The 57,671-nt window shown below is 56.4% G+C and carries 53 protein-coding genes and 1 tRNA gene (2 of these 54 only partly in view); 12 read left to right on the top strand and 42 right to left on the bottom strand.

The annotated features are described in order from the left end of the window. From L6439_RS06465 to lonB, 11 genes are all read right to left on the bottom strand, one after another. Positions 1 to 1,335, bottom strand: the 5' portion of a protein-coding gene (locus L6439_RS06465; protein ID WP_237096771.1) for a hypothetical protein. It extends 27 nt beyond the left edge of the window; only the first 1,335 of its 1,362 coding nucleotides appear in the window; it begins with the start codon at positions 1,333 to 1,335; its stop codon lies off the left edge, out of view. Positions 1,336 to 1,343: 8 nt separating this feature from the next. Continuing rightward, the gene (locus tag L6439_RS06460; protein WP_213468879.1) at positions 1,344 to 4,490 is read right to left on the bottom strand and encodes a heparinase II/III domain-containing protein; all 3,147 of its coding nucleotides are present in this window, start codon (positions 4,488 to 4,490) and stop codon (positions 1,344 to 1,346) included. A gap of 10 nt (positions 4,491 to 4,500) precedes the next feature. Continuing rightward, entirely contained in the window at positions 4,501 to 5,397 is an 897-nt protein-coding gene (locus L6439_RS06455; protein ID WP_168182090.1) for a carbohydrate ABC transporter permease, read from the bottom strand. 11 nt (positions 5,398 to 5,408) lie between these two features. Further along, entirely contained in the window at positions 5,409 to 6,350 is a 942-nt protein-coding gene (locus tag L6439_RS06450; protein ID WP_168182092.1) for an ABC transporter permease, read from the bottom strand. A 92-nt stretch (positions 6,351 to 6,442) separates the two neighbouring features. Continuing rightward, positions 6,443 to 8,044 (bottom strand): type 2 periplasmic-binding domain-containing protein, encoded by a 1,602-nt coding sequence (locus L6439_RS06445; RefSeq protein WP_168182094.1) that lies wholly within the window; start codon positions 8,042 to 8,044, stop codon positions 6,443 to 6,445. Between the two features lie 31 nt (positions 8,045 to 8,075). Next, positions 8,076 to 10,382 (bottom strand): DUF4855 domain-containing protein, encoded by a 2,307-nt coding sequence (locus tag L6439_RS06440; RefSeq protein WP_213468878.1) that lies wholly within the window; start codon positions 10,380 to 10,382, stop codon positions 8,076 to 8,078. A 416-nt stretch (positions 10,383 to 10,798) separates the two neighbouring features. Further along, a complete protein-coding gene (gene speD / locus L6439_RS06435) occupies positions 10,799 to 11,197 on the bottom strand; it encodes an adenosylmethionine decarboxylase (RefSeq protein WP_168182098.1) in 399 nt (132 codons plus the stop codon). Positions 11,198 to 11,499: 302 nt separating this feature from the next. Then, a complete protein-coding gene (locus tag L6439_RS06430; RefSeq protein WP_168182100.1) occupies positions 11,500 to 12,081 on the bottom strand; it encodes a non-ribosomal peptide synthetase module in 582 nt (193 codons plus the stop codon). A 241-nt stretch (positions 12,082 to 12,322) separates the two neighbouring features. Next, the gene (gene yihA / locus L6439_RS06425; RefSeq protein WP_213468877.1) at positions 12,323 to 12,946 is read right to left on the bottom strand and encodes a ribosome biogenesis GTP-binding protein YihA/YsxC; all 624 of its coding nucleotides are present in this window, start codon (positions 12,944 to 12,946) and stop codon (positions 12,323 to 12,325) included. Between the two features lie 1,068 nt (positions 12,947 to 14,014). After that, positions 14,015 to 16,348, bottom strand: coding sequence for an endopeptidase La (lon, locus tag L6439_RS06420; protein ID WP_213468876.1), 2,334 nt, complete (start codon positions 16,346 to 16,348; stop codon positions 14,015 to 14,017). Between the two features lie 89 nt (positions 16,349 to 16,437). Then, positions 16,438 to 18,168: an ATP-dependent protease LonB gene (lonB, locus tag L6439_RS06415; RefSeq protein WP_168179669.1), complete on the bottom strand. Its 1,731-nt coding sequence runs from the start codon at positions 18,166 to 18,168 to the stop codon at positions 16,438 to 16,440. A 275-nt stretch (positions 18,169 to 18,443) separates the two neighbouring features. Between lonB and L6439_RS06410 the strand changes: the two genes are divergently transcribed. After that, on the top strand, positions 18,444 to 19,460 hold the full coding sequence (locus tag L6439_RS06410) for a M23 family metallopeptidase (RefSeq protein ID WP_213468875.1): 1,017 nt from the start codon (positions 18,444 to 18,446) through the stop codon (positions 19,458 to 19,460). A 27-nt stretch (positions 19,461 to 19,487) separates the two neighbouring features. After that, a complete protein-coding gene (locus L6439_RS06405; RefSeq protein ID WP_168179671.1) occupies positions 19,488 to 19,901 on the top strand; it encodes a bactofilin family protein in 414 nt (137 codons plus the stop codon). Positions 19,902 to 19,960: 59 nt separating this feature from the next. Here L6439_RS06405 and ispG read toward each other — a convergent pair whose 3' ends face one another. The 5 genes from ispG to L6439_RS06380 form a co-directional block, all read right to left on the bottom strand. After that, on the bottom strand, positions 19,961 to 21,058 hold the full coding sequence (gene ispG, locus L6439_RS06400; protein ID WP_168179672.1) for a flavodoxin-dependent (E)-4-hydroxy-3-methylbut-2-enyl-diphosphate synthase: 1,098 nt from the start codon (positions 21,056 to 21,058) through the stop codon (positions 19,961 to 19,963). Positions 21,059 to 21,100: 42 nt separating this feature from the next. Continuing rightward, on the bottom strand, positions 21,101 to 22,348 hold the full coding sequence (clpX, locus tag L6439_RS06395; RefSeq protein ID WP_168179673.1) for an ATP-dependent protease ATP-binding subunit ClpX: 1,248 nt from the start codon (positions 22,346 to 22,348) through the stop codon (positions 21,101 to 21,103). Between the two features lie 12 nt (positions 22,349 to 22,360). Next, positions 22,361 to 22,957 (bottom strand): ATP-dependent Clp endopeptidase proteolytic subunit ClpP, encoded by a 597-nt coding sequence (gene clpP / locus L6439_RS06390; RefSeq protein WP_168179674.1) that lies wholly within the window; start codon positions 22,955 to 22,957, stop codon positions 22,361 to 22,363. 331 nt (positions 22,958 to 23,288) lie between these two features. After that, positions 23,289 to 24,572 (bottom strand): trigger factor, encoded by a 1,284-nt coding sequence (gene tig / locus L6439_RS06385; RefSeq protein ID WP_168179675.1) that lies wholly within the window; start codon positions 24,570 to 24,572, stop codon positions 23,289 to 23,291. 198 nt (positions 24,573 to 24,770) lie between these two features. Then, positions 24,771 to 25,718, bottom strand: a complete 948-nt coding sequence (locus L6439_RS06380) for a hypothetical protein (protein WP_168179676.1) — start codon at positions 25,716 to 25,718, stop codon at positions 24,771 to 24,773. Here L6439_RS06380 and L6439_RS06375 point away from each other — a divergent pair. After that, entirely contained in the window at positions 25,717 to 25,968 is a 252-nt protein-coding gene (locus L6439_RS06375; RefSeq protein WP_213468874.1) for a hypothetical protein, read from the top strand. The genes L6439_RS06380 and L6439_RS06375 overlap by 2 nt on opposite strands. Before the next feature lie 234 nt (positions 25,969 to 26,202). Beyond that, a tRNA-Arg gene (locus tag L6439_RS06370) sits at positions 26,203 to 26,279 on the top strand. A 72-nt stretch (positions 26,280 to 26,351) separates the two neighbouring features. Here L6439_RS06370 and L6439_RS06365 read toward each other — a convergent pair. After that, entirely contained in the window at positions 26,352 to 26,600 is a 249-nt protein-coding gene (locus L6439_RS06365; RefSeq protein ID WP_213468873.1) for a hypothetical protein, read from the bottom strand. Continuing rightward, a complete protein-coding gene (locus tag L6439_RS29280; protein ID WP_269155982.1) occupies positions 26,581 to 26,703 on the bottom strand; it encodes a hypothetical protein in 123 nt (40 codons plus the stop codon). Before L6439_RS29280 ends, L6439_RS06365 begins: the two co-directional genes overlap by 20 nt. A 229-nt stretch (positions 26,704 to 26,932) precedes the next feature. Here L6439_RS29280 and L6439_RS06360 point away from each other — a divergent pair, with 229 nt between their 5' ends. Beyond that, positions 26,933 to 27,235, top strand: coding sequence for a magnetosome magnetite crystal formation protein family (locus L6439_RS06360; protein ID WP_168179678.1), 303 nt, complete (start codon positions 26,933 to 26,935; stop codon positions 27,233 to 27,235). 69 nt (positions 27,236 to 27,304) lie between these two features. Here the strand turns inward: L6439_RS06360 and L6439_RS06355 are convergent, their stop codons facing one another. From L6439_RS06355 to L6439_RS06345, 3 genes are all read right to left on the bottom strand, one after another. After that, the gene (locus L6439_RS06355) at positions 27,305 to 27,445 is read right to left on the bottom strand and encodes a hypothetical protein (RefSeq protein WP_168179679.1); all 141 of its coding nucleotides are present in this window, start codon (positions 27,443 to 27,445) and stop codon (positions 27,305 to 27,307) included. A 69-nt stretch (positions 27,446 to 27,514) separates the two neighbouring features. After that, positions 27,515 to 27,709 (bottom strand): hypothetical protein, encoded by a 195-nt coding sequence (locus L6439_RS06350; protein ID WP_237096770.1) that lies wholly within the window; start codon positions 27,707 to 27,709, stop codon positions 27,515 to 27,517. Positions 27,710 to 27,889: 180 nt separating this feature from the next. After that, complete coding sequence (locus L6439_RS06345) at positions 27,890 to 28,192, bottom strand: hypothetical protein (RefSeq protein ID WP_168179681.1); 303 nt, start codon at positions 28,190 to 28,192, stop codon at positions 27,890 to 27,892. Between the two features lie 199 nt (positions 28,193 to 28,391). Between L6439_RS06345 and asnB the strand changes: the two genes are divergently transcribed. Next, complete coding sequence (gene asnB / locus L6439_RS06340; RefSeq protein WP_168179682.1) at positions 28,392 to 30,239, top strand: asparagine synthase (glutamine-hydrolyzing); 1,848 nt, start codon at positions 28,392 to 28,394, stop codon at positions 30,237 to 30,239. A gap of 132 nt (positions 30,240 to 30,371) precedes the next feature. Here the strand turns inward: asnB and L6439_RS06335 are convergent, their stop codons facing one another. The 4 genes from L6439_RS06335 to L6439_RS06320 form a co-directional block, all read right to left on the bottom strand. Next, entirely contained in the window at positions 30,372 to 31,667 is a 1,296-nt protein-coding gene (locus L6439_RS06335) for a homocysteine synthase (RefSeq protein ID WP_168179683.1), read from the bottom strand. 192 nt (positions 31,668 to 31,859) lie between these two features. Continuing rightward, entirely contained in the window at positions 31,860 to 32,525 is a 666-nt protein-coding gene (locus L6439_RS06330) for an XTP/dITP diphosphatase (RefSeq protein WP_213468872.1), read from the bottom strand. A 32-nt stretch (positions 32,526 to 32,557) separates the two neighbouring features. Then, positions 32,558 to 33,295: a ribonuclease PH gene (gene rph, locus L6439_RS06325; RefSeq protein WP_213468871.1), complete on the bottom strand. Its 738-nt coding sequence runs from the start codon at positions 33,293 to 33,295 to the stop codon at positions 32,558 to 32,560. An 85-nt stretch (positions 33,296 to 33,380) separates the two neighbouring features. Then, positions 33,381 to 34,451 carry a GerMN domain-containing protein gene (locus L6439_RS06320; protein WP_237096769.1) on the bottom strand — a complete coding sequence of 357 codons (1,071 nt, stop codon included), beginning with the start codon at positions 34,449 to 34,451 and terminating at the stop codon, positions 33,381 to 33,383. A gap of 227 nt (positions 34,452 to 34,678) precedes the next feature. On the opposite strand from L6439_RS06320, the gene L6439_RS06315 reads away from it, so the two are divergent. Beyond that, positions 34,679 to 35,248, top strand: a complete 570-nt coding sequence (locus L6439_RS06315) for a phosphatidylglycerophosphatase A family protein (protein WP_172878990.1) — start codon at positions 34,679 to 34,681, stop codon at positions 35,246 to 35,248. Positions 35,249 to 35,887: 639 nt separating this feature from the next. Here L6439_RS06315 and L6439_RS06310 read toward each other — a convergent pair. From L6439_RS06310 to L6439_RS06285, 6 genes are all read right to left on the bottom strand, one after another. Continuing rightward, entirely contained in the window at positions 35,888 to 36,904 is a 1,017-nt protein-coding gene (locus tag L6439_RS06310) for an MBL fold metallo-hydrolase (RefSeq protein ID WP_168179686.1), read from the bottom strand. 138 nt (positions 36,905 to 37,042) lie between these two features. Then, the gene (locus L6439_RS06305; RefSeq protein ID WP_172878991.1) at positions 37,043 to 37,777 is read right to left on the bottom strand and encodes a class I SAM-dependent methyltransferase; all 735 of its coding nucleotides are present in this window, start codon (positions 37,775 to 37,777) and stop codon (positions 37,043 to 37,045) included. A gap of 460 nt (positions 37,778 to 38,237) precedes the next feature. Beyond that, positions 38,238 to 38,960, bottom strand: coding sequence for a ThuA domain-containing protein (locus L6439_RS06300; RefSeq protein WP_168179688.1), 723 nt, complete (start codon positions 38,958 to 38,960; stop codon positions 38,238 to 38,240). 119 nt (positions 38,961 to 39,079) lie between these two features. Next, positions 39,080 to 40,048, bottom strand: coding sequence for a sugar phosphate isomerase/epimerase family protein (locus L6439_RS06295; protein WP_213468870.1), 969 nt, complete (start codon positions 40,046 to 40,048; stop codon positions 39,080 to 39,082). Positions 40,049 to 40,131: 83 nt separating this feature from the next. Next, the gene (locus L6439_RS06290; RefSeq protein ID WP_213468869.1) at positions 40,132 to 41,214 is read right to left on the bottom strand and encodes a Gfo/Idh/MocA family protein; all 1,083 of its coding nucleotides are present in this window, start codon (positions 41,212 to 41,214) and stop codon (positions 40,132 to 40,134) included. Positions 41,215 to 41,302: 88 nt separating this feature from the next. Further along, the gene (locus tag L6439_RS06285) at positions 41,303 to 42,061 is read right to left on the bottom strand and encodes a sugar phosphate isomerase/epimerase family protein (RefSeq protein WP_168179691.1); all 759 of its coding nucleotides are present in this window, start codon (positions 42,059 to 42,061) and stop codon (positions 41,303 to 41,305) included. 207 nt (positions 42,062 to 42,268) lie between these two features. Here L6439_RS06285 and L6439_RS06280 point away from each other — a divergent pair, with 207 nt between their 5' ends. The 4 genes from L6439_RS06280 (at position 42,269) to nagA (ending at position 46,245) form a co-directional block, all read left to right on the top strand. Further along, positions 42,269 to 43,126 carry an AraC family transcriptional regulator gene (locus L6439_RS06280; RefSeq protein WP_213468868.1) on the top strand — a complete coding sequence of 286 codons (858 nt, stop codon included), beginning with the start codon at positions 42,269 to 42,271 and terminating at the stop codon, positions 43,124 to 43,126. 345 nt (positions 43,127 to 43,471) lie between these two features. Further along, positions 43,472 to 44,329, top strand: a complete 858-nt coding sequence (locus tag L6439_RS06275; protein ID WP_168179693.1) for a MurR/RpiR family transcriptional regulator — start codon at positions 43,472 to 43,474, stop codon at positions 44,327 to 44,329. Between the two features lie 10 nt (positions 44,330 to 44,339). Next, positions 44,340 to 45,068: a glucosamine-6-phosphate deaminase gene (nagB, locus tag L6439_RS06270; protein WP_213468867.1), complete on the top strand. Its 729-nt coding sequence runs from the start codon at positions 44,340 to 44,342 to the stop codon at positions 45,066 to 45,068. Continuing rightward, positions 45,061 to 46,245 (top strand): N-acetylglucosamine-6-phosphate deacetylase, encoded by a 1,185-nt coding sequence (gene nagA / locus L6439_RS06265; RefSeq protein ID WP_213468866.1) that lies wholly within the window; start codon positions 45,061 to 45,063, stop codon positions 46,243 to 46,245. Before nagB ends, nagA begins: the two co-directional genes overlap by 8 nt. 248 nt (positions 46,246 to 46,493) lie before the next feature. Here nagA and L6439_RS06260 read toward each other — a convergent pair whose 3' ends face one another. Together L6439_RS06260 and L6439_RS06255 are read right to left on the bottom strand one after the other, a co-directional pair. Continuing rightward, entirely contained in the window at positions 46,494 to 46,718 is a 225-nt protein-coding gene (locus L6439_RS06260) for a helix-turn-helix domain-containing protein (RefSeq protein ID WP_006288225.1), read from the bottom strand. Between the two features lie 222 nt (positions 46,719 to 46,940). Next, a complete protein-coding gene (locus L6439_RS06255; RefSeq protein ID WP_213468865.1) occupies positions 46,941 to 48,215 on the bottom strand; it encodes a YhcN/YlaJ family sporulation lipoprotein in 1,275 nt (424 codons plus the stop codon). Positions 48,216 to 48,467: 252 nt separating this feature from the next. On the opposite strand from L6439_RS06255, the gene L6439_RS06250 reads away from it, so the two are divergent. After that, a complete protein-coding gene (locus L6439_RS06250; protein ID WP_213468864.1) occupies positions 48,468 to 49,469 on the top strand; it encodes a ketoacyl-ACP synthase III in 1,002 nt (333 codons plus the stop codon). A gap of 50 nt (positions 49,470 to 49,519) precedes the next feature. Here the strand turns inward: L6439_RS06250 and L6439_RS06245 are convergent, their stop codons facing one another. The 9 genes from L6439_RS06245 to L6439_RS06205 all read right to left on the bottom strand — a co-directional run. Next, on the bottom strand, positions 49,520 to 50,509 hold the full coding sequence (locus L6439_RS06245) for a DUF4340 domain-containing protein (RefSeq protein ID WP_213468863.1): 990 nt from the start codon (positions 50,507 to 50,509) through the stop codon (positions 49,520 to 49,522). After that, entirely contained in the window at positions 50,506 to 51,888 is a 1,383-nt protein-coding gene (locus L6439_RS06240) for a GldG family protein (RefSeq protein ID WP_213468862.1), read from the bottom strand. The genes L6439_RS06245 and L6439_RS06240 overlap by 4 nt, the downstream gene beginning before the upstream one ends. Before the next feature lie 7 nt (positions 51,889 to 51,895). After that, a complete protein-coding gene (locus L6439_RS06235) occupies positions 51,896 to 52,609 on the bottom strand; it encodes an ABC-2 transporter permease (RefSeq protein WP_168179700.1) in 714 nt (237 codons plus the stop codon). Then, positions 52,602 to 53,672, bottom strand: coding sequence for an ABC transporter ATP-binding protein (locus tag L6439_RS06230; protein ID WP_213468861.1), 1,071 nt, complete (start codon positions 53,670 to 53,672; stop codon positions 52,602 to 52,604). Before L6439_RS06230 ends, L6439_RS06235 begins: the two co-directional genes overlap by 8 nt. 149 nt (positions 53,673 to 53,821) lie before the next feature. Further along, a complete protein-coding gene (locus L6439_RS06225; RefSeq protein ID WP_237096768.1) occupies positions 53,822 to 55,339 on the bottom strand; it encodes a glycosyltransferase family 4 protein in 1,518 nt (505 codons plus the stop codon). Between the two features lie 90 nt (positions 55,340 to 55,429). Next, positions 55,430 to 56,527 carry a CgeB family protein gene (locus L6439_RS06220; RefSeq protein WP_237096767.1) on the bottom strand — a complete coding sequence of 366 codons (1,098 nt, stop codon included), beginning with the start codon at positions 56,525 to 56,527 and terminating at the stop codon, positions 55,430 to 55,432. Positions 56,528 to 56,786: 259 nt separating this feature from the next. Continuing rightward, positions 56,787 to 57,074, bottom strand: a complete 288-nt coding sequence (locus L6439_RS06215) for a hypothetical protein (protein WP_168179703.1) — start codon at positions 57,072 to 57,074, stop codon at positions 56,787 to 56,789. Between the two features lie 5 nt (positions 57,075 to 57,079). Further along, positions 57,080 to 57,379 (bottom strand): hypothetical protein, encoded by a 300-nt coding sequence (locus L6439_RS06210; protein WP_213468860.1) that lies wholly within the window; start codon positions 57,377 to 57,379, stop codon positions 57,080 to 57,082. Between the two features lie 6 nt (positions 57,380 to 57,385). Beyond that, positions 57,386 to 57,671, bottom strand: partial view of an alpha-helical endospore appendage domain-containing protein gene (locus L6439_RS06205; RefSeq protein WP_213468859.1) — the 3' portion only. Its footprint extends 53 nt past the window's final position; 286 of the gene's 339 nt are visible here — the last part of the coding sequence; its start codon lies off the right edge, out of view; the stop codon is at positions 57,386 to 57,388.

Genomic DNA, 57,671 nt, shown 5'->3' with positions numbered 1-57,671 from the left:
AAAGCGGTATATCTGCTTCGGCCGCCCCTTGGACGGAGCCTTGACCTCGCGGGCAATCTCGATCAGGCCGGCATCCAGCCAGAGCGAGAGCAGACGATGCGTGCTCCGCACCGTAATGTTCAAAATGATGGCCAGCTCGAAAGCGCTGTATTCCGTCCTTCCCGTGCGGGCGACTTGGGCGACGAGCTTGCTCAGATGCATCGGGGACAAGCCGGCGGCTTCCGCTTCCTTCACCAGCTTGAAATCGATCAGCGACATATCGCACTCGTTCGCCTCGGCCATCTCCAGCGGACCGATAATGCTCCTGTCTTCGCGCACGATGAAGCAAATATTGCCGCCGGCGTCCATGGCGTGGCGCAGCGCAAGCTCGGCATGTGCGCCCGCATCGCTTGCGCTCGTCCCGAAGCCGGCGCCGATGCTCATCGTCACGCCGTACGCCGCTCCGATTTCCTTCGCGAGCTCAATCGATTTATAGCCTCCGGTCACCGCCTCGAAGGCGCCGCGTGTTGTCACGAACAAATATTCACCGGGATTGACTTGAGCGGCATGCCCGTTCAGCGATTCGACGAAGCCTTGAACCGTCCGGCGTATTCCCTCCTTCGTCCGGCCGGCGTCCTGCCGCGAGGCTTCGATCTCCGGTCCTTCTATATGAATGAGCCCAATGACGAACTGCGCTTCCTTGCTGCGCCGGGTTTCCGTCGAGAGCAGCGCCCGTTCCAGGCTGACCGTGATGTCATGCTCGGTGGGCATAACCCATTCGTTCGGAACGCCGTAAATGCTGAGCATCTCCGACACTTCCCGGCTCCCTGTCAGCGCCGCGCTGCTCTTGCCTTGTTCATAATGCCGCACATGAAATTGCAGGACGTCATCCCGCGAGATCAGCGGGTCGCCTTCACAGTAATACATATCGATCCCGCGTATGCCCAGCTCGGTGAAGACCCGTTCCACGGCCAGCTTCGAGAGCGAATCAACCGTGCAGGCCTGCATGTCGCATTTATGGTCCAGATGGAACAAGGCCCGGTACAGCCCGGTCCCGCTCTTCGGCACATAGAGCGCAGGCACGGGCAGGGTGAGCCTCTGCCGGGCCAGCCGGTACGGCTCGGGCCCGGAGAACAGCAGCACCTCCACGTTGTGCATCAGTTCCCGCGTATGTTCAACCGCTTCCGATTCATGCCGGTAGACCCTGACCTCAGGAATAAAGGAAGGAAACGCTTTGAGCGTCTGCAAAATAAGCGGCAGCAGTTCCAGCGGTCCGATGACGCCGATTCGAATCTCGGTAGGCAATTGATGCAGCAGCCTGGTCAAGGCCATCCACGTCCTTTCCTGTATGTTCATGATCGACCTCATCCCATCAAGCGGATGAACATAATTTCATCCATATCCACGATGTCAAAGGCTTCCCCGGCTTGGAAAGGATGGATCGGCTCGATGCGAAGCGTCGTCAGATCGGGAACATCCCGTATAACCGCCTGTCCGCCGCAAGCGCCGACGACTCTCATCCCGCAAAAGGCGCTCCTGCCCGCTCCGGGCGCGGCGAAGGGGAGCGGTATCTTCGTCGCGATCCGGTCTCCCTCCGCTTCGGCGACGATGCCCGTCGACACGATCATCTCGTCCAGCAGATGAACGATATGCTCATCAGGCCCGCTCTCCTCCAGCCTTGCCGGATACACCGCGGCCGCTGTCCGCCGGGCTCCCCGGAGAGCGATGAACCGTGGCTCCTGCCCGGCAGCCAGCCTCAAGCCGCGGACGGTCAACTGCGCCCTAGGCCAATCGATCCGCACGACATCATATTCCTCCTCGCCATACCCGTACGCGGTGCATGGTTCGGCCCGGCCCGGAGCTCTGGCGGGAACGGGGGTGAACCGGACCTCTTCCGCACGAACCGGATGCAGCTGCGGGTGTTCCTGCTCCGGGCTCCGCAGACGGAAGCATCCGCACCGGCCGGCCACGGCAGCCATGCCATCCTCCGCTTGCCACTCATACACGTCGCTGTCCGGGCTGTACAGCCACAGGTCTTGGGTGCCGTCCGACCAGACCAGCGTCACCACGGACGCCGTGCCGCCTCGGAGGCCGGACACCGCTTCCTTCCGCACGGAGACGAGCATCACATCGTTCCCCGCATAAGAGACCGAGATGAACCGCTTCGCTTCTTTCCCGCTGTGAATGATGAAAAACGGATGGGCCGCGCTCCCGTCCAGATTCGGGCCAGTGCCCGTATAGAGCGTTTCCTCCCCGTCCAGCATGATATGCCAATGCGCCTCGGCGTCCCCCGTCTTCCAGCGGGCATGAACGACGGAGCTTGCATCTGCGGCCCGGCTCTCGTCCGGCCGCAGCTCCCGGATACCGTAAATATAGCCGTAGCCATTGTTCGGCACGGCCGTCCACAGCCGCTCCTCTTCCCCCGGCTGCAGCGAGTTGAAGGTCTCCCCTGTCGTCAGACGCTCTCCGAAGCTTAGCCCCGGGCGGTCATAATAGAGCTCGCCGCCGGACCGCTCCCGACTCAGCGCCCCAGCCAGCGTCCATGCGGCAGTCTCTGTCTCCTCCCAGCCGGCTATATCCAAGCGGCTCGGTTCGTGGAAGGCATGAAGCGCCAAATCTTTGTCCCCCGCCGCCGCGACATCGAAGATATCGAGCACGTAGGAGCGCCCCCGGCTGAGCGGGACCGCAGCAAGCAGCCGCTGGTACCGCTCCGCCTCATAGAGCGCGGGCGCGGCGCATTCGCTTGCCGCCCAGCCGTCCCGCTCGTAAATAAACGCCGCCTCGCCTCCGGCGAACGGCTTATAGATCTGGCCGCGGCCGATCTGTTCATCCTGGCGGAGAACGACCGTCGGGTGAGCGATCGCCTTGGAGGCCCAGCCGAAATGGCTGTTCGTCCCATAAATGCCGTAGCCCAAATCGGCCGTAATCTCTCGGCCGCCGGCATACCATTGATAGCTCAGCACATCGTCGTGGGCATGCGTCAAGTTCGGGCCGTAGCGTGTCAGCAGCGTCATGTCATGCTTGTCGCGCAGCACGATGTACCCGCCCTGGCCGGCCGCCGTCACGCCGCCGGACTTCGGAGCGGCTGCCGGGCCTCCCCGCTGGTCTCCGCTCTCATGGGGCAGGAACAGGTCCAGGCCCGACGAGCCGAGCAGCGGTTCCGCCTGCTCGCGCCAGGCGGCCAGCATGGCGCGGGCCTCCGCCCGGATATCCGCATCCGTCGCGAAATAAGCGAATTGAAGGGCGGCTCGGTAGGCCGCAGACAGCACCTCGGGCCGGATGTCCGTGCCTGCCGTCTCATCCCGGCCCCAATCTCCGTAGCTGGGCAGATGCCCCTGGCAGCACATCGCAAGCGGATTCTGGACCGCGAAGCGGAAGAAACGGCGGCTGTTGAACGGCTGGAATGATTCGCCCATTCCCTTCGCCTCAGCCGTCCGCTGCGCGAGCAGGGCCATATCCAGCAGCACCCCGATCGTGAACAGGGCATAGCCGAAGGAGCCTTCGAAATACATCCCGTCGCGTCCAATCGCATTGTAGAAAAATCCCTTCACCGCCTGAATGCCCCATTCCCCATACGACGGAACATCCAGGGCGAGACCGACGGCCAGCATGGCGCGCACGCCGTCCGCTTCATGATTGTTGAGCAGCGTCAGCCGGCCTCCGCGCAGATCATAGACCGGACCGCCGGGCTCATCCAGCAAATATTCATCCAGCATGCGCTCGATATTGTCCCGCACCGACATCCCCTCCCCGGTACCGGCAAGCCGGCATCCGAGCGAAGGCTCGTCCATTTCCGGCAGACGGGACAGCCAATCATAGTCATGCGCGAGGAACACTTTGATGCGGAAGACGATGCTTGTCAGCAGATGGAGCCTGCCGATCTCGTAAGAGCTTCCGAACGGCGTGAAATCGCGGGGCCCGATTGTGCCCTCCCAGATGGCGCTGAACGCGTCGAGCAGCACAATCGCCCTGCGCGCATACCGTTCCTCGCCGGTCAGCATATACAGATAAGTCAGCTTCGTGACCAGGCCCTCATGATTGCGCACGCCGCCCAGCCATTCCCCGGCAATGGCGAAATTCCACATGCCGATCGGATAGCAGGCCTTGCCTTCCTGCTCGAAGCCGCTGCCGCCGTCCGGATACCGCTCGTTCGGCACCGTGACCCGGCAGGCCGGGCAGGTCACCTTTTTGGCCGGAAACGCTTCCCACCCCGACAGCCACGGCTTCAGCTCTTCCGGACGCGAAGGATAGGCGGAGCCGCATGACGGACAGCCCGTAATGCCGTAGGCGAAGGTCTGCCCCCGCATGCTGAGGACCACGTCGTAGACGAAGGCGTCCTCCAGCTCCAAAAAATCATCGCATTCCCGCTTCATCTCCTCTGCCATCCGCTCTGCCCAGGCGAAGCGGCTGATCTGCTCCATCGCGATCTTGACTTGCCCGGCCCCGATATAGAAGCCTTGCGGTTCGCGCCGGCGGCGGGACCGGCCCGGTCGTGTCTGCTCCTTGTTCATACTCCATCACCTATCCTTTCAATGAACCGACGATTACGCCTTTTACGAAATATTTTTGAACAAAGGGATATACGCAAATGATCGGAACGGTCGCAACCATGATTGTCGCGGCCTTAATAATGTCCGGCGTGACGGCGGTCTGCCCGTTCTGATTGAAGCCCTGGTCGAATTGCTGGAATTGGGACGAGCCTTCGATGACGATTTTGCGCAGCACATTGCCGAGCACCGCCTTGTTCGGGTCGGAAATATAGAGCAGCGAATCGAACCAGGCATTCCAATGGGCGACCGCATACCAGAGCGAAATAGTCGCGATTATCGGCATGGACATCGGAAGCACGATCGAGAACAGAATGCGCATGTCGTTGGCGCCGTCGATGCGCGCCGATTCTTCTACCTCTTCCGGAAGAGACATGAAGTAGTTGCGCACGATAATCATCGTAAATGCGGCAATCAGTCCCGGCAGAATCAGCGACCAGCGGCTGTCGAGAAGCCCCAGTTCCTTAATCAGCAAATAATTCGGAATCAGGCCGCCGCTGAAAAACATCGTGAATACGATGAAGGCCGTAAACAGATTGCGGTGAGGCAAATATTTTTTGGAGAGCGGGTAAGCGCACATCACCGAGAAAATCACATTCAAGAACGTGCCGAGGACCGTACGGAAGATCGTATTGTAATAGCCGGTCCAGATGAGCTTGTTCGCAAAGACGGCCCGGTATCCGTCCAGCGACACCTCTTGCGGCCACAGCTTCAAGCCGTAGGCATTGGCTGCGGATGACGTGCTGAACGATATCGACATCACATTAAGAAACGGATATACCGCCGTGATCGAGAACAGAATGAGAAACACCACGTTGGCGGTGTCGAACACTTTCTCGCCGATTGATTTTTTGCCGATCGTTAATGACATGGATGTCCCTCCTACCAAATTCCATAATCGCTGAAGCGCTTGACGACACGATTCGTGACCAAGATGAGGACGAGCGCGATCACGTTAGTGAACAGCCCGGCGGCCGTCGAGAGGCCATACTCCATCTGGCTAATCCCGATCCGGTAGGTATACGTGCTCAGCACATCGCCTACCTCGTACACGTTCGCATTGTAGAAGTTGAACACCTGATCGAAGTCATCGTTGATGATGCCGCCCACCGCGAAGATGAACATGATGGTAATGACCGGCGCCAAGGCGGGAACGGTGATGTGGATCATCTGCCGCCAGCGGCTCGCGCCGTCGACGATCGCGGCCTCATACAGCGTCGGATCGATCGAGGACAAGGCGGCCAGATAAATGATCGATCCCCAGCCGACGCTCTTCCATACTTCCGTGCTGACCAGCAGCGTACGGAACCATTCCTTGTCGCCAAAGAAAAAGATCGACTCGCCTCCGAACAGATTGATAATGTAATTGACGACCCCGCGCGTCGGCGAGAATACTTCCATAAAAATGCCGGCCAAAATGACCCAGGACAGAAAATGCGGCAAATAACTCAGCGTCTGGACGAACCGCTTGAAGAAGACGACCCGCAGCTCATTCAACAGCAGCGCCAAAATAATCGGCGCCGGGAAATTGAAGACGAGCTTATATAGGCTGATGATGAGCGTGTTGCGGAGGGCCCGCGGGAAATCGCGTCCTTCGAACAGCACCCGGAAATTGTCCAGCCCGTTCCACGGACTGCCGAGAATGCCGTCCAGGAACTGATAGTTTTTGAAGGCCAGCACCATGCCGTACATCGGAAAATATTTAAAAACGAGAAAATACAGTACGCAGGGGAGCAGCATCAGCAGCAAATACCGATGCCGGCAGTATGCTTTCCACTGGGTGCGGAAGCGGCTGTCTGCTGTGCCGGAACCCGGTTGTCTCATAGCGTCCACCCTTTCTATCCCATCATGCGGGATGGAAGAAAGGCGGCGCTCCCCGAACAGGAGACGACCGCCAATCCTCATCTTCTTGTCGCTTATTTTAGGCTGTCATACCACTGGTTGGCTTCTGCGGTAAGCTTGTCGCCCCCGTTCTGCTTCCAGGCTTCGACGAAGGCATCGAACTCGTCGATCGGCTTTTCTCCGTTAATGATTGAGGCGAATGTTTCTTTTTGCAGTTGAATCAGGTTGTTCATATACTGGCTCTCGGAAGGAAGGGCCGTCTTGACGGCGTTCTCATAGCCTGCGCCCTCGAATTTGTACAGCTTCGCATTGACTTCCTTCAGCTTCGGATTGTTCACCCGGGCCCTGAACTCCGGCTGGTCAAACGGCGCAAACGTAATATTGGCGCCGATTTTGGCCTGCATCTCGTTCTTTCCTGCGTATTCTTCCTTCCATACGATCGTGATGCCGTCGTCCGCCTTCTCCGAATGAACGCCCAGCTCTCCATACTTCATCCGCTGCCATACGTCGAAGTTGCCGTAGACCTCGTCCCAGATGCGCATGATGGTATGCTTCAGCTCCGGGTTGTCGCCCGCCCTTTTACCGAATGCCATATAAGTCCCTCCGACGAAGCCCGGCGTAATGTTGCCGAATTTGCCCTCGGGACCGGCCGGGGGCTTGCCGAAGCCGATCTCGGCCTGCGGGTTCACCTTCTTCAGCTCCACCCAGTTCACGCCGCCTTCGGATTTGATCTCGGGGATCGGAGGCGTCCAGTGATAGTTGCTGCCATGGTTGGAGACGCCGATTTTGCCGTTGATGAAATCATTGGACAGCGCCCAGTAGCCGCCCGTGTTTTCCCCCGTCTCCAGCACCCATTCCGGGCTGATGACGTCGTCCTTCTTCCACTTCGCCAGCCGCTCCAGCGCCTGCTTCGTCTCCGGAAGAATGCCGCTCCAGACGAGTCTGCCCTCGCGCTCGGCCCAGAACTCCGGATAGACCCCGTATGCTCCGTACACGCTCGTCATCGCCGAACGGGACATGCCGTATGTATCCTTCTTGCCGTTGCCGTCGGGATCGTCATTGCGGAACTTGTACATCGCCTCCTCGAACTCATCCAGCGTCTCCGGAATCTTCGGGATGCCTACCTTGTCCAGCCAATCCTTCCGCCACGCGGTAGCGAGACTGAGTTCCCCGTCGCCGTTAATGCTTGGAATCCCGATATACTCGCCATTGAATTTGGCATAGCTCCAAATGCCCGGATCGATGGAATCGACCAGCTTTTTATAATTCGGCATGTACCGCTCCAGCTCTTCTTGGGTGAAGCTGGTCGTGACGCCGCTCTTGTAGAACTTCTGCAGGTCGGCCCCCGAATACACCGTCATGAAGTCCGGCACCTGTCCGCCGGCGAGCTTGGCCCCAAGCAGTTCCTCCCGCTTCGTCACATCCAGATACCAGATGTTGAACTTGACGCTGAATTTGTCTTCCAGGAACTTTTTGTTCGGGGCATCCTCGTCAACCGGACCGTACTGGTAAGTCAGCCATTCGATCGTAAGCGGCTGGTGGCCGGCTCCCTCCTGCTTCGCACCTTCGCCGCTCTTCGCCTCTCCCCCCGTCCTTGAGCCTCCGCAGGCGGCAAGACCCCACGTTACCGACAGGATGAGAAGCAGCATAATACTCTGTCTCCAACGCAATGGCATTGTGAATCCCCCTCGTTATGGTTTTCTTTGTTTAGTCCTCAGCAACTTCTTGTGTCGTGAAGCCCGCCTGCCGCTTGGCCTCGTGGAGCCGCTCCTCCAACCGTTCCCTTGCCGGGCTCTTCGGAAGCCGCTTCAGCAGACTCTTCGCCTCCTTCCAATCCGCCTTCGCATGCGTGTTCCCGAAGCGCTTCACCGCTTCTCCCGCCTGAACCAACTGATGCTCGGCCGAGCCTGGCACGATATCGCTGGCCCCCCAGTTGCGGTACACGATGCCATCCCGATTCGTCATGGTGCCGTCGGGCTCGAGGATGAAATCCCTCGCTTCGGCATCCGCCCCGTTCGCGGCGAAGTGAAGCGTCGCCAGCTCGGGTGCTCCTGTCATCGGGCTCCGCTTGGCCAGAAGATCCGCTTCCAGGGCATGAACCGGATCGGTATGGAACCGGACCGTAACCCGCCCGGCGCCATCGTCCTCCGCCTGGACATACATCCCGGGATCACGTCCCTCCGGAGTCGTGATTCGGTTGAACTTCGCGGTCTTCGGGTTGTAGCGGATGGCGATCTCTCCTTCGGTAAATCCGTCCGCCAGCGGAACGGACGCCTTGACCCGGATGTCCGAAGGCTGGGAAGCATTCGTCTCCAGCGTCACGGTGAATCGCGGCTCATACCGGTCCTTCACATACTCGTACAGCCGGTCGTAGACGCTGCGGCGGATGGAGGACATCGCATCCGGTGTCCGTTCATCCGGGGGCATCAGGGCGTAAGCCCCGTCCACGATCGGCATCGCGCCCAAATAATAGGTGTTCGGCGCTTCCGTCATATAACGTTCAAAGACGCCGTGGTTCAAATATTGAGCCAGCGTCCGGTAATCGTCATACTCGACTTCAACGGAAGCGCCGGTCTTGCGGGCCAGCGCAGCTATATTCGGAAAGATGGCCTTCTTCGAGGCGCCGAAGGCGAACCCCGGCTGAATCGAAGCGGCATCGAAGCCCAAGTCGCGCCACTGGTATGCCGATCCCGGACCGACATACGGAATCCATGTGAACCAGCGGTTCCGGTCATGGAGCAGCTTGGCCGTCTCCCGGACGAGCTCCGCCTCGCCCGTCGTCTCCCCTAACCGCTCATGGTACCAGTAGAAGCCGTCGAGCTCCAGATGGGCGAATTCCCTCTCCCGGAAGCGCCGCTCCACCTCATCGATGTACCATCGGACGGCGGCGGTCTTGTTGCGGAATGCCAGCTCATTCATTTGTTTGCGGCCTTCATAGGACTGCGGGTCATCCACCATGCCGGCAAAATCGGCCGCCCGCAAGCTGAACGGCTCTCCGGTTCCGTTCATATCGCCGAAGTTCGAGCTTTCCTCAATTTGAGGTATCGCCACGGTCACCCGCACTGTCTGCTTTGTTTTCAACTTTTCGTTAATGCGGCCGGCAGCCTCGTCGAGACCCGCGAGTTGAGAGCCGGGGGCAAAAATAAAATCGAGGTACGCCTCCAGATCGTCCATCGTGACGAATCTGGCGTTGCCGCTCGCATCGACTCCGGATGGCGTCACCATCGCCGTGGCCGGCAGCGCCAAAATATCGGTGAAAAACCAGTCCTTCACTCTCCCGTAAATATCTTTGTACGCCAGGAACGCTTCCGCCTTCTCCGGCGTCCAATCGGTAAACCTCTCGCTGCCCGGCTTCATCGGTCCGGAATACCAGAGGAACTGATCCGTCACGCCCGCGGCTTCCCGGCTCCCAGGTGAAGGATAATGACCGGGCTCCCAATCATCGCTGACCAGAGGAAGCGGCTGGATCGGCCCCGAAGTTCCCGGCCGACCCCATATCTCGATCTCATCCATCCAGCCGAAAAAATTGATAACAAATTCCAGCTTGATGAAGCGGGCTTGTATTGCCAGCTTCGTTCCGTCAGCCAGCGTATCGAGCACGTACGCCTTCCGATGCATATCCGTCGCCGTGCTCGCATCGGCGAAGTAAAGCGGCTCATCCGGTCCCGTCTTGCCCAGATAACGGTAAGCGGTCCCATCCTGCGATGCATAGACACGGACATAGAGCGGCGGCGCGATGCCGACATCGTTCCGCTGGCCGAAGCCGGTTGCAATGCGCTCAATGGTAGAGATCTCCTCCAGATCGACGATGACCTCGCGCTTCAGCTTGCGGTAAAATACGAACCAGTCTTCTGTGTTTTGCCAGTCCGCGGTGTCACCGTAGCGGCTGTCGGTCAGCATCCCCGCCTGATCGAGCGGGGTTTCTTTCCCGTATTTGCCGATCCCCTGAATCGTATCGAAGATGGCATTGGGCTCGGATACCGTGACAGGCTTGTCCAGCGCCAGATTTGCCATCTTCCTCCCGGGTTCGGAATCCACGGTTGCCGCATGCGCATCAGGCACGGGCAGCCATTGCAGGAGCATGCAGAGGATAAGGCAGCAGGGACCAAGCGATGCCCTTCGTTGGTGCTTGTACTGCGACAGAATAAAATCAACCCCTTTTGTACAAATTTCACGCCGAATGAAAGCGTTTTCAAAACTGTCCCGGAACCGATTGTTTTCCCCTCCCTGTCCATACGCTTAGGCTCATTGGATGGAAGGCGAGCAACACAATGTGTACCGAGCCGGATAAATGAATAAATCATTTATTTGTTACCATCGTATTCGGATAAGTCTTCCAATTCAATGAGAAAAATAGGACGATAAATCAAGGCAAAATAAAAAAACCCGTTCCCTGCATCATCGCAGGCAAACGGGCTGAACGCCATTTTTTATACGAATTGCTTTACATCCATGTCTGGTGTGACAACTTCCATTTCCCCCAGGCCGCGAATCAGCTTCTTGGCATAGGTACGTTCCGGTTTCAATACAGAGACCAGGTAATCAATGGCCAACTGCGGATCGACGGTCTCGCCGCAAGTATAACAATCGATGGCTGCAAATCCACGTTCAGGATATGTGTGGATAGAAAGATGACTTTCAGACAACATGACAAGGACGGTTGCCCCTTGTGGTTCAAACTGCTTGGATTGAACGGACAAGACGGTTGCTCCACATGCCTCGGCGGCTTCAACCAGCTGTGTCTGCAAATATTCCGCATTGTTCAGCAAATCAAAGTCGACTCCCCATGTGTCAACAGCAACGTGTCTTCCGAAAGTTGAGTATTCCATCTTTCGGTTCCCCCTTCCTAGGAATAAAATGTTGTAAAAATTTCATCCGCTAGGACCTACGTCATTCACTTCTCGAGGGAAAAATCTCTCGCAACATGCAATGTCCTGAGTGAATCCTGGTTCCTATATTGTTTTCAACGAGATTAAAAATAACATCTTCCGCACATAAATGCAACCCTTTTTTTCGGCAACTTGTCAGCCTGCTATCCTCGGCCATCTGTCCTTCCCCCAAACACAAAAGAACCCTGCTCTCCCGTAAGGAACGCAGGGTCTTCAGCAGATGATCCCAAGATCGTATGCTTCTATGCTTCAAGTATGAACAATTGATGTGCGAGACGGCTTAATTGCGCGTCAATCTGTTGGATCGCTTCCGGGGAATGCGCCTGATTCCGCTCATCCAACAGCATATTCACCTGCATCTGGACGGAATCGATGCGAAGCTCCGCGCCGTTCTTCAGGAACATCTTCTGCAGGTCGCGCACGGGATCCTTATGCTCGTAAATGATACGCGACTCATGCTGCTTCCGTTCTTCAATCTTGCGTACTGCACCGTCTTCATAATAATAAGTCATCGTAAATCCGGCAAAGATGCGATTGACTACCGCTTCGCCACGGAATGTCGCCACAAGCTTATGCATCACTTGCGTCAATTTCGGATGAACCAAGCGGCAAGACGTTACACAGACATACCGATTGCCTTGCTTCTCGAACAGGAAGGTAATCTCATCACCCTGGCCGTCCTCAAGAACCACCTCTTGATTGCCGTTCTCCAATACTTTTACCCCAACGGAATACAGGGCAAGCGACTGTAAAAATCGGGTCAACTGAGCTTCCGTCAACTGCAAACTGGCTTTCACATACTCTGTGGCTAACCGCCGAGCCATAAAAACTCTCCTTAATTCGTTTTTACTGCATGAAAAATCATACTCTTATTATACTACAACGCCAAAGTGAATTCCTGTTTACAAGCCGCCAAATACGAGGGGATTTTTGAAAAAATCGCTATCAGCCGGAATTGAGCCAATGTTTCTCCCGTGATCCTCACTAAATAACTGTTCCAGCGCAGTCTCCCTCATGCGATCATCGATTTTATGGGCGATAGCCTATCCAGCCGGGTTTGCATAATTATTCACCCGAATGCAAACCCTCTTGTTCCGCTTCTTCGGAAGATGGGTGAGCCAGAATAATGTCCCACAGCTCCTCCCGGCCCTGTCCGGTCTCGGACGAGAACAGAACAAGCGGTGTCCCCCCATCCAGACCAAGCGTCGTCCTTACCTGCTTCAGATGCTTAGGCCAGCGGCTCTTCGGCACTTTATCGGCCTTCGTGGCGACGACGGCGACAGGCACCTCGTAATGCGTCAGCCACTGATGCATCATGCAGTCGTCCTCGGTAGGCGGATGCCGCAGATCGACGACGAGCAGCACGAGCCGCAGGGCGTCGCGTTCGCGGAAGTAAGCCTCGATCATTTTGCCCCAAGCGGCGCGCTGCGCTTTGGACACCTTGGCATAGCCGTATCCCGGAACATCGACGAAATACATATTATCATTAATCCGGTAATAGTTAAGCTGTTGAGTCTTGCCCGGCTGCGAGCTGGTGCGGGCCAGATTTTTGCGCATAATCATCTTATTAATGAGGGACGACTTCCCCACATTCGAACGGCCGGCAAGACCAATCTCCGGAAGCCCATCGTCCGGATACTGGGCCGGACCGACCGCGCTAATAATGAATTCGGCATTCGTAATCTTCATATTCCGTGCTCCCTTAACGATGTATATATCTGTCCTAATCGTGCCTCTATTGTACACTACTTCATCGGCTCTGCACAAAGCGCCTTCCTGGCGCTATTGACCAATCTCCCCGGCACTCAGGGACTACGCAGCCTTTTGAACAGCCCCCCAACTCTCAGGGCTCAGCAGTCTTTTGTACAATCTCCCCCAACCTCAGGGCTTTGTAGCCTTTTGAACAGACTCCCCAGCTCTCAGGGCTTCCTAGCCTTTTGAACAGACTCCCCAGCTCTCAGGGCTCAGCAGTCTTTTGTACAATCTCCCCAATCCTCAGGAGACTCCTTATCCCTTTAGTCTTAAGTATTTAACGATTTGCTTGCAAGTGGGATAACGCTTGTTATTTTTGGTGATACTATACCATTTATTTTGGGTAGCTAGCATAATTTCTCTCTTTGGAACTCTCCTTTAAAAGGACCTCCTGGACGACGGGGATTGCGCTCATAAGGAGCAGACGAGGGATGTCCAGCTTCCTGCGCAATGGGGATATTGCTCATATGGAGCGGACGAGAGACATCCAGCTTCCTGCGCTATGGGGATATTGCTCATATGGAGCGGACGAGAGACATCCAGCTTCCTGCGCTATGGGGATATTGCTCATATGGAGCGGACGAGAGACATCCAGCTTCCTCCGCTATGGGGATATTGCTCATATGGAGCGAACGAGAGACATCCAGCTTCCTGCGCTATGGGGATATTGCTCATAAGGAGCGGACGAGAGAAGTCCAGTTTCCTGCGCTATGGGGATACTGCTCATAAGGAGTGGACGAGAGACATCCAGCTTCCTGCGCTATGGGGATATTGCTCATATGGAGCGGACGAGGGATGTCCAGCTTCCTGTTTGACGAATCCTGCAGTTTGTAGTACCCGCATCTCCTTATTAAAAATACCGCCCGGTGTAGTCCCGGGCGGTATGTGATGGCGCGAGCGCCTATTATTCATCAATTAGGATAAATATGCGTTTATCGCCGCCCAAGTGCCTGCTGGTGGCACATCTCTTCCGAGACTCTCGCTTGCGCTGGCGCCCGGGGCTAATTACCCTTGCTGCTCCAGCAAAGCATGCTGCAGCACTTCATCCATATGAGCCGCCGGTATAAATGTCATCTCTTGGCGGACGCTCTCAGGTATATCGTTCAGGTCACGCATATTTTCCGCCGGGTAAATGACGGTCTTGATGCCGGCGCGCAAGGCGGCAAGCGATTTCTCCTTCAAGCCCCCAATCGGCAAAACCCGGCCGCGCAGCGTAATCTCCCCGGTCATCGCCACATCCTTCGAAACATAACGGTTGGTCAGCGCCGAGACGAGCGCCGTCGCCATTGTGATCCCTGCCGACGGGCCGTCCTTCGGAATCGCTCCTTCCGGGACGTGGATATGAATATCGATTTTCTCATGGAAATCGGGATCCAGATTAAATTCGGCAGCTCGGGAACGGATGTAGCTGAACGCTGCCTGGGCGGATTCCTTCATCACGTCTCCCAGCTTCCCGGTCAACAGCAGCTTGCCGGTTCCCGGCACGACGCTCACTTCGACATTCAAGGTGTCGCCGCCAACCTCGGTCCAGGCGAGTCCAGTGACCGTCCCTACCTGGTTATGCTGCTCCGCCAGGCCATAGCGGTAACGGGCAACGCCCAAATAGTCGGTTAGCTCATCGGCTTGGATCGTCACTTCCGTTGCACCGTCCGATACGATCTTCCGCGCCGCTTTGCGGCATAGCGCAGCTAACTGCTGCTCCAGCTGCCTTACGCCCGCTTCGCGGGTATATTCCCGGATGACCCGGCGTACGACGCCTTCTTCCACCCGCAGCTGATCGTCCTCCAACCCATGCTCCCGCTTCTGCTTCGGCAGCAGGTGGCGGGACGCAATCTCCAGCTTCTCGATCTCCGTATAACCCGAGAGCGAGATCATCTCCATCCGGTCCAGCAGCGGACGCGGAATATTATGTACCGCATTAGCCGTCGTGACGAACATGACATGGGATAAATCGACCGGCAGCTCGACAAAGTGATCGCTGAACGCGTTGTTCTGCTCCGGATCCAGCACTTCCAACAGGGCAGAAGCCGGATCCCCGCGGAAATCGGACGCCATCTTGTCGATCTCGTCCAGGAGCAGGACCGGGTTCATCGTCCCTGCGTTTTTCATCGCCTGTACGATGCGTCCCGGCATCGCGCCCACATAGGTGCGCCGGTGGCCACGGATTTCCGCTTCATCGCGCACGCCGCCGAGCGAGATGCGAATGAACTGGCGCCCGAGCGACTTGGCAATAGAGCGCGCAAGCGAAGTCTTCCCTACACCCGGAGGACCGACGAGGCACAGGATCGGACCCTTCATCCGCTTTACCATTTTCTGCACGGCCAAATACTCCAGCACCCGCTCCTTCGGCTTGTCAAGAGCGTAATGATCCTCATCGAGGATGGATTCCGCCTTATGAAGATCAAGATCGTCTTCCGTGCGTCTGGACCATGGAATAAGGAATAACCAGTCAATATAGTTGCGGATTACCGATCCTTCCGCCGAAGTGGAAGGCATCTTCTCCAGCCGATCGATTTCCTTCTGGATTTTGTCCTTCACCTTGTCGGGGGCTTCCAGCTCGGCGAGCTGGGAACGCAGCTCCTCAATCTCGCCCGCGCGCCCTTCCTTGTCGCCGAGTTCCTTCTGAATCGCCTTCATCTGCTCCCGCAAATAATATTCTTTCTGGGTCTTCTCCATCTGCTTCTTGACGCGCTGATTAATCTTCTTCTCCAGCTCCAGCACTTCGCTCTCATTGTTCAGCATTTGAAGAAGCCTGTTCAGTCTCTCCGCGGCCGAGACCGTCTCGAGCAGTTCCTGCTTATCCTTCGTCTTCAACGGGAGATGGCTGGCGATGACATCCGCCAGACGCCCAGGCTCCGCAATATCGGTTACGGCCGTCAGCGTCTCCGGCGTCACTTTCTTCGACATATGGACATAGTTCTCGAATTGCGTCAATACCATCCGCATCAAGGCTTCGGTCTCGGATGAAGGCCCGTTGTCTTCATCATGCAGCGGTGTCGCATCGACCTCGTAATATTCGTCATTCGGCACGTATTCTGCGATTTCCGCACGCTCCACGCCTTCGACCAACACCCGGATGGTGCTGTTCGGCAGACGGAGCATTTGGCGCACCTTGGCTATCGTTCCAATGCGAAAGATGTCTTCCTGAGACGGCTCTTCGATGCTCACCTCGGACTGGGAGCACAGCAGCAGCATCTGATCCTCCATCATGGCCTGCTCCAGCGCCTTGACCGATTTGTCGCGCCCGACGTCAAGATGCAGCACCATGCTCGGGTAGACGAGCAATCCTCTTAGCGGCAGAAGAGGCAGACGCCGACTTTTTATAGGTTTAAGCCCCATCGATCGCACCCCCATGGTTATGCTTGTTGTAAATGCACATGTAACCAATATTTTATCAAATGTTCAAGCAAAACTCCAATTTCCTGAACTCATCCCTTCGAATCGGGATGGGCCCCTTTCTCGGAGGCTTCCGCATGCAGCAGCGGCATGGCCGCCCCCGCCGCCCGTTCATAAGGCTTAGCCGCCGGATGCGCTCCTTCCTCCATCACATGGCCAAAGGTATGGGCGAACGCTTCGTCCACATGCTCGATCGGAACGACCTGAAGCCCTCCCTCCAGATCGGCGAATATTTCGAGCCAGTTCTCCTTCGGGATCAGGACGCGTGACGCCCCCGCCTGAAAGGCGGCTTCCACCTTCGCCAATACCCCGCCAACCGGCTTGACCCGGCCATGGATGCTGATCTCCCCGGTCATGGCCAGCTTATTGTCGACCGGCCACTGGTTCATCGCGGACGCAATCGCGATAACCATCGCGATCCCGGCCGACGGGCCGTCAACCGGCGAGCCTCCCGGGAAATTGATATGCAGATCGAAATTGGACGGTTCGTAGCCAAGGCTGCGCAGCACCGTTAGCACATTTTCCACCGAGCCTTTGGCCATGCTTTTACGGCGCAGGGTGCGGCTGCCGCCCCCCAGTTCTTCTTCATCGACAACGCCGGTAATCGTGTAGGTTCCGGCGCCGTTTTTGACCCGTATCGCATTCACCTCGATCTCCAGCAGCGCCCCCATGCTCGGCCCGTAGACAGCCAGCCCGTTCACCAGGCCAATCTGCGGCTCGGACGGAACCTTCCGGTCCGGACGCGGCGGAATCTGGCTGCTGTTCGCGACCCACTCTACATCGCCGCCCTCAATGGCCGAGCGCCCCTCCGACATCGCCAGTCCGGCGGCAAGCTGGATCATGTTCACCGCTTCCCGGCCGTTCGTGGCATAGCGCTTTACCATATTCACCGCAGCTTCGGACGGCGGAAAGCCGATTTTACGGATGGCATGCTCGGCAATCGATTCGATTTCGGCAGGCAGCAGCGGGCGGAAATAGACCTCCATGCAGCGTGAACGGAGCGCGGGAGGCAGCTCCTGAGGTGAACGCGTCGTCGCGCCGACAAGGCGGAAATCAGCCGGAAGGCCGTTTTGAAAGATATCATGAATATAAGTCGGTATATTGGAATCCTCCGAATTATAATAGGCGCTCTCCAGAAATACTTTCCGATCCTCCAGCACCTTCAGCAGCTTGTTCATCTGAATCGGATGCAGCTCGCCGATCTCATCAATGAACAGGATTCCTCCATGCGCCTTGGTGACTGCGCCCGGCTTCGGCTGCGGAATGCCGGCGACGCCCATCGCTCCGGCTCCCTGATAGATCGGATCATGGACGGAACCGATAAGCGGATCGGCGATTCCCCGCTCATCGAACCGGGCGGTTGTCGCATCGATTTCCGTGAATTTGGCTTCTTTCGTAAAGGGGGAGCTTGGATTCTTTTTCGCCTCCTCCAGCACGACACGGGCGGCCGCGGTCTTGCCGACGCCAGGCGGACCGTAGACGATCACATGCTGCGGATTCGAGCTGCACAGCGCAGCCTTGAGCGCCTTCAAGCCGTCACGCTGTCCGACGATGTCGTTCATCGAGCTCGGTCTCGTCTTCTCCGCCAACGGCTTCGTCAGCGAGATGGACCGCAGTTTGTTCAGCTTGTCCATTTCCTTTTTCGATTCACGGTCGACTGCAGTCCGGTTGCCCTTCTGATTCCGCAGCAGATTCCAGAAATAGACCCCGATTACAACGGCGAAAAACGCGTTGATTAACATCAATATAATACTTAAATTCATCGTTTCATCCTCCCGTAGCGGCCCCATGGCGCAAGAAATCCGGTAAAGTTCAATACTTGGTAGTATTACCCTTTGCCGGATGCATTATAAGTGGCTCCCGAAGAGGGAATGAGAAATGATAAGCGCCCTGCAAGACACTACTTCCTATGTATCGTGAACAATCGTCAAAACTTGCCAAATCACTGGTTACATTTTACTGTGTCTCATGTACAATAGGAGTGTTGTAGGAGAGCGTCTTGTTTTCCGATTATCCATCTCAGGAGGATATGGCCAATATGTCTACCAAGCGCAGCAAGCGATGGACATGGATGCTGATTCGCGGGGCTGATCGCCCGGCGGTTCAGTTCAGCATGTCTACGCTGCTCATCAAGGTTGCCGGAATTGGGATCCTCATCTCGATCACGGCAGCGATAACTCTTGTCATCGCCCAGACGGCGTCGTTGAACACCATGCGCGCGCAGCAGTCGAAGCTGGAATCCGATATGTCAGAGAAGCAAGAGCAGCTTGCGCTCGCCCGCCGCCAATTATCCGCGCTTATGACCGAATCCAACCGGATGAAGGAGCGAATGGATCAGGTGGCGGAGTGGGAGCAGCAGCTGAAGAATTATTTGCGGGCCTCGGGTGAACCGGTTCCGTCACCGGCAGGCTCTTCTGCAGGCAAGACCTACTCGCTGGGCGAATCCGGCCGGCTTCCCGTAGGCGGAGAATACATTCAGCCGCTGTCCGATGACGGCTCCTCCGATTCCCGCCTGCATCCGTTGACGGTTCCATCGAATTCCTTGGCCGATACGCATCGGCAGCTGCGCCGGATGGAAGCGACATGGCAGAGCTGGATGAAGACGATGCCTGCCCTGCTGACGCAAGCCGAGACATTCAAGCAGCGGCTGGACTCCACCCCTACCTTCTGGCCGACGGACAGCACCTATATAACGTCCCGCTTCGGGGGCCGCTCCGATCCGTTCCATGGAAGCAGCGCGTTCCATGCCGGGCTTGATATTGGAGGAGACATGGGGGATCCGGTCTACGCCGCGGCAGACGGCAAAGTGATCGCCTCGAAGTACGACAAGCTGAAGGGCAACTATCTTATCATCGATCACGGTTCATCACTGACCACACGCTACCTCCATCTCAGCGAACGCGGCGTTCAGACCGGAGATCAGATCAAGAAAGGACAAGTAATCGGCAAGATGGGCTCAACCGGCAGAAGCACCGGCGCTCATTTGCATTTTGAGGTCCGCAAAGGCAATGAGGCGATTGACCCCGCCATCTACATCGGTTCCGGAGACAAGTAATGAATAGACGAAGAGAGGAGAAGAGATATGTTTTCCAGAAATGAAAAAAGACCCCCCGGCACAGACACGTTAATCGGTCAGTCGACCACATTGGAGGGGACGGTGGACTGCGAGACGGATCTGCGGATAGAGGGGCGCATTCGCGGCTCCATCCGCTGCAGCCGGAATATTACAATCGGGGAGACTGGCGTTGTCTACGCGGATGTGGAAGGAGTGAGCATCGTGATCGCGGGCTCGCTGACCGGCGATGTGATGGCTTCCGGCTCGCTGGTCATCGAATCGACGGGGCAATTGAACGGGAACGCGAACTGCACCGCCTTCATTATTAAGGACGGCGGGCAATTCAATGGAACGAGCTCCATGGGCGAGGCGAAAGCGGCCTCCGCTTCCATACCGCAAGACCCCGCCGCGGCCTTGCCGGCTAACGATAGCGGCGTCTAGTCCCTTTACATAGGAAGAAGCCGGCGCGAGTGCGCCGGCTTCCCTGTATATCGATTCGCTTAATGTTTGCGGCCCGGAATTTGACCGGTCCGCTCGTATTCCGCGACAATTTGATCGATTTCTTTTTTCAGTTCCGCGACCATTTCCGATTCAGGCACTTTGCGTATCATCTCTCCGTACCGGAACAGCAATCCCTCGCCGCGGGCCCCGGCAATGCCGATATCCGCCTCGCGGGCCTCCCCCGGTCCGTTGACCGCGCATCCCAGCACCGACACTTTGATTGGCACCTTAATCTTGGATATATATTCTTCGACTTCATTGGCAATCGAGAACAAGTCGATATCCAGACGTCCGCAGGTCGGACAAGAGACCAGTGTCGCCGCATTCGAGATGAGCCCGAAGGATTTGAGCAATTCGCGGGCCACCTTCACTTCCTCGACCGGATCGGCACTCAGGCTGACGCGCACGGTCGATCCGATGCCCAGCGAGAGCAACGCGCCGAGACCGGCAGCGCTCTTGATCGTTCCGGAGAAGAGCGTTCCCGCTTCCGTAATTCCGAGATGGAGAGGATACGGAATAACTTCCGCAGCCTTCGTGTAGGCGGCAATGGCCATCGGCACATCCGAAGCCTTGAGCGAGACGATAATATCGTGAAAATCAAGCTCTTCCAAAATTCCGATATGAAACAAAGCGCTCTCGACCATCGCTTCCGGCGTTGGATACCCGTATTTCTCCAGCAGATGATGTTCCAATGAACCGGCATTGACGCCAATCCGGATCGGAATGCCCCGTTCTTTGCATGCTGTGACGACGGCTTCGACTTTGTGGCGGCGGCCGATATTGCCCGGATTGATGCGGACCTTGTCGATCCCGTTCTCAATCGCCTTCAGCGCCAGACGATAGTCGAAATGAATGTCGGCGACAAGCGGAATGGAGATCTGCTTCTTAATCTCCTTGATCGCTTCCGCCGCTTCTTCATTGTTCACCGTGACGCGAACGACCTGGCATCCCGCTTCTTCCAGCCGGTGAATCTCGGCTACCGTCGCCTGAACATCCGCCGTCTTCGTGGTGCACATGCTCTGAATGATGACGTCATTGCTTCCGCCAATCGTAACGTTGCCAACTTGTACAGGTCTTGTCTGATGTCGCAAATACATATCATTCTCTCCCATGCCCGGAAACGGACGGAAAAGCGCCGATTAGGCGCTTTCCTCCTGCTTCTTATCCGTCGTCAGTTCCGGAATCATTCGTTCGCGCACGACTTGCTCGGTAATGACGCAGGTCGTAATGTCATCCCGCGACGGCACTTCGTACATTACATCCAGCATGATGCCTTCGATAATGGCACGGAGTCCGCGCGCTCCGGTATTCCGCTTGATCGCTTCCAGCGCAATGGCTTCCAGCGCTGCCGGCTCGAATTCCAGCTTCACGTTGTCCATCTCCAGCAGCTTCTGATATTGCTTCGTCAGGGCATTCTTCGGCTCGCTCAAGATGCGGACCAGCGTATGCTCATCCAATGGCTCCAAGGTGGAGATGACCGGCAAGCGGCCGACAAATTCCGGAATAAGGCCGAATTTGAGCAGGTCTTCCGGAAGCGTCAACGATAAGTATTCGCCCGCCTTCAGATCCTTCTGCATGCCATCTGAATTGAAGCCGATAATCTTCTTCCCGACACGGCGCTTAATAATTTGCTCCAGCCCGTCGAACGCGCCGCCGCAAATGAACAAAATATTCGTCGTATCGATCTGGATGAACTCTTGATGAGGATGCTTGCGTCCGCCTTGAGGCGGCACCGAAGCTACCGTTCCCTCCAAAATCTTGAGCAGCGCCTGCTGCACGCCTTCGCCGGACACATCTCTCGTAATCGATGGATTCTCGGACTTGCGCGCCACCTTGTCAATCTCGTCGATATAAATGATGCCCCGCTCCGCCTTCTCAACATCGTAGTCCGCAGCCTGAATCAGCTTCAGCAAAATGTTCTCGACATCTTCGCCGACATATCCGGCTTCGGTCAACGACGTGGCATCCGCAATCGCAAACGGCACATTCAAAATTTTGGCCATGGTCTGCGCGAGCAGGGTCTTCCCGGAACCCGTCGGCCCGACAAGCAAAATATTGCTCTTCTGCAGCTCGACGTCTTCGGTTTTGTTCTGGCTGTTGATTCGTTTGTAGTGATTATACACCGCAACCGACAACGATTTCTTCGCCTGATCCTGACCGATGACATATTGATCCAAAATCGCGCGGATCTCCTTCGGCTTCGGAATGTCTTTCAGATCGATCTCTTCCTCGTGGCCGAGCTCTTCCTCCACGATCTCCGTGCACAGCTCGATGCACTCGTCACATATATATACGCCTGGTCCCGCGACCAGCTTACGCACTTGCTCCTGGGACTTGCCGCAAAAAGAACACTTCAATTGGCCCTTCTCCTCGTTAAATTTGAACATTCCTATCCCCCTTTACTTCAAACCGGGAGTTCCCGGATGCAGAACGCTGTCTACAAGACCATATGCCTTCGCTTCATCCGCACTCATGAAGTAGTCGCGGTCGGTATCCCGTTCGATTTTCTCATACGGTTGTCCGGTTCGATCCACATAGATCTGGTTCAGCTTCTGTCTTGTCTTAATAATCCAGTCGGCATGAATCTTAATATCGGACGCTTGCCCGCGGACGCCGCCCAGAGGCTGGTGAATCATAATCTCGCTATTCGGCAGCGCAATGCGCTTGCCCGGGGCTCCTGCCGTCAACAGCAACGAGCCCATGCTTGCCGCCAGGCCGACGCAGATGGTGGATACATCCGGCTTGATATGCTGCATCGTATCATAAATCGCCATCCCCGCCGTAACGGAACCGCCCGGAGAATTGATGTACAGATGAATATCCTTCTCCGGATCGTCTGCCTGGAGGAAAAGCATCTGCGCGATGACGCTATTAGCCACATCATCATCAATGGCGCTCCCCAGAAAAATAATGCGATCCTTCAACAGGCGCGAGTAAATATCGTAAGAGCGTTCGCCGCGATTTGTCTGTTCGATGACCATCGGGATTAAATTCATGGTACCGACCTCTTTTCTTTACAAAGCTATACATTTCTATTTTATCATTTTCTGAACAAGATGTCATTTCCACAACAGTTACAACTAGTGTATGTAGGGCAGCGGGGCCTATTCCCGGCAGCCGTATATGTATCTGGCGCAGCCTATGTTCATCATGCGTCAGACTGCCTATAAATATGTACCACTCGAAACGGAACAGTGAAACGTTATGTACATGCCAAGAAGCGATGATGGGAGAGACGGAGCGACAGAGGAAAAAATAAGGCACGCTGGAAATAAACGTGCCTTATCCTGTTAGCAGCATAACGCTGCGAAATCGTATGTGATTGGATTATTTGCTGTTTTCCACCAAAAATGCAATCGTCTTGCGGATCAATGCTTCTTCGCGCAGGTTGTCGAGCGTGCCGTTCTTGGTCAGGATGTCGCGAATTTCTTCGGCGGAACGCTTGTAAGTTTCGGCCATCTTGTCCAATTCAGCAGACAACTCTTCGTCCGAGATGGAGAGATTCTCTTCCTTGGCGATTTGCTCCAGGACGAGATTGTTCTTCACGCGCTTGTCCGCTTCCTTCTGCATTTGCTCGCGCAGATCCGCAATCGTCTGGCCGGACAGCGTCAGGAACATGTCGATGTTCATGCCTTGCATCCGCAGGCGGTTGTCCAGATCTTTCACCATATGCTGGATCTCGGTCTCAATCATCGCGTGCGGAATTTCCACTTCGGCGTTCTCAGCCGCTTTTTCCACGACAGCCGCTTCGCGTGCGCCTTCCGCTTCTTTTTCCTTGCGGGATTGAAGCTGCTGCTTCAGGTCTGTCTTATATTCTTCAAGCGTGTCGAACTCGCTAACGTCTTTCGCGAATTCATCGTCCAGGGCAGGCAGCTGCTTGCGCTTGATTTCATGCAATTTTACTTTGAATACGGCTGGCTTGCCGGCCAGGTTCTCCGCATGGTAGTGCTCAGGGAATGTCACTTCGACATCCTTGAAGTCGCCTGTTCCCATGCCGACGAGTTGATCCTCGAAGCCTGGAATGAAGCTGTTGGAGCCCAACTCAAGCGTATAGCGCTCCGCCTTGCCGCCTTCGAATGCTTCCCCGTCAACGAAGCCTTCAAAGTCAATGACGACGCTGTCGCCTTTTGCGGCAACATCCTCATCAACGATGATCAGCTCGGCATGACGCTCCTGCATGCGCTTCAGTTCAGCGTCAAGCTCTTCGTCCGTTACTTCTACGGATTGTTTTTCCACTTCAAGGCCTTTGTACTCGCCAAGCTTCACTTCCGGCTTCACGGTTACTTTGGCTTTGAATTTGAACGTTTGGCCTTTGCCAATCTGTTCCACTTCAACTTCCGGCTGATCGACCGGCTTGATGTCGGTTTCTTTTACCGCTTGGGTATACGCCTCTGGAAGCATAATGTCAATGGCGTCTTGGTACAGGCTTTCCACGCCATATTTCGCTTCAAAAATCGGGCGAGGCACTCTTCCTTTACGGAAACCAGGAACGTTCACTCGCTTGGACACTTTTTTAAACGCTTGGTCCAGCGCTTCCGTCACGCGTTCCGCGTCGACCTCCACTTCCAATACCCCAACGTTCTTCTCTATTTTTTCCCAGGTTGCTTTCATTTTATGCCTTCCCCTCCAAAAAAGATCACATGGCTAGAGTGTACCATTATACGTCCGGAATAACCACTATAGTATAGCCGACTACGAAAAGTTTTTCAAGGCAATGCTTACAGGCATTTCCTATGGGCCATTATATGTTTTCCCCCGGCTCTCATAGAAACGGGGCCGACGAATGAAATTCCCGATTCCATCGCCGGTTCAGGTGTCCTGCTCCCCGCTCAACGATCGCGTAATGGCCCGCAATGCCCGCTCATAGCTGATTCGCAGCTCCCCGGTCAGTCCGTAGATTGTCTTAACCTCGGCTTCCTCCTCCTCGATATGGAGCAGCCGGGCGACGATCCGGTGCAGCGCGGCCGCCCAAGCGTCCGCCTCCCGTTCATCCCCTTCGCAGAGGCGGCGGTACAAAGAAGTGCCGTATATCAGTTTGAGGAACTGCTGCCACATCTCGGATGCGAAATAGGCAAGCGAAGGCTCCCGCACCGCGGCGGATTCATTCACCCGCTCCGCTGGAGCAACCGCATTCGGAGGATACGACTCCAGATCGAGCGGCGTCGCTTCAATATCGACCACCACACGTTCCTGGCCCCTGGTGAAAAATACCTCCCCCTCGATTCCCCGGCGCTTCAGCGTCTGCAGAATGCCGAATTGCAACAGAGGATGCAGCGGCTCATTCTCCAATAGCCGAATCAGCGAAGGATCGATAGAATCATCCTCGGCCGCCGCCAGCTGCTCCAGGACAAGGAGCTTGCGATCATCCATATCGCCTTCGGTCAGCGAGGCGAGCAGCCTGGCGATATATTGACTGTCAGCTTGAAGCTTATGATGGATCTGCCGCTTCAACATCTCCCGTTCCGTCTCTCCGCTGCCCTCGGCTTCCTCGGCCCAAGGCTCCGCCTGCGGAAAGCCTTCTTCAGCGGCCCGCTCTGCTTCCGGGAACGCCGTTATTAACCATTGCATCAGCGCGTTCCATTCCGCTCTAATCTGATCGTCCTCTCCTCCGCATTGCAGGAGGAAGCGGAGCAGCGCGATCGCTTCTCCGTAACGCTCGGACTCCAGCATGCGTGTCAATTCGATTTGGTAATAATCATGCGTTTTCGGAAACAGAACGACATTGTTTTTTTTCGGCAGGATCTGATCGTCCGTCATGCAAGCACCTTCTTTCTATATCAAGCCGACTGCTGTAGCCATCATCGATGTTATGTATGAGTTATCCGGGATACGGGGCGGCGGCATCCGTCATGCCGATAAGACATTATACCATATCGCGGCCGTGCACTTCTCCCCCTGCGACTCATCCGCAGAGGCCCGCCCGGCCCGCCGGACACTCTATTCAGACTTCCCCTTCCCGCTTCCCTTTATGAACAGCCTGTTCAAATCGAGCGGATGCAAACCATAAATTCTTTCTTTCAGACGGAATTGTTACTGCCCAATTGTCTTCTTCGGTAGTTTCCTGCCGCCTTTTAACCTTTCTACTAAAATGGTAAAAGTAAAATACGGATAATCTTATTGAGGTGCCGCCTCCCGCCTAAATCGTTTTAATGCATAGAGACCATTTTTTAATTTTACCCTTGCAAAACCAGAGACTTTTTGATACAATCATCAATGTTGCAAAAACAGTTTATCTACTTTTGTCCCAGTAGCTCAGCTGGATAGAGCAACGGCCTTCTAAGCCGTCGGTCGGGGGTTCGAATCCCTCCTGGGACGCCAGTTCCTTGAATATACATATCTTAGCGGAACGCTCGGAATCCTTCCCGGATTGCCGGGCGTTTTTGATTGGTGCTATTTCAAATATAGGGCTGCATGCAGGTCAAACAGGAATATTTTTTTGACACGTCCGTCTTCGCCAACAATAAACTCTGCCCTAATCTGTTCATAGGCGTCTTTTGGGGAGGCAGAAACGGCCGTTTCCCCCACGAACTTTTTGTTTTTGAGATCGTATTGATAGGCATAGGACAAGTCACTTGATGAAATTGGATATTTCTCGCCATATAAGGCGAGAATTTCGGTTTTACGATCTCCGACTTGCACGCCCCTTGTAGTGCGGTATCATATCCGGTTTCAATTCATTGCCGCCGCATCCGGTCACCAGCGACAAGGCCATGAAGGCGAGCATCATGCGAAATACCTTCATCCAACACCTCCCCGTTCGTCCCGGTTAATTTTACCACAGCGCCGGAATTCATAAAAAATCAAAATGATTTTCCAGACCTGGATGATAAAATCTGTCATATACCCCGGCCGCCTCTTCCGCCGCCCATCGCGGCACCGTAGTCGCCTTCCCGGAATGCGGGTAATAGAATGATGCAAGGCCGCGCACACTACGCATACGAACGAACGGAATCCGAGAGGAGGGAGATTCTTTGTCCACACGCTATATATTAGCTTCCCTTAGCTATTTCAGCATCTTTTTTGCCGGAGTCATACTGCCGCTTATCATCATGCTTGTAACGAACGATGAGTATGTGAGAAGGCATGCGGGGCGGGCGCTCATTTCGCATATTCTGCCATACTTCTTTGTGGTCGTAGGCCTATTCAGCCTTTTTGCGGTGCATCCGTTTTTCAGCATCGGGATTATTTTGCTCTTGGGGGCAATCGCTTTGATACTCGTCGTGTGGAATGTGTATATGGGGATACGGGTCCTTCGCGAAGGCCGGGTATTTTAACGGAGAGCACACGGAAACGGGACGCCCGGTCCGCACGCCATGCGCGACAGGTCCGGGCGCGCGTATCCCTTATTCATAGCCGGATTTTCTCCCGCTGTCATCCCACGGGTTTTTCTGAGCCGGATGCTTCGGGTTGGCCTTGATCACCGCATCGGCATGATTCGGCTGCTGCTGATACTTATTGCCTTTGTTGTCCTTGTCGCCTGCCATCAACGTTCACCTCCCCTCCTTAAGTTCTCGCCTCCGGCGGTCTGATTGCTTCGCTCAGGGAGCGAATCGTTAGTCCATCTGGAACAGATGATCGACGGCATCCCTGACCTCGGTCGAGCCGAGCGCCGCATCCAGGAGCATATCCTTGCCGTTCACTTCCGCGCCCAGCGTGTCGGCGCCGAAATCCTCGGCCGCGAACTCTTCAAAAGCGATATGCATCGGATTGTCGAACCAATCCGTCTCATAGTCCGCATCGTTCCGCACGGCCCGGACCAGCTCATAGCCTCCGTTGCGCACAGGCGCGATTTAAGCAAGCAACGGCGTGGCGTTCTCATCCGCGGGAATCATGCCAATCTCGGCGCACAGCCGGCCGTCAATTTCGACCGGACGCCGGAATTTGGTCGCTTTCCATGTCATGCGAGCTTCCTCCTGTCGTGTCTCATCTTAATCAAGCATTTGCTCGATGAACCGCTTCGTATCCGACGTCCCCAATTTGTGAATACACATATAGACGGCATTCAGCCTCTGCTGATAAGGAACGTTCATCATGTCTTCGGCCTCAAGCGGAGTCAGGATCAGAACATTGCTGATGACATCGGTCTCCGCTTTCCCCAGCTGATCCATCAGGCCTTGCAGGTGCTGTATTTCCTCCTCGCTGGCGTCCACCTTGAACTCATAGCTTTCGGCTTCCGGGTCCGAAAATATGGTGCGCCGCTGGACCGACACGTACATTCTGCGCCGTTCCATGGCCATCCCCCTTTCTTGCTCCAGCTCCGTCTGCCGCGATGGCCGCCGGCAATGTGGTCTGGAGTTTTTCTTTATCTTCTCCCGATGGACATACATCTTATGCTGTTTTCCGCATAACCATGTTATTATCTCAATCTTCCGATGAACCCGGTTCATCATTCTTCCGGGGAGAGATTGATGCGGAGAGGATGAACGTTATATGTGTGGAATTACTGGATGGATCGATTGGAAAAGAGACTTGACGCAATACTCCGGCGTCTTGGAGCATATGACTGAAACGTTATCCGCACGCGGACCGGATGCCAAAGGGACCTGGATTTCCGGTCCATGCGCGCTTGGCCACCGCAGATTGTCCGTCATTGATCCGGAAAACGGCGCTCAGCCGATGATTCGCCATACGGAACAAGGAACCTATGCCATTACTTATAACGGGGAATTATACAATACGAAGGAACTGAGAGATGAACTGGCCAGCCGCGGCTACCGCTTCCGGACCCAATGCGACACGGAAGTGCTCCTCGTCGCTTACCAGGAATGGAAGGACAGCTGCGTGGAGCGGATGAACGGCATTTTCGCATTCGCGATATGGGACGATGCGGAACAGCGTCTGTACATGGCCCGCGATCGGCTCGGCGTGAAGCCGCTCTTCTACGCGCGGGGGGATGGGTTCCTCCTGTTCGGCTCGGAGCCGAAGGCAATGCTCGCCCATCCCGATATCGAGCCGGCGCTCGACGGGGAAGGCGTCGCTGAAGTATGGATGATCGGCCCCGCCCGGACACCCGGACACGGGGTATATCGCGATCTGGCCGAGCTTCGCCCGGGACATACGCTGCGCTATGACCGCAATGGCATCCGCATTCAGCCGTACTGGACGTTGCAGAGCATGCCGCATGAAGCAACCGCCGAGGAGACGGCGCAGCGGGTCCGCGAGCTGCTGGAGGATACCGTGGAGCGCCAGCTCGTCTCCGACGTGCCGGTCTGTACCTTCCTCTCCGGAGGCCTGGATTCCAGCGCGTTGACGGCCTTGACCGTCCGTCACTACGAACGCCGCGGATTAGGCCAACTCCATACGTATTCCGTCGATTACGTCGATAATGACAAATTTTTTAAAGCTCATGCTTTTCAACCCAATGCGGACGCGCCATGGATTCAACGCATGGTTGAATCGCTTGGTACGGCCCATCACTGGATACAGTTCGATACCCCGGATCTTGTCAGCTCGCTGCAGAAGGCGGTGCGTGTGCGCGACATGCCCGGAATGGCCGACATCGACGGCTCCCTGCTGCTCTTCTGCGAAGAGATCAAGAAAGGGGCCACGGTCGCCCTCTCCGGCGAAGCGGCGGATGAGGTGTTCGGCGGCTATCCGTGGTTCCACAGGGAAGAGGCGTTGAACGCCGACACCTTTCCTTGGGCGCTGGCGACTCCGCTCCGCGCCAGCCTGCTTCATCCGGAGGTGGCGAAGCAGATTCGCGCCGAAGAATATGTCGCTGACCGCTATGCCGACGCGGTGCGGGAAGTGGCGCCCCTGCCGGGAGAAGAGGCGCAGGCCGCCAAGATGCGGGTGATGTCCTATCTTAATATTACCCGCTTCATGCCGACCTTACTCGATCGCAAGGACCGGATGAGCATGGGGGTAGGACTGGAGGTGCGCGTTCCGTATACGGATCATCGGCTTGTCGAGTACGTCTACAATATCCCGTGGAGCATCAAGATGTATGGCGGCCGGGAAAAAGGGGTGCTCCGCAAGGCGCTGGAAGGCGTCCTGCCGGACGAGGTGCTGTACCGGAAAAAAAGCCCTTACCCGAAAACGCATAATCCGAATTATTTGCAGGCCGTGCGCCGGCAAGCCCTGGCTCGGCTCGACGATCCCGCATCGCCGCTGCATCAGTTCATCCAAGCGGACCGCATCCGCGAGATCGCCGCATCCGAAGAAGCGAGCTCCCATCTTCCTTGGTTCGGGCAGCTGATGTCTGGGGCGCAGCTGTTCGCCTATTTGCTTCAAGTGGACAGCTGGCTGCGCGAATACAATATCCGGGTCGCCTGGTGACGGCACGTCTCATCGGCAGTCCCCCCGCTCCCCGGCAAGAAACAAAAAACACACGCCAACGGGCTCCTCGCCCCGCGGCGTGTGTCTTTGTCTTATCCCGGCTAGACCGCAAAGTCTAGCCGGGTCTCCGGCTTATTCGGATTGGCTTGCCCGAATCGCCTGATCCAGATCGTTCAAAATATCATCGATGGATTCCGTTCCGATGGATAACCGGATGAGGCCCGGCGTCACCCCGGCCGCGAGCTGCTCTTCCTCGCTCAGCTGAAGATGCGTCGTGCTGGCCGGGTGGATGATGAGCGACTTGGAATCGCCGACGTTGGCCAGATGCGACAGCAGCTTCACATGGTTGATGACGCGGCGGCCCGCTTCAACGCCGCCTTTAATCTCGAAGGTCAGAATCGCGCCTTGTCCCTTCGGCAAATATTTCTTGGCCAGCTCGTAGGAAGGATGGCTAGGCAGCCCGCAATAGCTGACCGAAGCGACGGCATCATGCGCCTCCAGGAACTGCGCTACGCGCAGCGCGTTCTCGCTGTGGCGCTCCATGCGCAGATGCAGCGTCTCCAACCCTTGAAGGAGAAGGAACGCGTTGAACGGCGACAGCGTCGCTCCCATATCGCGGAGCAGCTGCACCCGTGCCTTGGTGATGTAGGCGACCGGACCGACCGCTTCCGTGTAGATAATGCCGTTATAGCTCGGATCCGGCTCGGTAAGGCCCGGGAACTTGCCTCCGGACCAATCGAACTTGCCGCTGTCCACGATAATGCCGGCGATGGAAGTGCCGTGTCCGCCGATGAACTTCGTCGCCGAATGAACGACGATATCGGCGCCATGTTCAATCGGGCGGAGCAGGAACGGGCTCGGGAACGTATTGTCCACGATAAGCGGCAAGCCATGCTCATGGGCAATGGCCGCGACCGCCTCAATATCGAGCAGGTCGCCCTTCGGATTGCCGATGCTCTCGGCGTACAGCGCCTTCGTCTTATCGGTAATCGCCTGGCGGAAATTGTCCGGAACGCTTGGATCGACGAAGCGGACGGTAATGCCAAGCTTCTTCAGCGTCGTCGAGAATAAATTATACGTTCCGCCATACAGGCTGGAGGCGGATACGATCTCGTCGCCGGCGCCGGCAATATTGAGGATCGCATATGTGATGGCGGCCTGCCCGGAAGCGGTAGCCAACGCGCCGGCCCCCCCTTCGAGGGCGGCAACCCGCTTCTCAAACACATCGGTCGTCGGATTCATAATTCGAGTATAAATATTGCCAAATTCCTTCAGCGCGAACAGATCGGCCGCGTGATCCGGATCCCGGAACGCGTACGACGTCGTCTGATACAAAGGCACCGCGCGCGACAGGGTCGTCGGGTCAACCTCCTGTCCGGCATGAATCGCCAAGGTCTCCAATCCGTAAGAGCGGGGTGTATCCGTCATCGTCAACCATCCTCCTCGATATGTGTTGACCGTATTTTCTCATATTTTCCGCTCGTTGCCTAGTATTAATTCATAGTAATCTTATCGAAAATATAAAAATAAATAAAAAACCGCATCGCGGCAAGCGATACGGTCTAAAAAAGCAGTCTAAAAAAACGGTATCCTCCGTTTCCTCTCCCCCGTATGAACGGGTCAGGCCGTCCCGGTGCGAAGCATATCCAGCATCCGGCGGATGGCTGCGCCGCGATGGCTGATGCGCTCCTTCTCCTCCGGCGCAAGCTCGGCCATCGTGCGGCCCAGCTCCGGGAGATAGAAGAGGGGATCATAGCCGAATCCATGATTGCCCCGGGGCTGGTCGATGATATACCCGTCAGCGGTCCCGGGGGCCTCGACGAAAGACTGCCGCGCCGGATCGTACAAGACGAGGACGCATACGAACCGGGCCGGGCTGAGAATACGGCATCCGGCCGGAGCTTCCGCGTCCGTGTCCATCGGAGGAAGCTTCCCGAGCTCCGCCAGCAGCTTGGCATTGTTGGCCTGATCATCCCCATGCCCGCCCGCGTAGCGGGCCGAGTAGACGCCCGGAGCACCGTCCAGCCGATCGACGCACAAGCCGGAATCATCGGCCAGCACCGGCAGATTCAATGCTTCGGCCATCGTCTTCGCCTTCTTCAGCGCATTGGCCGTGAACGTGTCGCCATCTTCCTCGATGTCGGGCAGATGCGGGTAATCGGCCATGCTGAGCACGCGCTTCCCGATCGATTGGAAGGCAAGCTGAAATTCCTTCAGCTTGCCCTGGTTCTGTGTCGCGATAATCATCGTATCTTGCTGCGGTATCATGGCTTCCCCTGTGCTCATGGCTTCACTGTCTCTCCTTCGGATGCTTGCGCTTACGCGGTAATTTTGTCAGCGATCGGTCCGAGCGCTTCCTTCTGCAGCTTGACGATTTCCAGTATCCCCTTCTCCGCCGCGGCCAGCAGATCGTTCAGCTCTTGACGCGAGAACGGGCTGTCCTCGCCCGTGCCCTGCACCTCCACGAACTTGCCGCTGCCGGTCATGACGACGTTCATATCGACCTTGGCCGTCGAATCCTCATCGTAGTTCAAGTCGAGCAGCGTCTTCCCTTGCAGGATGCCTACGCTGACCGAGCCCAAAAAATCGGTAATCGGGAACTTGGACAGATTGTGCTGAGTTGCAATCTTGTCGACCGCCATCGCCATCGCAACGAAAGATCCGGTGATCGAAGTCGTACGCGTGCCTCCGTCCGCTTGCAGCACGTCACAATCGAGCGTAATGGTGCGCTCGCCCAACGCATGCAGATCGACGACCGAACGGAGCGCGCGCCCGATCAGCCGCTGTATTTCCATCGTGCGACCCGTAAGCTTGCCGCGGGCCGATTCGCGCTGATTGCGAACCTGCGTCGCCCGGGGCAGCATCGAGTATTCCGCCGTAATCCAGCCCTTCCCCTGGCCTTTCATGAACGGGGGAACCTTCTCGTCAATCGACGCCGTGCACATGACCCTCGTGTCGCCAACCTCGATAAGGACCGAGCCCTCCGCGTATTTATTCGTATTCGTCCGAATCGTAATCGGGCGGAGCTCATCCGCCTGTCGTCCGTTGCTTCTCATGAATTTATGCCTCCTGACATTGCTCTGTCGTCCGATAGGGAACATTTTCTTATTCTATCAAAGACCCTGGCGAAAATCACCTGTTCTAGCCTTTCCAGGCCGGATTAATGACAGGCCGAGCCACAGGCTCCGAATAGTTTTTCTTATCGGTACCTTGAATATCCGCGTTGCCGTTCATCTTGATTCTCACCTTGGCAATGCCCTCCCGCTCGGTCAGCGACAGCACGACGGCCTTCAGCAGCTCGGCCGGCACGGGCTCGCCCGCTTCGAACATCGTATCGGCCAGATCGACGGTCAGCGTATCGCCCTCCTGGGCAACCGCGCTGACGGTCGTCTCCTCGGAGGCAACCCGCTCCAGCGTCTTCGGGTTGAGCGGCCCCGCAATAATTTGCTTCAGCGTCGCCTCGATTGGATTGTCGGACGGCTCCACGAGGCGGGTGACCGGCACGAAGTAGGACTTGCCCTCCTCGCTGTAGCTGGAGAAATAAAGCGTTACCGGCATCGAGCGCAAATAATTGACCGACTCGGATTTCTCCACGTTGATTCCGAACTGGCGGTTCAACGGGATATCCAGCGGGGTGCCGTTTTTCGGCATCTCATTCAATTTATGTGAATCCATCCACAACTGAACGTTCTCCACGTCGGGCAGCGAAGTGAGCGTCCACGTGATCGCCTCCAGCATCTGCCGTTCCTCTGCCGGTTCATAACTGGCGAACTCCTTCGAGAGCTCCACAATCGCCAGCTTCTGATCCGGCTTCAGCGTCACATTCGTAACGCCTGTCCCTTGGGGCAGCACCGCCTCGAATCCGGCAGGAAGCTTGGCGCTGTGCAGCCCCTGCTTCACGAGCAGCTCAAGCGAGGCTTGCGCGAGGCTCTTCGCGTCTGCCGCATCCCACTGGTAAGAGATGGGGGCCAGATATCCGTTCCGATCCCGCAGATAGACCGTCATGTTGGCGTTCGTCTGAGCATCCTCCTGCCCAGTGAGGCTGGTGCCGGGGGACCCCGCTCCGCCTTCCGCTTCCGTTATCATTCTCGCCTCGATATCAGGCGGAGGCGCGTCAATGGCCCCGTCGCCGCCTCCGCAGGCACTCAATAGAAAAGGGAGTGTCAGTATTACCGCCAGACTTCCTTGCCGCCAACCACTTGTCCGCCTCATGAGCGATACAACCTCCTTCAAGTTCGTTGCAGGAGACGGTGAAGTCTCCCCCCGTTTGTCCTATGTATACGAGCAGGCTGTCCGCTTCATGACAAGTTGTTGGGCCGGATTTGGATGGCGGCGTTTTTCATGGCAGGAAGGAAGGTTATGGGTGAGCGGCGTCGAATACATAAGTGTGGTGGCGAATCCGCACGCTATGGAAATGAACAAAAAAGAGGTGCTCAACGATGAATCAACCGACAGATATGAACATGCCCGCCGAGGCGAAAAAGCCCTATAGTCTGGACAGTGATAAAATCGAGAAAGCCACTCGCGAATGGCTCCATAAGCGGGGTATTACGGTGGACCAGATCGCCGAGCTGGTCATGTTTTTGCAGCGGCAATACTTCCCGGAGCTAACGATGGAATATTGCAAATTTAACGTCGAGCAGGTGCTTTTGAAGCGGGAAGTGCAGAATGCCGTGCTGACCGGCATTCAGCTCGATATTTTGGCGGAGGAGGGCAAGCTTATTCCGGCCCTGCAGGAAATGATCGAGAACGACGAGAGCCTGTACGGGGTCGATGAAGTGTTGGCCTTCTCCATCGTGAACGTCTACGGCAGCATCGGCTTCACCAATTACGGCTATGTGGACAAAATGAAGCCGGGCATTCTCAAGAAGCTGAATGACAAAAGCGACGGCCAGATTCATACGTACCTCGATGATATCGTCGGGGCCATCGCCGCGGCGGCCAGCAGCCGGATCGCCCACCGCAAGCAGGCGGAGCGCGAGGAAGAAATGAAGGCGCTGGAGCCGTAATCCGCCGCCGTTCCGGGAGCTCCGGAACGCTGTCAACGCGAACAGAGCCCGGTTCCGATGGACCGGGCTTGAGGGCTTGCACGGCAGAGGCTCCCGTGAGTCATTGTCAGCACGCAACGAGACCGCCCTGCCCCTGTTACGCAAGGCCGACCCTACTGATAATGCTGTAAATCTGCAGCATTTCTATATGACGTGCGCTCGGTTACGGGAATTGCTGCAAAACTGCATCAATTTCGGATGATTTGCTTGGTTAAGGACAAAGATCAATGAAAATACTGTACTTTTGCAGCAATTTCATCACAGAGGGGCTGAAAGAGGGAAAATTGCTGCCTCCATGCAGGATTTCACTGCCTCATCCCATTCTCCACCGTTTTGCGTGCCGCCCTTTTCCCGCCTGCAGTGTACCCGCCGCCGTTCTTTCCACTTGCACAAATCTCGGTGTACGCGCCGACCCTCTTCACGCTTGGACATCTCGGTGTACGCCCCGCCCTTTTCCCGCCTGCACAATTTCGATGTACGCGCCGCCGTTTTTTCCACTTGCACAATCTCGGTTTACGCGCCGACCCTTTCCCGTCTACAATCTATGTTCGGGTGGCCGAACCAATCTTTTCGCAATGGTTAGGAGAGACTCTCATTGTGTCAGCCGGAGCGGAAGCGGATGGGCCCGGATGCGGGCGGCGAAGTCCGGCGCGCCTGCCCCCGCCGTTCCAGCTCCAGCAGATGAGCGAGCGCTTCCCCCATCGCGAAGCGGAATTGATGGAGGGTGAGGCGCTCCGGGCTGCCGAAGCATTCCACGCATACGTCGTATGCGGTGCGCGCTCCCTCCGCCAGCAGCGCCGCCATGGCCGCCAGCCGCTCCTCATGATGCCGCAGCAGCTCATCGATGCGGGCCGCATAATGGCGGAACGGATGGCGGTGTCCCGGCAGCGCCAGCTCCACCTGGAGGCCCCTCAGCCTCGCGAGGCCCTCCAAATACGATTGGAGCGGCTGCGGGTCGCTCCCCGGCATATAGCTCACATTCGGCGAAATCTGCGGCAGCACATGATCCCCTGCCAGCATCAAGCCGCTGGCGGCATCATAGAAGCTGAGATGCCCGGGGGCATGCCCGGCCGTCTCCAGCACGTCCCAGGTCCGGCCGCCGAACTCGGCCTGCTCGCCGTCGCCGAGGAACTCCACCTCAGGCAGCGGCGCGACGAGCGGAAGGAAGCCGTCCATATGCGATTCAATGGACGCGACGATCGGGGCCGGAACGCCATGCTCCGCGAACAAGGCCATCATCGCTTCGGACATCCGCTGGCCCGGCCCCCACATGCGCAGCGCATGCTCCCACCCGGTCTCCGAGATCGATACCGGGATGTCCAGCTGCCGCTGCAGCCGCCCGGCCATCCCGAGATGATCCGGATGGTAATGGGTTAGGACAATACGGGCGACGGGCCCGTCGAGCTGGCCCAGCAGCGCCGCCCAGCAGGCTTCCGCCTCTACGGTTCCGAGGCCCGGATCGACAATCGTATAGCCTTCCGGCCCGATTAAGATATAGCTGTTCACCCAGCGAAGGGAGTACGGAACCGGAATGCGCGCCTGCAGCACCCCGTCGACCGGACGGTGAAGCTGGACCGGACGGTCCCCTCCCTCCTGCGTATGTCGAATATCGCTCATCTATGTATACCTCGCTTTCCTCCCCGGGAACTGACTCCGGGAGCACTCCGCGAATCCATCCGGCCAAAGTCCTTTTCCAGACCGATCAGCGCCGCCGGCAAGACGGTGGAAGCCGATGGGGATGCGGCCGAACGGCCGCTATGGCCGGTGACCAACCATAATCATGCGCTTGGACTGTCCCTCATCGTAGGCGGCGCCGTCATAGCCGCCATGGACCTGGTCGATGACAAGCCCCGCCTCCTCCATCATTTGCCGAAAATCCGCCAGTTCATACAACCGGACGCGCTCTTCATAGTGTCGCGGCTCTCCGCCGGACGCGTCCGTCAGCGCGATCTCCTTCTTGACGAAGCCGTTCTCGATGCGGCGCCGCTCCTCGATGCGCGTACCGCCGTCCAGCCGTTCCGAATGCGGCACCAGATGTTCCCGGACATAGGACGGGTTCAGAAAATCGACGATAAAGCGGCCCTGCGGCTTCAAGACGCGATGAATCTCCTGAAAGACGCGGGCATTGTCCGCATTGTCTGCAAAATAACCAAATGACGTAAATAAATTCACGACCGCATCATACGGTCCTTCCACAGGCAGCTCTCTCATATCGCCGCGCAAAAACTTCACCTGGCCGCGGGTATCATGCGCCATCGCTTCCTCGAGAAGCACGTCGGATAAATCTACCCCGGTGACCCGGTAGCCCGCTTCCGCCAGAGCCAGCGCATGTCTGCCCATGCCGCAGCACAAATCGAGGATCGATGCGGACGCCGGCAGCCGAAGCCACTCCATCATCCCGTGCACTTCCTGCGTCGCGCCCTGAAAATCCCGGTGGCGGTATACGAGCAAATAATCGCGGCCGAAGCTTCGTTCATACCATTCTGTCACTGCAATCACCTCATCTATTCTATACCTCATTGTAACGGCTGCATTCGCTTTTGCATAGGTGTGCTGCATAGGTGTGCCGGCTACGCGTCTCCCGGTCCGTCCTGACCCGGGATTCTCCATACAGCCTCAGCCAGGCTCTGAGGAAACGTTGAACATCGGCCCCCTTCCCCGAGCATCCCGCCAGCTCCCCTGACCAGCGGAGTTGGGATAGATTCCGTACACCCGGCAGCGGCCGGATCATGCTCCAATATCCGGAGGGGCGGATCGGCTCCCTTACCTCTTCACCCCGCCCATGCTGACGCCTTCCGTCATCTGGCGCTCCTGCAGCGCGCAGGCGGCCATCTCCGGATTCATCCCGGATGCGGCAAAAAAAGCCCTGGGCGGAAAGAACGGAGCTTGTCCTTCTCCCTGCCCAAGGCATTCATCTGCGTATTCTTCTTCAATGGTACCGCGCTGCGAATCAGCTCATCGGTTCCAGCGGCTTCGCATTGCCGTAATTCGGATAAGCCCGCTTCGCCGGCGCCGCCCATTCGACCGCGTTGGCGATGACCCGCTTCACGTTCTCGTTGTAATACGTCGGGTACGTCTCATGGCCCGGACGGAAGTAGAACACTTTGCCCATGCCGCGATGGTAACAGCAGCCGCTGCGGAATACTTCGCCGCCCGTGAACCAGCTGACGAATACCAGTTCGTCCGGCTGAGGAATGTCGAAATGCTCGCCGTACATTTCCTCCCGCTCCAGCTCGAAATATTCCCCGATGCCTTCGGCAATCGGATGGTTCGGAGCCACGACCCATAACCGCTCCTTGTCATTCGCTTCGCGCCATTTCAAATCGCAGCCGGTTCCCATCAGTTTCTTGAAGATTTTGGAGAAATGGCCGGAGTGCAGAACGATAAGCCCCATGCCGTGCAGAACCCGCTGGTGGACGCGCTCCACGATCGCGTCATCCACTTCGTGGTGAGCCATATGCCCCCACCAGATCAGCACATCGGTATCGTTCAGCACCTCTTCGGTCAGGCCGTGCTCCGGCATGTCCAGGGTCGCGTAGCGGATATCGCAACCGGAGCCCAAGCCCTCCCCAATCGCCTGATGAATGCCCTTCGGGTACACTTCGGCAACTTTGGGGTTGTGCTGCTCATGCCGGTATTCATTCCAAATCGTCACTTTGCGTCGGTGTGTCATCGTTGTCTGCTCCTTTCGCGTCCCGCATTCGCCCGCCATGCACCGGGTCGACGGCGGGCTTGCGGATCGCGCCTTCTTGCTTGTATGTTCGGATCCTCAGTTGCGCCGATTGCGGCGGCCTACACCCACCACATCTCGCCGAGCGGCTCTTTCATCAGGAGCGGCTGCAGGTTCTGGACCGCTTTGGTGAAGCCTTCGTCGATGGACATCAAGCCGTCTTCATGCTCGATGCTGACGACATAATCGTAGCCGACCAGACGAAGCGCGCTGACGATATCCGCCCACGTTTTCACGTCATGCCCATAGCCTACGGTCCGGAACTGCCAAGCCCGATCGAGCATCATCGTGTACGACTGCATATCGGTAACCCCATGCTTGTTCACATTGATCGGATCGATGGTCGTATCCTTCGCATGGAAGTGATGAATTGCGTTTTCCTTGCCGAGAATGCGGACCGCCTGCACCGGATCGATGCCCTGCCACCACATATGGCTCGGATCCAGGTTGGCGCCAATCGCTTCGCAGGTCGCTTCGCGCAGGCGAAGCATCGTCCCCGGGGAATGCACGGAGAACCCGCCGTGCAGCTCCAATCCGATTTTGACGCCCCGATCCTCGGCATATTTGCCGACTTCCTTCCAATAAGGAATGATCTTCTCGTTCCATTGCCAGTCCAGAATCTCCTGGTAATCGTTCGGCCATGGCGCTACCGGCCAGTTCGGGTACTTCGCGCCCTCATGATCCCCCGGGCATCCGGAGAAGCCGTTGACGACCGGCACGCCCAGCGTTGCCGCCAGATCGATCGTCGCCATGAAATCGTCATGGTATGCCTTGGCGATATCCTTCTGCGGATGAAGCGGGTTGCCGTGGCAGCTCAGCGCGCTGATGATCAATCCCCGGGACTCGACCGCTTCCTTGAATGCCCGTTGCTTCGCTTCGTCAGCCAGCAGCTCGTGCGGATTGCAATGCTTGTTCCCCGGGTAGCCTCCTGTTCCGATTTCTACCGCTTCGACTCCTTTGGCCGCTACCGTATCGAGCGCCTCTTCCAGTGACAATTGTCCGTACAGTACCAAAAATACGCCTAGTTTCACGTCGCTGCCTCCTTCAGTTCTGCTGCTTCCTCATGAATGTCTTCGCCGTCCAGGCTATGGGTGATTGAATGCCAAGCCAGGTCTTAGTCGAAATAGATGGCTTTGCCCGTACGGGACGATTCGTAAATGGCCTCCAAAATCTCCGAAACGACGCAGGCCTGCTCCGGCGTTACGACAGGCGTCTTATCCTGCTCGATGGCGTCGATCCAGAGACGCATCTCCAGATCCGGAGCGTTCTCGGCCTCTCCGTCATAGAAGTCTACGCCGCCGGCGGTCAATTCGATCTTCTGATCATACAGGCGGCCGTACTTCTCGCCGTTGATATTGAGACCGTTCCACATGTCGGCTCCGGCCTCGGTGCCGCACAGCGTGCACTTCGCTTCTCCGGACTGGGCCACGTTCAGCGCCCAGCTCGATTCCAATACGATCGTTGCGCCATTTTTCATGACGATCATGCCGAAGGCGGAATCTTCGACCTTGAATTTCTCCGGATCCCAGGAGCCCCATGCGTTGGCCGCGTTCGGACGGCTTCCGAGCTTGTGGAAAGAGGAGCCGAGCACGATCTTGGGCTCGTAGTTGTTCATCATCCACAGCGTCAAATCAAGCGCATGCGTGCCGATATCGATGAGCGGTCCTCCGCCTTGCTTCTCTTCGTCGAGGAACACGCCCCAAGTTGGAACGGCGCGGCGGCGAACCGCATGAGCTTTCGCATAGTAAATGTCGCCCAGCGTTCCGTCCTCGCACAGCTTTTTCAAATATTGGCTGTCCGAGCGGAAGCGGTTGTTGTACCCGACCGTCAGCTTCTTGCCCGTGCGCTTCGCGGCCTCGACCATGCGGCGCGCGTCGGCGGCCGTCTTCGCCATCGGCTTCTCGCTCATGACATGCTTGCCGCTCTCCAGGGCGGCAATCGTAATCTCCGCATGGGAATCGTTCGGCGTACAGACGTGAACGATGTCGATGCTGCCGTCTTTTAGCAGCTCCTTGTAGTCGGTATATACTTTCGCGCCTTCCGCGCCGTATTTCGCCTTGGCTTCCTCCGCACGCTCCGGAATAATATCGCAAAACGCGACCATCTGCACATTGTCCAGCTTCTTGAGGCTTGGCATATGCTTGCCGTTCGCGATTCCACCGCAGCCGATAATTGCGATCTTGTAGATGTTAGACATATTCATTCTCCTCCTGTAGGCGTTGATTCATATAAGTTAGTCGGGATTGCGATTTGCATAAGATGAATGATGCTCCGTGACCGCCGTCTCAGCACCCCAGATTGTTCTTGATCCATTGTCTGCTGTTGCGGATGCTCTCCAGGCTCGGGCGCTGGCATTCATCCTGCTCGACAATAAGCCACTCCGCTCCGGCTTCCTTCGACGCGCCGGCAATGGCGACCAGATCGAGTTCGCCTTCTCCCAGTTCGACAGTGAGCGGGCGTCCCTGCTCATCGCGCCGCAGATCTTTGTAATGAACCAACGGAATCCGTCCCTTGCAGCTTGCAATGACAGTAAGCGGGTCGTACCCGGCATACTGCACCCAGCAGACATCTAGCTCCGTGAAGAGCTTCTCTGCGGGAACGATCCGGAACAATGTATCGTATACCGTATCGTCTCCGAGTTTTCTCGTAAATTCAAAATCATGGTTATGATAGCCAAGCTTAATTCCATGCTCGGCGAGCCGGTCGGATGCATTCGCCAACTGCTCTGCCGTATGCAGCAGCGCTTCGAGAGAGTTGTACCGGGACTCCGGAAGCCACGGGCATGCGATGTACCGGTTGCCGATCGCCGTGTTCATCTCGATCTGCTCGTCGAGGTGTTCGACCAGCTGCTCAATGCTGACATGGGACCCTGCGGCAGCGAGATTCAGCCGTTTGAGGGCGTCCGCCAGTTCCTGCGGCTTCAGTCCGCCGTAACCGGCAAATTCCACGCCTTCGTAGCCCATCTCCGCTATTTTTTCCAGCGTGCCGATGAAGTTCTTTTCGGTCTCGTCTCTCACCGTATAAAGCTGAACTCCGATTTTCATGGACCAAGCACCTCTTTTAAATTCAATATTGGATAGGCTGCCTTATTTATTCGCCGCGCATTCCTCTGAAAAGGTTTACATCGGACTCATTCATTGTGCCACATTGTATCCGGGCTGTGAATGAAGGATATCTTTTTTACATGAACAATCTTGCTATTGTCTGATATAATCGATGTATGTGACAACATAAAAAGAAGGGGGATGCACATGTCTCAATCCAGTGAACCGCGACCGGACATCTCCTTGCTGTTCGCCGGGCATGCCCGGCACAGCAAAGCAATGACGCTCGTCATTCCCGATCTGAAGCACTACCTGGTCCGTATCCAGCTGGAGGGCAGCGGCCACACGTGGCTCGACGGAGGGTACCAGGAGTTGAAGCCCGGCGATCTCCTGATGCTCAGCCCGGGCGAATATTATGATCTGAAGATTGGCTACCGCAATCCCGAGGCATCCGATCCGCTTCGCAAAGTGCACAGTCTCGATTATTATATGATTCTGAACGGCCCCTGGGTCGAACAATGGTGGTCGAAGCGCGAGCGCCCCGGCAAGTCCGCGATCGGCATCGACGACCATCTGCTGTCCCTCTGGCGGGAGATTATGCAGGAGCAGCGCCTCTTCGGCTCGATCAAGGTGAACGATATTGTCAAGCATCTCACCTTCGCCTTCTTCGGGATGCTCGAGCGGACGCTGACGGAACGTACGCACCCTTCCTTCGTGAATATGAACCGGACGGCGCAGCTCGCTCACAGCATCAAGCAATATGTCGAAGTGCATGCGACCGAGCCGTTCTCGCTCCAGGATGCCGCCGATTCCGTTCAACTGAGCGTATCGCGGGCGTCCCATGTGTTCAAGGAGACCTTTCAGCAGTCGATTATGGATTACGCGATCCAGGTACGGATTACGCTTGCCTGCGAACGAATCCTGCATGGCTACATGCCGCTGGAGCAGATTGCCGAGATGTGCGGCTTCCAGAGCTACTCCTATTTCTACCGCACCTTCAAGAACCGGATGGGGTTGTCCCCGCGCCAATTCCGGGATCAGCGCCAGCTCGCGGCCGAATCTTAAGCGCCTGCTTTGAACGTCCTAAAAGGAACTGGATGTTTGCACCTTTTTCCGGCAGGTTGAGCCGCGAGAAGCAGGGACGGGGTTGCCTCTGTGCGGGTAAAAGCGACTTAGAGGACAGCCCCTTTCATCTTTCCTTATAGCGATAGCTTGGTTTTATATCATTTCAGACCTCCTCCCCCGTCCCGGATTCGGGCAACAATTCGAGATATTTGTGTCTTTCCTTCCCCCCGCCTTGTAATCTCTGTACCGATTGACTATGATAAGAGTGAAATAATAATTTTCATGACAGAGCATGAAATTATCAAAATTTTTTTCATTCTATCTAACCGTAAAAGGATGATTGGTTTGTCCACAATATTGCAGGCGATCCGGCAAAAATTCGAAGAATATCACCCGCAGGAGCGGAAGCTAGCCGACTACATTTTGCAATTTCCGGGAAATGTAGTGTCGATGGGCATAACGGATTTGGCCGAACAGTCAGGCACCTCGCCCGCGACGGTGACGAGATTCTGCAAATCGCTCCTCTTCCGGGGATATCCAGATTTCAAGACGAAGCTCGCCGCCGATCTGGCACAGCAAAGCGTACCGCTCACTTACCAAGACATCATTGCAGGCAACCCGCTGCCAGACATCATTGCCGCTATCGAGACCAACCATATCCGCTCTATCTCCGATACGACCGGATTATTGGATCTGGAGACCTTGGAGCAGGCCCTGCAGGCGCTTCTTCATGCCCGGCAAACCGATCTTTACGGCATGGCCACTTCCGGAATCGTGGCGTTGGATTTCTATCAGAAGCTCATTCGCATCGGCAAGCAGGCATCCTGCTTCTCCGACCCGCATATGCAGATTACATCGGCTTCCCGGCTCGGACCGGGGGATGTCGCCTTCGCCATCTCCTATTCCGGCGAGACGCCGGAGACGATCGAGGCGCTGCTGTGCGCGAAGGAACAGGGGGCGACCGCCATTTCCTTGACGAAGGTGGGAGCGAACCGTCTCGCTTCGCTGGCGGACATTCGACTGTTCGCCTCCTCGCTGGAGGAGGGCATCCGCCGCGGCGATATGGCCTCGCGCATCGCGCAGCTGCATATCATCGACATTCTGTTCGCGGGCATGACGAGTGAGGAGTTCCACGAACGCATTCCGATGCTGGAACACTCGTACCGGATGGTGCGGAAGTATCGTAAAGCTAAAGGGAGGTAACACCAACACAATGAATATTTTGACGTTCGAGACCAATGAAGAATTGAACCAGAACGGGGCCGCCATTATTGCGAGCCTCGTGCAGACGAAGCCTCATGCCGTGCTTGGCATGGCGACGGGAAGCACGCCGATCGGCATCTATCAGGAGCTAATCCGGCTCTGCGGGAAAGGATATGTCAGCTTCAAGCAGGTCACCTCGTACAATCTGGATGAATATGTCGGTCTGCCTTCCGATCATTCGGAGACATACCGCACCTTCATGAACAAGCAATTATTTGATCACATCGACATTGATAAAGCGAACACCCATGTGCCTGACGGCAACGCATCCGATCTGGAGGCTGAGAGCAAGCGCTACGACAAAATGCTCTCCGACGCCTCCATCGACCTTCAACTGCTGGGCCTGGGCCATAACGGCCATATCGGCTTCAACGAACCTGACCGCCACCTGCAGAGCCGCACGCATGTCGTCACGCTCAAGGAAGAGACGCGCCAGGCGAACAAGCGCTTTTTCAACTCGATTGACGAAGTGCCTACGCAGGCGATTACGATGGGCGTCGGCTCCATCCTGAAGGCGAAGATGATCATGCTCGTCGTCCGCGGCGCAGACAAGGCGGACATCGTTCATCGCGCGCTGACTGGCCCGATTACGACCGATATCCCGGCTTCTCTTCTTCAGACCCATCCGAACGTCGTCGTATTACTCGACAAGGAGGCGGCAAAGCATTTCCATGAATAAGTCAACATTTACGGTGAAGCAAGCTCGCGTCGTAACGCCGAACGGCATCCTGACGGATGGCGTCGTCCGCGTAGAGGATGGGCGCATTGTCTTCATCGGAACACCAGCACAATTGTCGGACAGAGATCGCTCAGGGCTTGACGAAGCCATCGATGCCGAAGGCGGGTACTTGCTGCCCGGGTTCATCGATGTGCACGTGCACGGCGGCTTCGGCGCCGACTTCATGGACGCGACAGCGGAGGCGTATGACACGATTACGCGCTTCCATATGGAGCATGGCACGACGGCGATGCTCGCCACGTCCATGACGCAGTCCCGCGAAGCGCTGGACAAGGTCGTCGCGGCCGTCGACGCTTATATGAAGCGGGATATGCCTTATGCCCAGCTGGCGGGTCTTCACCTCGAAGGACCGTTCGTCAATCCGAAGTACAAAGGGGCGCAGAACGAAGCCTATATGCTCGATCCGCAAATCGAGTGGCTGGAAGCTTGGGATAAGAACCATCCGGGCATCATGAAGCAATTGAGCCTCGCTCCGGAGCGGCAGCATGCCATCGAAGCGATCCGCTGGTCTCGGGATCACGGCATTAACGTGGCGGCGGCCCATACCGACGCGACATTCGAGCAGGTGACCGAAGCGGTCAATGCGGGCCTGAACCAAGCGGTGCATACATTCAATGCGATGTCCCCGGTCCATCACCGCAATCCGGGCGTCGCCGGCGCCGTCCTGACCGACGATCGGATTACGGCCGAAGTCATAGCGGACGGCCATCACGTGCATCCCGCATGCATCAAGCTGCTCGCCCGCTCCAAAGCGCCAGGCAAGCTCGTGCTTATTACGGACGCGATGTCCGCGGCGGGCATGCCGAACGGAGCTTACGAGCTGGGCGGCCTCCCGGTCACCGTGAAGGACGGAGTGGCCCGGCTGACGGAAGGCGATTCGCTGGCAGGGAGCACGCTGACGATGATCGGCGCCGTCCGCTTCGTCATCGAGCAGGTGGGCCTGTCCGTCGAGGAAGCGTCCCGCCTCGCGAGCATCAATCCGGCGAAGCAGCTTCGCATCGATGACATCACCGGCAGCATCGAAGTCGGCAAGCAGGCCGATCTCGTCTGGACCGACCGCGATCTGAACATCCGCCGAGTCTGGGTGAAGGGGCGCAGCCATATGCAGCAAGCCTAAGCCCGTCTCCATTCACGCCTATTTAGTATCAAGGCCTGTGCTCCCGAGCACGGGCCTTCTCTATGCAAGGGAAGAGGACAAAAAAATTAGCGTCTAACTGCCAGACCCTGTGCGGGGCACCCGGCAGATGACGCTGTGATCTATTGAATGCAAGCCGTAGCGACTTGCTCATTCAAGAACTTCTCTCCTTGGGTAAGGTGCTGCCGCAGGAGCAGAAGTTAACAATGGTCAGGGCGATGGGCTTATCATCAGATTTTTAACTCCCCAAGCTTGATCAGTTCGACAACCGCTTGCGACCGACCTTTCACATTTAATTTTTGCATCACGTTGGAGATGTGGTTTCGGACTGTCTTCTCGCTAATGAACAGCAGTTGCGCGATGTCGCGGGTCGTTTTGTCTTGAACAAGCAATTCAAAGACTTCGCGTTCACGGTTCGTTAACAGGAACTTGCTTTTGTGATCGCTACCCTTCAAGTGTCACCCCTCCTTGCCCGAATTTTTGTTATTTAACAAGGTTAAGGGATACAGTCAAAGTTATAGTATGAAGGGCATTCTTACTTGGTGCGATGCTTCTCAAAAATGGGCCTATCCTCCGCTTCCGCATAAACCGCGGCGGAATGCCGCAAGATAATTCCTATGTAGCGAAAAGGACCGCGCTTCTCTGCCAAAAGCGCAGACGCGGTTCCTTCCCGTTTGTTATCTCAAGCCGGGAGCCATATTGTTCAGCCGTCTCGGATGAGTATTGGTCATTTGTCTCGTGGTTCCATATTCTTGTGTTGGGAAGATACGATAAACCATTTCTTGAAAGTCGTTGGCGAATCCCGACAACGGACGGCCTTCTTTCGAGCTCTTCATAAACTCATTCATCCGTTTGACGAAATCCGGGTTGGATGACACGTACACTTGTTGGCATTGCGGAGCATCTTTTTTGACAATCTCGGCAATGCGGTTCTTCAAGTCAGCCGATATATCGCTGCTTGTGCGCATGTCTACGCTGTTATTCAAGGTATGGCTCTTGGAACGAGCATCGAGATTTCCGGTACCGCCTCGGCTGCTGATGCTTTTCGCTCCGGTCCCGCGGTGATGGGTTCCCTTTGCCTTCAGATGATGCGCTCCCTTGCCCGTTCCCTTCGTCTTCATAGCCGTGTCCGTCGATACGGCTACATAAGCATTGTTGTTGGTCAGCATGACGTTCGCTGATTTAACTCCCTTCATGCGGGCAATTTTGTCAGCGATTTTCTTGTTCATGTGCATATTGGTCATGGAATGAGTCCCAGTGCCGTAACCATGCAGACGGCTGCCGTCTACTCCATAACCCGTCATGCCATAATTATGCGTTCCATAGCCATGTGTGCCGTATCTATGGGTGCCATACATGCCGTCTACGCCGTAGCCGCGTGTACCGGTGCCGCCGACGCCGTAACCGCGTGTACCCATTCCGTCTACGCCATAACCGCGAGTGCCTGCTCCATCAACACCCCAGCCGCGAGTGCCGATGCCGTCTACGCCCAAGCCGCGCATACCGTCGCGAGTACCGATGCCATCGAGGCCGTAGCCGCGGGTACCGATGCCGTCTACGCCATGGCCCCGAGTGCCGATGCCATCAACGCCCCAGCCCCGAGTGCCGATGCCATCAACGCCCCAGCCGCGGGTGCCGATGCCGTCCACGCCCAAGCCGCGAGTGCCGGTACCGCCGACGCCGTAGCCGCGAGTGCCAATGCCGTCTACGCCATAACCGCGAACACCGTCTACTCCATAGCCTCGTGTGCCGTAGCGGTTGCCGTTATATTTGTTGGCGTTGGTGTCCAGATTCGGATTCATGCCCAGAGGGTAGATTCCATCATGGGTTGTGCGGGTACGCATGTTATTGCTCTTTGTGGTGACATTGTCTCTTGTCGTCGCGCAGCCCGTCAACCCCATGGACATGACCATTGCCGCTGCCAACGTGAGCAGGACCATCTTTTTACGCATCGCTTTTCCTCCTTGTGTAGATGATTTCAAGTGGATTATCACCACACTTAGCATGCGCCCAGGCCGGGATGTTATCCCGATAGGTTTTACCGTCCCTGCCACTCCTTTCTCCGCTTTGTAAATTTCCGCAGCAAGGCAAGATCCCTTTCATATCGGTGCCCGGATACCGGCATACCTTTTCGTTGACAAGGGAGCATCGGAGCAGTATTATTTAGTACCAGGTACTAATATTCGCATACCGGAGGGAAACCAATGCCAATAACACGTTTGCGTACGAAAGCCCGCATTACCGCTTTTGGATCTTTTGTCCCCGAGCGCCGCTTGACCAATGACGATCTGGCTGCGATGGTGGACACCAATGATGAATGGATCGTGAGCCGGACCGGGATGAAGGAACGCCGGATTGCCGATCCGGACACCTACGCCTCCGATCTGGCGGTGAAGGCGGCCCATGATCTGGCGGAGCGCCACGGAGTTGACCTGCGGCAGGTGGATGCCGTATTGGTGGCCACGTCCACTCCGGATGCTTTTTTCCCGAATACCGCGGCTCTTGTCCAAGCTCGGCTCGGAATGGATAATGCGCTGGCTCTCGATATTTCCAATGCGTGCGCTGGCTTCGTCAGCGGACTTCAGTTAGGGATTGGCTTAATCGAAGCGGGCCTGCATCAACGCGTACTCGTTATCGGAACCGAGGTATTGAGCAAGACCGTAGACTACGCCGATCGGAGCACCTGCATCCTGTTCGGCGATGGCGCCGGAGCGATGCTGCTCGAGGCGGATGAGCGCAGAGACAGCTTTATCGCCTCTTTGTCGGACACGACGGGAGACACCGATGCGGTCTTATACCGTCGGGCCACCGCCGATCGGATTGGAGATGTGGAGCTTAGAGAGGATGGGAAATTGGTGCAAAACGGCCGCGTACTCTATAAATGGGCGCTGCAGCAAATCCCTCTCGGCATCGGAAACATCTTGTCCGCGCTGCAATGGAATTCGGATGCGGTGGACTGGTTCATTCCGCACAGCGCCAACCTGCGCATGATTGAAGCGATTAGCGAACGAAGCGGCATTCCCATGGAACGGACGTTAACGAGCGTCGCCTGCTATGGCAACACATCGGCGGCAAGCATTCCGCTGGCCATCTCCCTCGCTCTGGGCGAGGGGAAGCTGAAGCCAGGGGATACGACGCTGCTGTATGGGTTCGGAGGAGGCTTCTCTCAGGCGGCGCTTCTGCTTCGCTGGCCAGAATTGCGTTGAGAGCAATAAAAAGACACGGCTTCCCGCGAACGGCAGCCGTGTCTGATTTTTTACTTCTGAGCGGATTCAGATTCTTCGCGCTTCTCCACATCCTGCCACGTCTGAACCGCTTCCTGGAAGGATGACTCCTCGACCGGATAGGCCCATCCTTCGCCATCCGGGATGATCCACATATGCTCCTCCTTCATATACCCGCCATATCGCTTCGTGACCGCTTTTTCTTGCGCCTCTCCCGGGTCAACGGCTTCCGGCTGCAGGGTAATCGTGAGCGTCCAATCCGGCTTTGCCCCGGATCCCGTCAGGGCATCGGCGCGTTCCGGCTCGCGATCTGTGTTCAGGAAACGGAAGGCATTGAGAAGCGAGGTTGCTTTTTCTTGCGTTAACTTCTCGCCATTCAAGCTCCAATTCTCCCCTTCATCTGCCGAAGAATCCTTTTTGGTGTCTCTTCTCAGATCGAAGGTCTGCCCGTCCCCTGTCCACTTGAATTCCCGGACTTCCTCCAGTGCGAATGTCAACGGTTCTTTCCGGGAGAAATCAAAGAGAGAGCGCTTCAGGCCCGACAACTCGGATTCGGCTACTTGAAAGACTGTCTTTGCTCCAGCGATCCGGGCGTAGACCGTTCCGGGAACCGGGGTGTTCCCTCCGACCTCAATCCGGCGGACATTCCCTCCTTCTGAAATGGAGTAGACGGCAGCGGGATGATCCAGGCCGTATTTCGCCAAGTCTTCGGCATCCTCTTCCACCACGGCTTGCCCCGTTACCCCGGTAAACGTCGAAATCCAATCGGCCGCCGCATAAGAGCTTACCGGATAATCCTCGTTCCCCTGCACCTTCCAATCTTCCTTTACCTTAACCAGCTTCAGCTTTTTCCCGCCGGCATCCAATTCAATGGCGTTCACTTGTTCCGCCTCCGCCTTCACGAGGACAGGCGCAGATTCCGCTTCCTTGCCGGTCTCGAGAAAAAAATGATTCGACGATGCATACCAATACAGTATGCCGAAAACAATAACCAGCAGAGCAGCCGGCATCAGCTTTTTCATGACGCATGTCTCCTTCTCCACCACAGTCCCGCTCCAATCAGGAGCAGCACGGCCGGGAATCCGATCACGGTCACCCATAAAATCGTTTTACCTTGAGCCGGCGTCAAATACGCTAGCTGGTAGGCGGCCTTTTCGCGGGGCCGAATCGTAACCTGATCCTGATTCTCCTCGAGCCAGTGAATACTGTTCAGCGCGAAGTCCCGGTTGCCCTGGGTATAAATATAAGCATCCGCCATATAGCTCGAACCGCCGATGACAACAGCTTTTGGCTGCCCGTCCTTCGACTTGACGACCGCCCCGAGTGTCAGCGGACCCGGGATATCCTTGTCGTCCCGTTCGCTTCCTTCTTGGACCAAGCGCGGGATATCCGTTTCTCCATAGGCCTTGTCAGTCGTGTGCAATATTTCTCGCGCCTCGAACGCATCGTTCTCTCCGATCTTGAGCGGAATGCTTAACGACAAGGTCATCATCATGCGGTACTGGATAAGCTTCTCTGTCATTTCATGCTCGTTATAATCCGGCATGATCGTGAACGGATCATACAGCAAGCCTTCGGACGGCTCGACAGCGACCGAGTTCGTGCTTTCTACGCCGAGCGACTTCAGCAGCCGATGAATATTCGGCCATTCCGTGGCCATCTTTTCATCGAAGCCAAGCGCAATGTACAGCTTTCCTGTCCCTTCTACATACTTCTGGAGGAGTTCCGCTTCCTTATCGCTCACATCCTGCTTCATGCCGACTAGCATCACGAGATCGGCATCCTCCGGCACGCTGCCCTTCTGCAGCAGGTTCAGCTCCTCAAGCTCCACATTATCCTCCTGCAAGCTGGTTCGCAGCACATTCATTTGCGCCATCGTCATTTCCTGATGCCCGCTTAGAACGTAAGCCTTTGTTTTTTTGTCAGAGGCAAGGCTTCGCAGCGCCTGCGTCATTTTTTCCTCGCCGCTGAATTGATAAGAATACCCCTGTCCGGCTTGGAACATTTCAAATAAGCCAACTGTTTTGCGCTGGCTTCCCTGCTCGAATACAATCGAGCTTGCCGTCAGCTTATACTGCTCCGCCAGCGAAGGCTCCTTCAACAGATCATACCGCTTGAACGAAATATGGCGGTTGCGCTTGGCATATTCCTCCGCCATGTCCGCAACCTCGCGAACCAGCACTTCATCATCGTTCGGGGTGGTGAACAGCTTGATCGCGATCGGCTTCTCGACGGAAGCCAGCGCCGAGAGCGTCTGCTCCGACAGCGTGAAGGATTTGTTCTTCGTCACGTCCCACTGCCATCCCGGGAAGGACTGGAATATATAAGTAAGCAGTACGAAAATTCCTATTACCGCGGCCGAGATAATTGCCGCATTTCCACGACGCAGCCATGTTTTCATCTTCATGTTACCTCCACCGCTTTCTGTCCAACACTTGAATGCTCAGCACGAGGAATACGGCCGACAGCGTCAAGAAAAAGAGAATGTCAGCCCCGTTGATTACGCCTTTCATGAACGACTCCAATCGCAGATTCATGGCGAATGGCGCAAGCCAGCTTCCCCATTCCGGAGAGGTGGATGCGGGCATATCGAGCAGCCAGAAGGCTAGCAGCATGACTACGCCCGCAATCGCCGCCACCATCTGGTGCTGGGACAGAGTCGAGGCGAACAAGCCGACGGCAGCCATCGTTGCGCTGAGCAGCAGCATCCCGAGAACCGAAGTAAGCAGCACCGGCCAATCCAGGGGGCCGAAAAAGGACATGATAAGCGGGTACAGCAGACTAAGACAGACGAGCAGCACCATGACGACGAGAGCCGCCGCATATTTGCCAAGCACAATATGGCTCAACCGGGCCGGCGAGGTGAATAGCAGCTCATCCGTGCCTTGGCGGAATTCGTCCGCCAGCAAGCGCATCGTCAACAGCGGTATAACGAACACATACATGAAGACCGCGTTGCCCGAGACAAGCCGGAAATCAATGATGCTGGGCTGGAACATGACGAAATTCAAATAAAACATCATGCTGGAAATAAGCACATAGACGGCAAACGCCACATAAGAGGCCGGCGAGGTAAAATAAGCTTGCAGCTCCTTCCGGTAGATCGCTCGAAATCTACGCATCCTGCTGCACCTCCTCCTCGGTCGTAAGCCGAATAAACACGTCCTCCAAGCTGGTGGCGTCGCGCCTCATCTCGAGAATCGGAAATCCCGCCTTCGCAAGCGCGAAAAAAATAGACTCCCGCGCATCCGCCTGTTCGATCGGGGTGACCCGAAGCGCGACGATCGGGAGGCCGGAATCCGGCTCCTCCGCCGCAGCTATGCTCCCGGATTGCACGCCGGGGCCGGGTCCAGGCTCGACGCTGCCATTCGCTTGCGTCTCCTCCGTTGTGTTCCCGCCGGCAGGCTCTTTATCCTCTCGAAGGACATCAACAGACGCGACCTCCGGAAGGGCTGTCAAAATTGAAATGATGTCAGACTCTTGGCCCTTTACCTCCAACTGCAGCGATGACGCTTGTCCCATCACCGCACCCAGCCGATCCTGCCGTTCGTCCAGCACAAGACGGCCCTGATGGATGATGAGAACCCGATTGCACAACGTATTCACCTCAGGCAAAATATGAGTGCTGAGCAGAACGGTATGCTGCTCTCCCAATTCACGGATCAGCTCGCGTATCTCAATAATCTGATTTGGATCGAGTCCGGACGTCGGCTCGTCCAGCACGAGCAGATCGGGCTTGTGGATAATGGCTTGCGCCAAGCCCAGCCGCTGCTTGTACCCTTTGGACAAGCTGCGAATCATCTGCTTTTCTCTTCCGCGCAGCCCCAGCTTGTCCAGCATTTCCGCGATGCGCTGCCTCTGCTCCCTTGCAGGTACCCCTCGCAGATCCGCGATAAAGGATAAATACGCCTTTACCGACATGTCGGGATAGAGGGGCGGGGTTTCGGGCAAATAGCCGATTTTGCTTCTCGCCCGAGCCCCGTGCTCCGCCATCGTCAAGCCGCCGATCGAGATGCTTCCGCGAGTCGGGTTCAAGTACCCGGTAATCATGCGCATCGTCGTCGTCTTGCCTGCCCCGTTGGGCCCCAGGAAGCCGACAATCTCGCCTTGCTCGATGGCGAACTGAAGATTCTCCACGCCCCGGCGTTCGTCATACCATTTGCTGACGTTGTTCACTTCTAACATCGTAGACCTCCCGTTTCCTTTGCGATAGCGGCGCACCGCCCGGGGCGGCGCGCCACAGTCTGTCTTCCCGATCATAAGCCGGCATTTCTAAAACAAGATTAAACGGAAATGAAACGAAACTTAAAAAAATATGTCTATTTTGTGAACGTTTATCGTTTTCTTCTCATCCTATTTCCCCGGCGGAGCCGGAAGTTTCTGTTCCGTCCGCGGGCTCCCATCCTTCCCAGCCAATGGCGGCTGCGAAGGCGCCGCTTCGTCCTCCCCCCTGCGCGCGGATGCGGGCGGCGGGTTAAGGGCATCCCCCGAATATCGTCGGGCGACCCAGCGGAAGGAACGATATCGTGCAGGATCTCCGCGGGAATCCGCCGTGCCTGGGAGAGCAGCGGTCCATGCTCCGGCATGCCGGGAGACACGCGCCGGAATGTCCCGCTATCCGGATCCGCGATGAACACATCGGGAGTGTCCCCCTGCAGGACCCGGTATTTGTCCCGATGGTGCAGCACATGGCTAACCAGCAGCTTCTTCAATCGCTCGCGGAATACGGCATGACCGTACACGCGAACCGCGTTCTTTCTGTTGCGGATTCCCGCCATTTTCCATGCCGAAGGGCTGCGGGTCATCTCAAGGACGGCCCAGGTCAACCGCGCCTCATTCCCGGTCTCAATCGAATAAGCGAAATTCCCCGTTGCCGCTTGAATTTCGGCTAAGCCGCCCGACGCGTATGAGAGCACCGCTTTGCCGAATATCATCCCTTCCAGAGCCGTCAACCCGAACCCTTCCGGCAGCAAGCTGGGCACTACGACAATATCCATCGCCGGGTATACATGCTCCACCGACGGCTCGAACCGGATGAACCGGAAGCGGCCGGCGTAGGGAGATTTTGCAATCATGCCGAGGCAGGCTTCATAGTAACCGTGATCGGCGGGTTCTCCGAGGATGATGAAGCGGGCAGATGGCCGCTGAGCCGCCACTTTCAGCGCCATCCGGACAAAGTGGTCCAGCCCCTTTTCCGGATAGATGGCAGCCGATATATATCCGATCAACACATGTCGGGGGGATATCCTCAATCCTCTTCTTTTGCCGCGGCGGAAGCGGGACCAGGAGCGGGGCTGAAGGGCATTCGGGCGCCAGGATGGAGGCAGCAGATAGAGCGGGGTGTCTACCGCCCACGGGCGAATCGGTTGAAGCGTCGTCTCCGACGTGCCGATAATGCCGTCCGCATGCGAGCTGATAAGTCCAGCCGCCAGAGCGGTATGCGGATTGTCGGCGATGGTCTCATTGATGACCCACAGAGCGGGAATCCCCAGGGATGTGGCTGCCGCGGCCGGAAGCGGGTGGACCGCCGTATTCGTCAAGACAAGGTCGGGCTTCATTTGCTCCAGCAGGTTGACGACAGCCCCGAATTCGGGAGCCCGCTTCCAACGCTCCAACTCCTCCCGCAGATCGGGTTCCGGCCGGAGGAGAGAGTACATAAGCGGGCAGGGCAAAATCTCGCTGCGAATGCCGACAGCCCGGGCAAGAGCGGATAATCGGCCTTCCTGGGGCACAATCATCATGCATTCATACCAGGCGCTTAATTCTTGAGCGAGAAAAAGCAGATGCTTCTCCGCTCCGGTAATATAATCTTGGTTGCATAGATGCGAAAATAACATCATCGTCGGTTTCATTGCGCGGCCCGTTCTCCTAAAGATACGGATGCCTTCACCTCCAGAGCAATGGAATGGCACAGGATGAGATCGCCCTGCGATTATACCGCTCTAACCGAAAATGGTGGTCAGCACCTGGTTCAAGCGGTGAGCATACGTATGATCGCGCATCGTCCGGGCCAAAGCGCGGAGCGCAATGTCTCGCCGCTCTTGCTCGTGACTTAAATAGTAGTCTATCTTGGCAAGCATCTCTTGCGGAGAAGAATAGGTCTCTATTTCTTGGCCCGGAGTATAGAATTTGGAGACATCCGATCGCACGTCGGTAAGCTGCAGCGTAGCGCAGGCGCAAATTTCGAATGTGCGCGGATTCGGGGAAGCCGCCGAAATATTGATCCGGTTTTGGTTTACTGTTTCGTCGTCATGTCTGCGGTGCATATTAATCACAATTTTGCTTCCGTTGTACGTGTCTGACGTCTCGTAAGGATCCATCCAGCGATTGAGTTCGATCTGGCGGGCGTATTGTGGATATCGGGGCATCCGATCCCACCATAAGCCGGACAGAACCAAGCCTCGCTTCATCAGTTCAGGCAAAATCGGCTCTAACATCCCAATTCGGCTCCAATAAGCGGAACCGATGAAGCTGATCTCCCTCCGCACCTTCGCGGGGCTGCGAAGGGGCCGGAACTGGCCGGGATAGACGCCAAACGGCAAAAAGTACACGTTCGCCCCAATCGACCGGTAATAGTCGACGCTATTCGCTTCCAAAGTGAAAACATAATCATAATGAGTCACAATGGAGCTCATCACATCGGTATAGTAGGGATCATCCGTAATCCATAGGGCCGTCCGGATCCCAAGCTCCCGCACGGCATCGACTTGCTCTACCGGAAGCTCCATGCCGTCCAGGGCAAAAACCAGATCGGGCCGCTGCTGCCCGGCCACGGCGGCAACGCCATCCCGGGGGCCGCATACGGACACTTGGCTGACCAGCTCTTGCCATGTGTTACGCATGCCTTCATCCATCGGGGCATAAGGGTATCCTTTGCCGGTTGTCACATAGCAGACATGGAGCGGCCGCATCGGTATCGGCTCCCTCGGGATCTTCATGATGACATCCGCCCGCCCGCGTAAATAGCCTTCCTGGAATCCATCATTGAACCCTGCGATGCGTCCTCGATGACGGGCGTTGCCTCGGATTTTATGATTCATATGAATTCGGGCCTGCTGCCTGCGTGAGCGTGATGTACGCATGAAATCGCTCCTTTTACATTCGTTTCTCGCCGGAATGCTGCGATACGATAGACACGGTCTCGCAGATGCTTCATCGATGGTCTGGCATCCATTCATCATATGCCGCTCCGGCAGCTGCATCATGGACGGCTATCCATCCAGGGGCAAAAAGGGCTCCGGACAAACAAAAACAGCCAGCGGCTGCCGTTCGCGGCAATCATCTGACTGTTCATACGCCTTATCCGGTCTGTTCGGAATAGGCCAACTGGTGGCCGTCCTCGAATCCTTTGGCAAAACCGGCATCGAACCCCGATTGATAAGATTCGTCATAGCCCCGCTTGTAGGATAGAGGGGATCCTCTTCTCCTCCTCCGGCGGACGATCCGCTGCCCGCGTTTCCGCAGCTTGCGGGAACGACGGGAGGAACGCCGGCCCAATCCCGTGCGCCCCTCTCCTTTTCGGGCGCGAATGGGTCCGCTGCGCGCTGTCTTGCGCCCTAATTTCCGTGTGCGTGATCGCTTTTTCAATAGATTCACCCTCCTGTACTCCTCGGGTCAAGTACGGCTCCATCGAAGTGAGCTGGATTGAACCAGGGCGTTGCAGGAGTTCCGGTTGTCTTGTGACGGGAACGCCAGCCGGTGATCATCCCGCATAACGCCAGCTGATAATTCGACAGCAGCCGGATATCCTCTTTGATTCCTTTGACGGAGCCTTCCGCATGCTCGGTCACATCCGCAAGGTTCTCCAGCATCCGGGCCAGGGCGGATTGGCTGCGGACGATGGCCTGAATCATTTCCAGCTTAACTTTATCCTCCTGCGATCTATGCATCATGACCGTCTATCTCCCCAAATCAAATTCTCCGCTGAAAGATCCGTCCGAGATCCCGTCTCCCATCGAACCCGAGTCCCCGCGATCAAGAACGGCTTTCATATTCCGGGCGAGACTGAGCTGGATTTTGGTCAATCCGTCGAGGACCTCTACGATTTGATCATGGATCTCCAACGGATCGCTGATTTGCTCTTTATGGGTGACAAAAGCAGACTCCGTCAAATGATTCAACATCCAATTTCGCGTCTTTTCTGCCTCCACCGCTTTAGCTTCCAAAATCATAGCGACATTCCAC

Origin of the sequence: Paenibacillus dendritiformis, from assembly GCF_021654795.1 — a bacterium.
Lineage (GTDB): Bacteria > Bacillota > Bacilli > Paenibacillales > Paenibacillaceae > Paenibacillus_B.
This window is presented reverse-complemented; position numbering and strand designations above follow the sequence as displayed.

Excerpts from the sequence above, each read along its gene's own strand:
- L6439_RS06315 (WP_172878990.1), top strand. The coding sequence starts at position 34,679 with ATGAATCAACCGACAGATATGAACATGCCCGCCGAGGCGAAAAAGCCC.
- L6439_RS06460 (WP_213468879.1), bottom strand. The coding sequence starts at position 4,490 with ATGAACAAGGAGCAGACACGACCGGGCCGGTCCCGCCGCCGGCGCGAA.
- L6439_RS06310 (WP_168179686.1), bottom strand. The coding sequence starts at position 36,904 with ATGAGCGATATTCGACATACGCAGGAGGGAGGGGACCGTCCGGTCCAG.
- L6439_RS06405 (WP_168179671.1), top strand. The coding sequence starts at position 19,488 with ATGTTTTCCAGAAATGAAAAAAGACCCCCCGGCACAGACACGTTAATC.
- L6439_RS06450 (WP_168182092.1), bottom strand. The coding sequence starts at position 6,350 with ATGAGACAACCGGGTTCCGGCACAGCAGACAGCCGCTTCCGCACCCAG.
- L6439_RS06330 (WP_213468872.1), bottom strand. The coding sequence starts at position 32,525 with ATGAGCACAGGGGAAGCCATGATACCGCAGCAAGATACGATGATTATC.
- clpX (WP_168179673.1), bottom strand. The coding sequence starts at position 22,348 with ATGTTCAAATTTAACGAGGAGAAGGGCCAATTGAAGTGTTCTTTTTGC.
- lon (WP_213468876.1), bottom strand. The coding sequence starts at position 16,348 with ATGGGGCTTAAACCTATAAAAAGTCGGCGTCTGCCTCTTCTGCCGCTA.
- tig (WP_168179675.1), bottom strand. The coding sequence starts at position 24,572 with ATGAAAGCAACCTGGGAAAAAATAGAGAAGAACGTTGGGGTATTGGAA.
- yihA (WP_213468877.1), bottom strand. The coding sequence starts at position 12,946 with ATGAAGATTACGAATGCCGAATTCATTATTAGCGCGGTCGGTCCGGCC.
- L6439_RS06455 (WP_168182090.1), bottom strand. The coding sequence starts at position 5,397 with ATGTCATTAACGATCGGCAAAAAATCAATCGGCGAGAAAGTGTTCGAC.
- L6439_RS06245 (WP_213468863.1), bottom strand. The coding sequence starts at position 50,509 with ATGAAAAAGCTGATGCCGGCTGCTCTGCTGGTTATTGTTTTCGGCATA.
- L6439_RS06220 (WP_237096767.1), bottom strand. The coding sequence starts at position 56,527 with ATGAATCATAAAATCCGAGGCAACGCCCGTCATCGAGGACGCATCGCA.
- L6439_RS06320 (WP_237096769.1), bottom strand. The coding sequence starts at position 34,451 with ATGAGGCGGACAAGTGGTTGGCGGCAAGGAAGTCTGGCGGTAATACTG.
- clpP (WP_168179674.1), bottom strand. The coding sequence starts at position 22,957 with ATGAATTTAATCCCGATGGTCATCGAACAGACAAATCGCGGCGAACGC.
- L6439_RS06285 (WP_168179691.1), bottom strand. The coding sequence starts at position 42,061 with ATGAAAATCGGAGTTCAGCTTTATACGGTGAGAGACGAGACCGAAAAG.
- L6439_RS29280 (WP_269155982.1), bottom strand. The coding sequence starts at position 26,703 with ATGAAGGTATTTCGCATGATGCTCGCCTTCATGGCCTTGTCGCTGGTG.
- L6439_RS06375 (WP_213468874.1), top strand. The coding sequence starts at position 25,717 with ATGCAAGCACCTTCTTTCTATATCAAGCCGACTGCTGTAGCCATCATC.
- L6439_RS06380 (WP_168179676.1), bottom strand. The coding sequence starts at position 25,718 with ATGACGGACGATCAGATCCTGCCGAAAAAAAACAATGTCGTTCTGTTT.
- speD (WP_168182098.1), bottom strand. The coding sequence starts at position 11,197 with ATGGAATACTCAACTTTCGGAAGACACGTTGCTGTTGACACATGGGGA.
- L6439_RS06240 (WP_213468862.1), bottom strand. The coding sequence starts at position 51,888 with ATGAAAACATGGCTGCGTCGTGGAAATGCGGCAATTATCTCGGCCGCG.
- L6439_RS06210 (WP_213468860.1), bottom strand. The coding sequence starts at position 57,379 with ATGATGCATAGATCGCAGGAGGATAAAGTTAAGCTGGAAATGATTCAG.
- L6439_RS06345 (WP_168179681.1), bottom strand. The coding sequence starts at position 28,192 with ATGGAACGGCGCAGAATGTACGTGTCGGTCCAGCGGCGCACCATATTT.
- L6439_RS06230 (WP_213468861.1), bottom strand. The coding sequence starts at position 53,672 with ATGTTAGAAGTGAACAACGTCAGCAAATGGTATGACGAACGCCGGGGC.
- L6439_RS06440 (WP_213468878.1), bottom strand. The coding sequence starts at position 10,382 with ATGGCAAATCTGGCGCTGGACAAGCCTGTCACGGTATCCGAGCCCAAT.
- L6439_RS06445 (WP_168182094.1), bottom strand. The coding sequence starts at position 8,044 with ATGCCATTGCGTTGGAGACAGAGTATTATGCTGCTTCTCATCCTGTCG.
- asnB (WP_168179682.1), top strand. The coding sequence starts at position 28,392 with ATGTGTGGAATTACTGGATGGATCGATTGGAAAAGAGACTTGACGCAA.
- L6439_RS06290 (WP_213468869.1), bottom strand. The coding sequence starts at position 41,214 with ATGTCTAACATCTACAAGATCGCAATTATCGGCTGCGGTGGAATCGCG.
- L6439_RS06225 (WP_237096768.1), bottom strand. The coding sequence starts at position 55,339 with ATGAAACCGACGATGATGTTATTTTCGCATCTATGCAACCAAGATTAT.
- L6439_RS06355 (WP_168179679.1), bottom strand. The coding sequence starts at position 27,445 with ATGGCAGGCGACAAGGACAACAAAGGCAATAAGTATCAGCAGCAGCCG.
- L6439_RS06335 (WP_168179683.1), bottom strand. The coding sequence starts at position 31,667 with ATGACGGATACACCCCGCTCTTACGGATTGGAGACCTTGGCGATTCAT.
- L6439_RS06430 (WP_168182100.1), bottom strand. The coding sequence starts at position 12,081 with ATGGCTCGGCGGTTAGCCACAGAGTATGTGAAAGCCAGTTTGCAGTTG.
- L6439_RS06250 (WP_213468864.1), top strand. The coding sequence starts at position 48,468 with ATGCCAATAACACGTTTGCGTACGAAAGCCCGCATTACCGCTTTTGGA.
- L6439_RS06235 (WP_168179700.1), bottom strand. The coding sequence starts at position 52,609 with ATGCGTAGATTTCGAGCGATCTACCGGAAGGAGCTGCAAGCTTATTTT.
- L6439_RS06410 (WP_213468875.1), top strand. The coding sequence starts at position 18,444 with ATGTCTACCAAGCGCAGCAAGCGATGGACATGGATGCTGATTCGCGGG.
- nagA (WP_213468866.1), top strand. The coding sequence starts at position 45,061 with ATGAATAAGTCAACATTTACGGTGAAGCAAGCTCGCGTCGTAACGCCG.
- rph (WP_213468871.1), bottom strand. The coding sequence starts at position 33,295 with ATGAGAAGCAACGGACGACAGGCGGATGAGCTCCGCCCGATTACGATT.
- L6439_RS06280 (WP_213468868.1), top strand. The coding sequence starts at position 42,269 with ATGTCTCAATCCAGTGAACCGCGACCGGACATCTCCTTGCTGTTCGCC.
- lonB (WP_168179669.1), bottom strand. The coding sequence starts at position 18,168 with ATGAATTTAAGTATTATATTGATGTTAATCAACGCGTTTTTCGCCGTT.
- L6439_RS06255 (WP_213468865.1), bottom strand. The coding sequence starts at position 48,215 with ATGCGTAAAAAGATGGTCCTGCTCACGTTGGCAGCGGCAATGGTCATG.
- nagB (WP_213468867.1), top strand. The coding sequence starts at position 44,340 with ATGAATATTTTGACGTTCGAGACCAATGAAGAATTGAACCAGAACGGG.
- L6439_RS06300 (WP_168179688.1), bottom strand. The coding sequence starts at position 38,960 with ATGACACACCGACGCAAAGTGACGATTTGGAATGAATACCGGCATGAG.
- ispG (WP_168179672.1), bottom strand. The coding sequence starts at position 21,058 with ATGTATTTGCGACATCAGACAAGACCTGTACAAGTTGGCAACGTTACG.